Annotated in this window: 55 protein-coding genes (2 of these 55 running past the window's edge); 37 read left to right on the top strand and 18 right to left on the bottom strand. The window is 73.0% G+C overall.

All coding sequences use genetic code 11. From position 1 onward, the window contains the following. The 6 genes from VMN58_09240 to ftsW all read left to right on the top strand — a co-directional run. Window positions 1-256, top strand: partial view of a hypothetical protein gene (locus VMN58_09240; protein ID HUF33375.1) — the 3' portion only. 230 nt of this gene lie to the left of the window's left edge; only the last 256 of its 486 coding nucleotides appear in the window; the start codon falls outside the window, past its left edge; the stop codon is at window positions 254-256. Window positions 257-471: 215 nt separating this feature from the next. Continuing rightward, window positions 472-2,139, top strand: coding sequence for a penicillin-binding protein 2 (locus tag VMN58_09235; GenBank protein ID HUF33374.1), 1,668 nt, complete (start codon window positions 472-474; stop codon window positions 2,137-2,139). 6 nt (window positions 2,140-2,145) lie between these two features. After that, window positions 2,146-3,603, top strand: a complete 1,458-nt coding sequence (locus VMN58_09230) for a UDP-N-acetylmuramoyl-L-alanyl-D-glutamate--2,6-diaminopimelate ligase (protein HUF33373.1) — start codon at window positions 2,146-2,148, stop codon at window positions 3,601-3,603. Then, window positions 3,600-4,637 carry a phospho-N-acetylmuramoyl-pentapeptide-transferase gene (gene mraY / locus VMN58_09225; protein ID HUF33372.1) on the top strand — a complete coding sequence of 346 codons (1,038 nt, stop codon included), beginning with the start codon at window positions 3,600-3,602 and terminating at the stop codon, window positions 4,635-4,637. The genes VMN58_09230 and mraY overlap by 4 nt, the downstream gene beginning before the upstream one ends. After that, the gene (gene murD, locus VMN58_09220; protein ID HUF33371.1) at window positions 4,637-5,989 is read left to right on the top strand and encodes a UDP-N-acetylmuramoyl-L-alanine--D-glutamate ligase; all 1,353 of its coding nucleotides are present in this window, start codon (window positions 4,637-4,639) and stop codon (window positions 5,987-5,989) included. The genes mraY and murD overlap by 1 nt, the downstream gene beginning before the upstream one ends. Continuing rightward, window positions 5,986-7,176: a putative lipid II flippase FtsW gene (gene ftsW / locus VMN58_09215; protein ID HUF33370.1), complete on the top strand. Its 1,191-nt coding sequence runs from the start codon at window positions 5,986-5,988 to the stop codon at window positions 7,174-7,176. Before murD ends, ftsW begins: the two co-directional genes overlap by 4 nt. On the opposite strand, the gene VMN58_09210 is transcribed toward ftsW, so the two are convergent. From VMN58_09210 to VMN58_09195, 4 genes are read right to left on the bottom strand one after another with little or no spacing between them, the layout of a single operon-like run. After that, window positions 7,173-8,348 (bottom strand): AI-2E family transporter, encoded by a 1,176-nt coding sequence (locus VMN58_09210; GenBank protein ID HUF33369.1) that lies wholly within the window; start codon window positions 8,346-8,348, stop codon window positions 7,173-7,175. The genes ftsW and VMN58_09210 overlap by 4 nt on opposite strands. Window positions 8,349-8,368: 20 nt before the next feature. Further along, a complete protein-coding gene (locus VMN58_09205) occupies window positions 8,369-9,352 on the bottom strand; it encodes an SDR family NAD(P)-dependent oxidoreductase (protein HUF33368.1) in 984 nt (327 codons plus the stop codon). After that, entirely contained in the window at window positions 9,353-10,375 is a 1,023-nt protein-coding gene (locus VMN58_09200; GenBank protein ID HUF33367.1) for a sugar phosphate nucleotidyltransferase, read from the bottom strand. Further along, window positions 10,372-11,496, bottom strand: coding sequence for a UDP-N-acetylglucosamine--N-acetylmuramyl-(pentapeptide) pyrophosphoryl-undecaprenol N-acetylglucosamine transferase (locus VMN58_09195; GenBank protein ID HUF33366.1), 1,125 nt, complete (start codon window positions 11,494-11,496; stop codon window positions 10,372-10,374). The genes VMN58_09200 and VMN58_09195 overlap by 4 nt, the downstream gene beginning before the upstream one ends. Window positions 11,497-11,537: 41 nt before the next feature. Here VMN58_09195 and murC point away from each other — a divergent pair, with 41 nt between their 5' ends. From murC to VMN58_09145, 10 genes are all read left to right on the top strand, one after another. Continuing rightward, the gene (gene murC, locus VMN58_09190; protein ID HUF33365.1) at window positions 11,538-12,971 is read left to right on the top strand and encodes a UDP-N-acetylmuramate--L-alanine ligase; all 1,434 of its coding nucleotides are present in this window, start codon (window positions 11,538-11,540) and stop codon (window positions 12,969-12,971) included. Window positions 12,972-12,982: 11 nt separating this feature from the next. Next, complete coding sequence (gene murB, locus VMN58_09185) at window positions 12,983-13,948, top strand: UDP-N-acetylmuramate dehydrogenase (GenBank protein ID HUF33364.1); 966 nt, start codon at window positions 12,983-12,985, stop codon at window positions 13,946-13,948. A 47-nt stretch (window positions 13,949-13,995) separates the two neighbouring features. Then, the gene (locus tag VMN58_09180; protein HUF33363.1) at window positions 13,996-14,772 is read left to right on the top strand and encodes an FtsQ-type POTRA domain-containing protein; all 777 of its coding nucleotides are present in this window, start codon (window positions 13,996-13,998) and stop codon (window positions 14,770-14,772) included. 137 nt (window positions 14,773-14,909) lie between these two features. Further along, complete coding sequence (gene ftsZ, locus VMN58_09175; protein ID HUF33362.1) at window positions 14,910-15,989, top strand: cell division protein FtsZ; 1,080 nt, start codon at window positions 14,910-14,912, stop codon at window positions 15,987-15,989. After that, window positions 15,986-16,639, top strand: coding sequence for a polyphenol oxidase family protein (locus VMN58_09170; GenBank protein HUF33361.1), 654 nt, complete (start codon window positions 15,986-15,988; stop codon window positions 16,637-16,639). Before ftsZ ends, VMN58_09170 begins: the two co-directional genes overlap by 4 nt. Then, a complete protein-coding gene (locus VMN58_09165; protein ID HUF33360.1) occupies window positions 16,636-17,337 on the top strand; it encodes a YggS family pyridoxal phosphate-dependent enzyme in 702 nt (233 codons plus the stop codon). The genes VMN58_09170 and VMN58_09165 overlap by 4 nt, the downstream gene beginning before the upstream one ends. Before the next feature lie 28 nt (window positions 17,338-17,365). Beyond that, the gene (locus VMN58_09160) at window positions 17,366-17,887 is read left to right on the top strand and encodes a cell division protein SepF (GenBank protein ID HUF33359.1); all 522 of its coding nucleotides are present in this window, start codon (window positions 17,366-17,368) and stop codon (window positions 17,885-17,887) included. 3 nt (window positions 17,888-17,890) lie between these two features. Next, entirely contained in the window at window positions 17,891-18,154 is a 264-nt protein-coding gene (locus tag VMN58_09155; protein HUF33358.1) for a YggT family protein, read from the top strand. Between the two features lie 62 nt (window positions 18,155-18,216). After that, entirely contained in the window at window positions 18,217-19,161 is a 945-nt protein-coding gene (locus VMN58_09150) for a DivIVA domain-containing protein (protein HUF33357.1), read from the top strand. 136 nt (window positions 19,162-19,297) lie between these two features. Beyond that, window positions 19,298-20,062 carry a hypothetical protein gene (locus tag VMN58_09145; protein ID HUF33356.1) on the top strand — a complete coding sequence of 255 codons (765 nt, stop codon included), beginning with the start codon at window positions 19,298-19,300 and terminating at the stop codon, window positions 20,060-20,062. Between the two features lie 51 nt (window positions 20,063-20,113). Here the strand turns inward: VMN58_09145 and ileS are convergent, their stop codons facing one another. Continuing rightward, the gene (ileS, locus tag VMN58_09140; protein ID HUF33355.1) at window positions 20,114-23,227 is read right to left on the bottom strand and encodes an isoleucine--tRNA ligase; all 3,114 of its coding nucleotides are present in this window, start codon (window positions 23,225-23,227) and stop codon (window positions 20,114-20,116) included. 58 nt (window positions 23,228-23,285) lie between these two features. Between ileS and VMN58_09135 the strand changes: the two genes are divergently transcribed. From VMN58_09135 to VMN58_09120, 4 genes are all read left to right on the top strand, one after another. Then, complete coding sequence (locus VMN58_09135) at window positions 23,286-23,642, top strand: DUF167 domain-containing protein (protein HUF33354.1); 357 nt, start codon at window positions 23,286-23,288, stop codon at window positions 23,640-23,642. A gap of 81 nt (window positions 23,643-23,723) precedes the next feature. Beyond that, window positions 23,724-24,449 carry a TraR/DksA C4-type zinc finger protein gene (locus VMN58_09130; GenBank protein HUF33353.1) on the top strand — a complete coding sequence of 242 codons (726 nt, stop codon included), beginning with the start codon at window positions 23,724-23,726 and terminating at the stop codon, window positions 24,447-24,449. Further along, window positions 24,410-24,988, top strand: coding sequence for a signal peptidase II (gene lspA / locus VMN58_09125; GenBank protein HUF33352.1), 579 nt, complete (start codon window positions 24,410-24,412; stop codon window positions 24,986-24,988). The genes VMN58_09130 and lspA overlap by 40 nt, the downstream gene beginning before the upstream one ends. Next, a complete protein-coding gene (locus tag VMN58_09120) occupies window positions 24,985-25,902 on the top strand; it encodes an RluA family pseudouridine synthase (protein HUF33351.1) in 918 nt (305 codons plus the stop codon). Before lspA ends, VMN58_09120 begins: the two co-directional genes overlap by 4 nt. Here VMN58_09120 and VMN58_09115 read toward each other — a convergent pair. After that, window positions 25,892-26,344 carry an Rrf2 family transcriptional regulator gene (locus tag VMN58_09115; GenBank protein HUF33350.1) on the bottom strand — a complete coding sequence of 151 codons (453 nt, stop codon included), beginning with the start codon at window positions 26,342-26,344 and terminating at the stop codon, window positions 25,892-25,894. The two genes, VMN58_09120 and VMN58_09115, sit on opposite strands and share 11 nt — an antisense overlap. A 119-nt stretch (window positions 26,345-26,463) precedes the next feature. Between VMN58_09115 and VMN58_09110 the strand changes: the two genes are divergently transcribed. From VMN58_09110 to VMN58_09095, 4 genes are all read left to right on the top strand, one after another. Then, the gene (locus VMN58_09110) at window positions 26,464-27,567 is read left to right on the top strand and encodes an alkaline phosphatase family protein (protein ID HUF33349.1); all 1,104 of its coding nucleotides are present in this window, start codon (window positions 26,464-26,466) and stop codon (window positions 27,565-27,567) included. Between the two features lie 63 nt (window positions 27,568-27,630). Beyond that, the gene (locus tag VMN58_09105) at window positions 27,631-28,134 is read left to right on the top strand and encodes a bacterial proteasome activator family protein (protein HUF33348.1); all 504 of its coding nucleotides are present in this window, start codon (window positions 27,631-27,633) and stop codon (window positions 28,132-28,134) included. A gap of 11 nt (window positions 28,135-28,145) precedes the next feature. Next, the gene (locus VMN58_09100) at window positions 28,146-28,385 is read left to right on the top strand and encodes a hypothetical protein (protein HUF33347.1); all 240 of its coding nucleotides are present in this window, start codon (window positions 28,146-28,148) and stop codon (window positions 28,383-28,385) included. Window positions 28,386-28,401: 16 nt separating this feature from the next. After that, complete coding sequence (locus VMN58_09095) at window positions 28,402-29,076, top strand: maleylpyruvate isomerase family mycothiol-dependent enzyme (protein HUF33346.1); 675 nt, start codon at window positions 28,402-28,404, stop codon at window positions 29,074-29,076. An 18-nt stretch (window positions 29,077-29,094) separates the two neighbouring features. Here the strand turns inward: VMN58_09095 and VMN58_09090 are convergent, their stop codons facing one another. After that, complete coding sequence (locus VMN58_09090) at window positions 29,095-29,310, bottom strand: dodecin (GenBank protein HUF33345.1); 216 nt, start codon at window positions 29,308-29,310, stop codon at window positions 29,095-29,097. Between the two features lie 161 nt (window positions 29,311-29,471). On the opposite strand from VMN58_09090, the gene dnaE reads away from it, so the two are divergent. Beyond that, window positions 29,472-33,200 (top strand): DNA polymerase III subunit alpha, encoded by a 3,729-nt coding sequence (gene dnaE / locus VMN58_09085; GenBank protein HUF33344.1) that lies wholly within the window; start codon window positions 29,472-29,474, stop codon window positions 33,198-33,200. Window positions 33,201-33,475: 275 nt separating this feature from the next. After that, window positions 33,476-36,073, top strand: coding sequence for an alpha/beta hydrolase fold domain-containing protein (locus VMN58_09080; GenBank protein HUF33343.1), 2,598 nt, complete (start codon window positions 33,476-33,478; stop codon window positions 36,071-36,073). Window positions 36,074-36,089: 16 nt separating this feature from the next. Here the strand turns inward: VMN58_09080 and VMN58_09075 are convergent, their stop codons facing one another. Continuing rightward, entirely contained in the window at window positions 36,090-37,901 is a 1,812-nt protein-coding gene (locus VMN58_09075; protein HUF33342.1) for an ABC transporter ATP-binding protein, read from the bottom strand. Further along, entirely contained in the window at window positions 37,894-39,780 is a 1,887-nt protein-coding gene (locus VMN58_09070) for an ABC transporter ATP-binding protein (protein ID HUF33341.1), read from the bottom strand. The genes VMN58_09075 and VMN58_09070 overlap by 8 nt, the downstream gene beginning before the upstream one ends. A 200-nt stretch (window positions 39,781-39,980) precedes the next feature. Here VMN58_09070 and VMN58_09065 point away from each other — a divergent pair, with 200 nt between their 5' ends. The 5 genes from VMN58_09065 (at window position 39,981) to VMN58_09045 (ending at window position 43,139) form a co-directional block, all read left to right on the top strand. Next, complete coding sequence (locus VMN58_09065; GenBank protein ID HUF33340.1) at window positions 39,981-40,655, top strand: hypothetical protein; 675 nt, start codon at window positions 39,981-39,983, stop codon at window positions 40,653-40,655. 61 nt (window positions 40,656-40,716) lie between these two features. After that, the gene (locus VMN58_09060) at window positions 40,717-41,316 is read left to right on the top strand and encodes a nitroreductase family protein (GenBank protein HUF33339.1); all 600 of its coding nucleotides are present in this window, start codon (window positions 40,717-40,719) and stop codon (window positions 41,314-41,316) included. Between the two features lie 118 nt (window positions 41,317-41,434). Beyond that, a complete protein-coding gene (locus VMN58_09055) occupies window positions 41,435-41,845 on the top strand; it encodes a pyridoxamine 5'-phosphate oxidase family protein (GenBank protein ID HUF33338.1) in 411 nt (136 codons plus the stop codon). Between the two features lie 30 nt (window positions 41,846-41,875). After that, window positions 41,876-42,628 carry an SDR family oxidoreductase gene (locus VMN58_09050; GenBank protein ID HUF33337.1) on the top strand — a complete coding sequence of 251 codons (753 nt, stop codon included), beginning with the start codon at window positions 41,876-41,878 and terminating at the stop codon, window positions 42,626-42,628. A gap of 91 nt (window positions 42,629-42,719) precedes the next feature. Then, complete coding sequence (locus VMN58_09045) at window positions 42,720-43,139, top strand: hypothetical protein (protein ID HUF33336.1); 420 nt, start codon at window positions 42,720-42,722, stop codon at window positions 43,137-43,139. Here VMN58_09045 and VMN58_09040 read toward each other — a convergent pair. Next, window positions 43,127-44,257 carry an AMP-binding protein gene (locus tag VMN58_09040; GenBank protein HUF33335.1) on the bottom strand — a complete coding sequence of 377 codons (1,131 nt, stop codon included), beginning with the start codon at window positions 44,255-44,257 and terminating at the stop codon, window positions 43,127-43,129. The genes VMN58_09045 and VMN58_09040 overlap by 13 nt on opposite strands. 63 nt (window positions 44,258-44,320) lie before the next feature. Here VMN58_09040 and menB point away from each other — a divergent pair, with 63 nt between their 5' ends. Together menB and VMN58_09030 are read left to right on the top strand one after the other, a co-directional pair. After that, entirely contained in the window at window positions 44,321-45,166 is an 846-nt protein-coding gene (menB, locus tag VMN58_09035; protein HUF33334.1) for a 1,4-dihydroxy-2-naphthoyl-CoA synthase, read from the top strand. Between the two features lie 10 nt (window positions 45,167-45,176). Continuing rightward, window positions 45,177-46,043, top strand: a complete 867-nt coding sequence (locus tag VMN58_09030) for a 1,4-dihydroxy-2-naphthoate polyprenyltransferase (protein ID HUF33333.1) — start codon at window positions 45,177-45,179, stop codon at window positions 46,041-46,043. Window positions 46,044-46,048: 5 nt separating this feature from the next. Here VMN58_09030 and VMN58_09025 read toward each other — a convergent pair whose 3' ends face one another. Then, window positions 46,049-46,801, bottom strand: coding sequence for an alpha/beta fold hydrolase (locus VMN58_09025; GenBank protein ID HUF33332.1), 753 nt, complete (start codon window positions 46,799-46,801; stop codon window positions 46,049-46,051). Between the two features lie 14 nt (window positions 46,802-46,815). Here VMN58_09025 and menD point away from each other — a divergent pair, with 14 nt between their 5' ends. After that, window positions 46,816-48,588: a 2-succinyl-5-enolpyruvyl-6-hydroxy-3-cyclohexene-1-carboxylic-acid synthase gene (gene menD, locus VMN58_09020; protein HUF33331.1), complete on the top strand. Its 1,773-nt coding sequence runs from the start codon at window positions 46,816-46,818 to the stop codon at window positions 48,586-48,588. Here the strand turns inward: menD and VMN58_09015 are convergent. The 3 genes from VMN58_09015 to VMN58_09005 form a co-directional block, all read right to left on the bottom strand. Continuing rightward, window positions 48,540-48,692, bottom strand: a complete 153-nt coding sequence (locus VMN58_09015) for a hypothetical protein (GenBank protein ID HUF33330.1) — start codon at window positions 48,690-48,692, stop codon at window positions 48,540-48,542. The genes menD and VMN58_09015 overlap by 49 nt on opposite strands. A gap of 178 nt (window positions 48,693-48,870) precedes the next feature. After that, on the bottom strand, window positions 48,871-50,118 hold the full coding sequence (locus tag VMN58_09010) for an isochorismate synthase (protein ID HUF33329.1): 1,248 nt from the start codon (window positions 50,116-50,118) through the stop codon (window positions 48,871-48,873). A 25-nt stretch (window positions 50,119-50,143) separates the two neighbouring features. Next, window positions 50,144-50,845, bottom strand: coding sequence for a ubiquinone/menaquinone biosynthesis methyltransferase (locus tag VMN58_09005; GenBank protein HUF33328.1), 702 nt, complete (start codon window positions 50,843-50,845; stop codon window positions 50,144-50,146). Between the two features lie 376 nt (window positions 50,846-51,221). On the opposite strand from VMN58_09005, the gene VMN58_09000 reads away from it, so the two are divergent. Continuing rightward, window positions 51,222-51,800: a hypothetical protein gene (locus tag VMN58_09000; protein HUF33327.1), complete on the top strand. Its 579-nt coding sequence runs from the start codon at window positions 51,222-51,224 to the stop codon at window positions 51,798-51,800. Between the two features lie 9 nt (window positions 51,801-51,809). Here the strand turns inward: VMN58_09000 and VMN58_08995 are convergent, their stop codons facing one another. Together VMN58_08995 and VMN58_08990 are read right to left on the bottom strand one after the other, a co-directional pair. Beyond that, window positions 51,810-53,390, bottom strand: coding sequence for an acyl-CoA synthetase (locus tag VMN58_08995; GenBank protein HUF33326.1), 1,581 nt, complete (start codon window positions 53,388-53,390; stop codon window positions 51,810-51,812). A 92-nt stretch (window positions 53,391-53,482) separates the two neighbouring features. After that, window positions 53,483-53,836, bottom strand: a complete 354-nt coding sequence (locus tag VMN58_08990; GenBank protein ID HUF33325.1) for a hypothetical protein — start codon at window positions 53,834-53,836, stop codon at window positions 53,483-53,485. On the opposite strand from VMN58_08990, the gene VMN58_08985 reads away from it, so the two are divergent. After that, a complete protein-coding gene (locus tag VMN58_08985; protein HUF33324.1) occupies window positions 53,835-54,602 on the top strand; it encodes a sugar phosphate nucleotidyltransferase in 768 nt (255 codons plus the stop codon). The genes VMN58_08990 and VMN58_08985 overlap by 2 nt on opposite strands. A 17-nt stretch (window positions 54,603-54,619) precedes the next feature. On the opposite strand, the gene rlmN is transcribed toward VMN58_08985, so the two are convergent. After that, the gene (gene rlmN, locus VMN58_08980) at window positions 54,620-55,663 is read right to left on the bottom strand and encodes a 23S rRNA (adenine(2503)-C(2))-methyltransferase RlmN (protein ID HUF33323.1); all 1,044 of its coding nucleotides are present in this window, start codon (window positions 55,661-55,663) and stop codon (window positions 54,620-54,622) included. Between the two features lie 62 nt (window positions 55,664-55,725). Here rlmN and VMN58_08975 point away from each other — a divergent pair, with 62 nt between their 5' ends. Then, complete coding sequence (locus VMN58_08975) at window positions 55,726-56,466, top strand: VIT1/CCC1 transporter family protein (GenBank protein ID HUF33322.1); 741 nt, start codon at window positions 55,726-55,728, stop codon at window positions 56,464-56,466. A 121-nt stretch (window positions 56,467-56,587) separates the two neighbouring features. On the opposite strand, the gene mshD is transcribed toward VMN58_08975, so the two are convergent. Then, on the bottom strand, window positions 56,588-57,045 hold the 3' portion of the coding sequence (mshD, locus tag VMN58_08970; GenBank protein ID HUF33321.1) for a mycothiol synthase. Its footprint extends 454 nt past the window's final position; the window shows 458 of its 912 coding nt (coding positions 455-912); the start codon falls outside the window, past its right edge — the gene reads right to left on this strand; the stop codon is at window positions 56,588-56,590.

Here is a 57,045-nt window from a genome sequence, read left to right as displayed (position 1 = left end):
CGAGCTCGGCTCGCGCGTCGCCGACGAGCAGGGTCGCTACGAGTCCCTCCGGCTCGAGGTCGCCAGCCTCGAGTCACCTGAGCGGGTCGTGGCAGTTGCCCAGGAGCAGCTCGGCATGGTGCCGCCGGAGGAGATCATCTGGCTCCCGGCCCCGACGGGGAGCCCCGATCAGGCCCCGGTGACCGCCGGCGCCGCGCCGGAGGTCAGCCAGGTGTCGTGGGGGGCAGTGAAGCCCTACCTCGGCGGCACCCGGTGACGGCGACGCGCCCTCCGCGGCGTGGCGCACCACGCCGGCCCGGGGGCGCTCCACCTCGCGCAGCCACCCGCCCGCGCCCTGCCCGAACCGGGAGCCGGGCCGGCAGGCCGCCGCCCCCTGCCCGCCGCCCCCCGGCGCGTCCCCAGGCCGGCGTCGGGTCGCCGGCCCGACGGGCCCTCGGACTCCTGGTCGCCCTGGCGCTGGCCTTCGCCCTCGTGGCCGTCCGCCTGACCCAGCTGCAGGTGGTCTCTCCCGACGACTACGCGGCGAGGGGAGTCGCCCAGCGGCTGCGTGCGATCGTGCTCCCGGCCGAGCGGGGATCCATCTTCGACCGCAACGGCAGCGAGCTGGCCATGTCCGTCCGCCGGCACACCGTCTGGGCCGACCCCCGGCTGGTGACCGACCCAGAGGGGGCCGCCGACGCCCTGGCCCCGGTGCTCGGGGTCGACCACGAGGTGCTCGTCCGGCGCCTCGGCGGCAGCGGCGCGTTCGTGTACCTGTCGCGCCAGGTCGACGCCGACGTGGCCGAGACCGTGAGCAGCCTCGGCCTCGATGGCGTCAGCCTGCTCGACGAGTCGCACCGCTTCACCCCGGCGGGATCGCTGGCGGCGTCGGTGCTCGGCACCGTCGACATCGACAACCAGGGCACCGCCGGCCTCGAGCTGGTCTACGAGGACCGCCTCGTCGGTGTGCCGGGCGAGCTGATTCTCGAGCGGGGACCGGGAGGCCGGACCATCGCGGCAGGGGAGCACCGGCTGTCGCCGGCCGAGCGGGGCGACGACCTCGTGCTCACCATCGACCGCTCGCTGCAGTACGAGGTCGAGCGCGCGCTCGGCGACCAGATCCTCGCCACCGGCGCCGCCGGCGGCAGCGCCATCGTGATGGACCCGCGCACGGGTGAGATCCTGGCGCTGGCCAACCTTCGGGCCGACGCCGCCGGAGGCCCGCCTCGGCCCAGCCGGGACAACATGGCCGTGACCACGCTCTTCGAGCCCGGTTCGGTCAGCAAGGTGGTCGTTGCGGCAGCCGCGCTGGAGGAGGGCCTCTACACGCCCGAGCAGACCTGGGAGGTCCCGCCTGCGGTCCAGGTCTCGGTGAAGCGCTTCTCCGACGAGCACCCGAGGTCCGGCCCGAGCTCGTTCACCGACGTCATCACGAGGTCGTCCAACGTTGGCACGATCCAGATCGGGCAGGCCCTCGGCCCCGAGCGGGTCGACGCCTATCTGCGTCGGTTCGGCTTCGGGCAGTCCACCGGGCTCGGGTTCCCGGGGGAGTCCAACGGCATCCTCCTCGACCTGGACGAGTGGACGGGGCCGTCCATCGGGTCGATCTCCATCGGCCAGGGCATCGCCGTCAACGCGCTGCAGATGCTCGGGGCCTTCAATGCCATCGCCAACGACGGTGTCCTCGTCACACCGACCCTCGTGCGGTCCACCCTCGACGCCGACGGCACCGAGCACCTCGCCGACCGGTCACCCCGGCGGCGGGTGATCTCGGCCGCGTCGGCCGAGCAGATGCGGGCCATCCTCACCAACGTGGTGGCCTCGACGGAGGGGACGGGCCAGCGAGCCCAGATCGCGGGCTACAGCGTGGCGGGCAAGACCGGGACTGCCCGCAAGCCGTCGAGGACCCACCGGGGGTACGAGGAGGGGGCCTACGTTGCCACCTTCGCGGGCTTCGTGCCGGCCGAGGACCCCCAGCTCTCGGCCATCGTCGTCCTCGACGAGCCGAGCCCCTACTACGCCAGCCTGACCTCGGCTCCGGTGTTCGGTGGCATCTCCAGGTACGCCCTGCGCCTCCTGCGGATCCCGCCCTCGGCCACCCCGATCGTCGAGCCGCCCGTGGTGGTCGACCCCGACACCATCGTCGTGCCGCGAGACTGAAGCGGCGTGGCCGAACATGCCCCCGTCCCCCTGACCGACCTCCTCGACGCCATCACCGACGTCGAGCTCGTCGGCGACCCCGGCGAGGTGTCGGTGACGGCGGTGACCGAGGACTCCCGCGAGGTGGCGGAGCGCTCGCTCTACTGCTGCGTGCCGGGGGCGAACGTCGACGGCCACGACCTCGCCGCCGACGCGGTCGCCCGGGGCGCGGTGGCGCTGGTGTGCGAGCGCGAGCTCCCGCTGGCGGTGCCACAGGTGCTGGTCCCCTCCAGCCGGGCCGCCATCGGCCCGCTCGCGGCTCGCCTCCACGGCGACCCGTCCCACCACCTCGACATCGTCGGCGTCACCGGCACCAACGGCAAGACGACCACGGTGGCGATCCTCGCCGCGGTGCTCCGGGCGGCGGGGAGACCGGCGGCCACCATCGGGACGCTCAGCCCCGTCGACCGCGCCGGCGTGTCCCAGCCACCGACCACACCCGGTGCCGCTCACCTGCAGGCCCGCCTGGCCTCCCTCCTCGCCGCCGGCACCGAGGCGGTGGCGATGGAGGTCTCATCTCACGGCCTGATCCAGCGTCGTGTCGACGGGACCCGCTTCGCCGTCGCGGTCTTCACCAACCTCAGTCGCGACCACCTCGACATCCACGCCACCATGGAGGACTACTTCTCGGCCAAGGCGATGCTCTTCGAGCCGGAGCGCTCCGAGCGTGCGGTGGTCAACGCTGACGACCCCCACGGCCGGCTCCTCCTCGATGCCGCCCGCATCCCCACCAGGCCCTACTCCCTCGACGACGCGTCAGACCTCGAGCTGCACATGACCGGGGCGACGTTCACGTGGCAGGGCGAGCGGATTCACCTGCCGCTCTCGGGGGAGTTCAACGTCCGCAACGCCCTTGCAGCGGCGACCGCCGCGCTAGAGGTCGGGGTCCCCCTCGACGCGGTGGCCGAGGGCCTGGCGTCGGTCGGTCCGATCGACGGGCGCTTCGAGGTGGTGGCAGCGGGCCCGCCGGTGGCGGTGATCGTCGACTACGCCCACACGCCCGACGGGATCGAGCAGGTCCTGCGGGCGGCACGCGAGATCGGCTCCGGTGGCAGGGTGGTCATCGTGTTCGGGTGCGGCGGCGACCGGGACCGGGAGAAGCGCCCCGCCATGGGCGAGGTGGCGAGCCGGCTGGCCGACCTCAGCGTCATCACGTCCGACAACCCCCGCAGCGAGGAACCCATGGCCATCATCGATGCCATCCGCAGTGGTGCCGCCTCCGGGGCGGCGATCGAGGTCGAGCCCGACCGGCGGGCGGCGATCGCCCTCGCCCTGCGCCACGCCACCGACGGCGATGTCGTCATCGTGGCAGGCAAGGGCCACGAGACGACTCAGACCCTCGGTGACCGCACCATCGAGCTCGACGACCGGGTCGTCGTGCGTGAGGAGCTCGACCGCCTCCGTGCCGAGGGGGAGGGCCGGTGATCGCGCTCCTCATCTCGAGTGGGGTCGCCCTCGTGGTCTCGCTCGTGGGGACGCCCTTCCTCATCACCTGGCTGCGGGCCCACGGCATCGGCCAGCCGATCCGCGAGGACGGCCCGAGCGGGCACTTCACCAAGGCGGGAACGCCCACCATGGGGGGCATCACCGTGGTGGGCGCCGCGATGGCGGGCTACGTGCTGGCCCACCTCCGCGAGGGCGCCATCTTCACCCGCAGCGGCCTCCTGGTCATTGGCGCGATCGCCGGTGCAGGCGTCGTCGGCTTCCTCGACGACTGGATCAAGGTCCGCAACGCCCGCAACCTCGGCCTCAACAAGCGGACCAAGGTGGCCGGCCTCCTCACCGTGGCGGTCGGCTTCGCCGTGATCGCCGTGTTCCACACCCCGGTCAGCACGAACCTGTCCTTCACGCGGTTCGATGCCCTTGACATCGACCTCGGTCCTTGGGTGTGGGGTGTCTGGGCGGTCCTGTTGATCCTCGGGACCAGCAACGCCGTCAACCTCACCGACGGGCTCGACGGCCTGGCTGCCGGCTCCGCCCTCTTCTCCTTCTCGGCATACGTGATCATCGGCTTCTGGTCGTTCCGCCACTTCGAGATCTATCGCCAGCCCCACGCCTTCGACCTGGCGCTGGTCGCGGCGGCGATGGTCGGGGCGTGCGCGGGCTTCCTCTGGTGGAACGCAGCGCCGGCTCGCATCTTCATGGGCGACACCGGCTCCCTCGCCGTCGGCTCGGGCCTGGCCGGTCTGGCGCTGATGACCAACACCCACCTCCTGCTGCCGATCGTCGGCGGCATCTTCGTGATCGAGACGCTGTCGGTGATCGTCCAGGTGGCGTCGTTCCGCCTCTTCCACCGTCGAGTGTTCCGCATGGCCCCGATCCACCACCACTACGAGCTGGGCGGATGGCCGGAGATCACGGTGATCATCCGGTTCTGGATCCTGGCGGGGATGGCGACCGGCATGGGCGTGGGCATCTTCTACGCCGACTACATCTCGATCCCCGGGGTCATCGACTGATGGCCGGCCCGACGCCGGCCGCCAGCGTCCCCGGCCCGGCCCTGGTCATCGGCCTCGGCCAAGCGGGGGTGGTCACCGCTCGCGAGCTGCGGCGCCGGGGCGTGGAGGTGGTCGCCATCGAGGACCAGCCGGGGGAGCGTGCCAGGCAGGTCGCCACCGAGTTGGGGCTGACCCTCGTGGAGGCGCCCTCGGGAGAGGAGGCGGTGGCCCTGCTCGACACGGTGGCGGTGGTCGTGCCCAGTCCCGCGGTCTGCCCCACCCACCCGGTGCTCGTCGCCGCTGTGGACCGGGGCGTGCCGGTCTGGAGCGAGTTCGAGCTGGCCGCTCGCTGGGGTCTTCCACCGGTGGTCGCCATCACCGGCACCAACGGCAAGACCACGGTGACGACGCTCGTCGCCGACATGGTCACCGCGGCTGGCCGCCGCACCGCCGCCGCCGGCAACAACGATGTGCCACTCGTCGCGGTGCTCGACGACGGCCTCGACCTCGTCGTGGTCGAGGCCTCGTCCTTCCGGCTGGAGTTCACCGAGACCTTCCGACCCGATGTCGCCCTCTGGCTCAACCTGGCCGAGGACCATCTCGACTGGCACCCCGACATGGAGCACTACGCGCACTCGAAGGCGCGGATCTGGGCCAGCCAGCGCCCGGAAGACGTCGCCATCGTCAACGCCGACGATCCCGTGGTGATGGCAGCCGCCTCTGGGGCTCCGGGCCGGGTGGTGACCTTCGGCGTAGGACAAACCGACTACCGAGTGGTGGACGGAGCCCTGGTGCTGCCCGACGGGTCAGTCTTGGTTGTAGGTCACGAGCTCTTCCGGGCCCTTCCCCACGACCTGACCAACGCCCTGGCGGCGGCCGCCTGCGCCCTCGAGGCCGGGATCCCCCGGCAGGCGGTGCGGGACGCCCTTCTGGCCTTCCGGGGGCTCCCCCACCGGCTGGCCCTGGTCGCCGATGATGGCGGGGTGCGGTTCTACGACGACTCGAAGGCGACCGACCCCCACGCCACAGCCGCGGCGATCGCCGGCTTCGACTCGGTGGTGCTGTTGGCGGGCGGCCGCAACAAAGGCCTCGACCTGTCGGTCCTTGCCGACTCGGCCGACCGGCTCCGCCACGTGGTGGCCATCGGTGAGGCGGCGGCCGAGGTGACCACGGCCTTCGCCGGCACCGGCGTGGAGGTCACCACCGCGACGTCGATGGACGACGCCGTCGATGTCGCCCGCGCCGTCGCCCGACCCGGCGACGCCGTGGTGCTGTCGCCGGGGTGCGCCTCGTTCGACTGGTACGGCGGCTACGGGGAGCGCGGCGACGACTTCGCCCGGGCCGTCCATGAGCAGCGCGGGAGCCGGCGGTGAGCCGGACCGCCGCGCCCACCAGCCGCCGCCGCCCGGCGCCGACGCCCGCCGGCACCTCCACCTTTGCCCTCCTCGCCGCGCTGGTCGCGGTGCTCAGCACCATCGGCCTGGTCATGGTGCTCTCGGCCTCCTCGGTGCAGGCGTTCGAGGAGACAGACTCCACCTGGACGTACTTCGTGCGCCACGCGCTCTACGTCGCCGTCGGCACGGCTGCGCTGGTGGCGGCGATGCGGGTCGACTACCGGCGCTGGCGCCGCGTCGCAGTGCCGCTCCTCGGGCTCTCGTGGCTGCTGCTGGTCGCCGTCCTCGTCCCGGGGGTGGGCATCGAGGTCAACGGCGCCGGCCGGTGGGTGGGCTCCGGGGCGGTGCGCTTCCAGCCCGCCGAGCTGGTGAAGCTGGCGGCGCTGCTCTTCGCCGCCGACCTGCTGACGCGTCGCGCCGACCGCATGGCCGAGGAACGGGTCACCCTCCGGCCGGTGCTGACGGTGCTCATCGTCACCTCGGGGCTGATGTTGCTGCAGCCCGACCTCGGGTCCACTCTCGTGATCGGAGCCATCGTCGTCGCCGTGCTGTTCGTGGCCGGGGTGCCCCTCCTGCGCCTCAGCGCCGTCGTCGCCGCCGGTGGCGCCGCCGCCGTCGTGCTCGCCCTCCGGGCGCCGTACCGACGGCGTCGCATCCTCGCCTTCCTCGACCCGTCGGCCGACCCCGGCAACGTCGGCTACCACATCAACCAGTCGCTGATGGGGGTGGCCTCGGGCGGCCTGCTCGGCGTCGGCCTCGGCGCCAGCCGGGCGAAGTACGGGTTCCTCCCCAACGCCCACACCGACTTCATCTTCGCCATCATCGCCGAGGAGCTCGGCCTCGTCGGCGGCTTGGCGGTCGTGGCGTGCTTCGTGGGCTTCGCCGTCCTCGGCACCAAGGTCGCCATCGCCGCCCCCGACCGGTTCGGGACCCTGGTGGCGGCGGGGATCACCGCCTGGGTCGTGGTGCAGGCCTTCGTCAACATCGGCGGGGTGATCGGGATCCTCCCGATCACCGGCGTGACGCTGCCGTTCATCTCCTACGGCGGGTCGTCGATCTTGCTGGTGATGGCGTCCTGCGGGATCCTCCTGAACATCGCCCGCCAGGGCCGTGGCCTCGCCCGGCGCTCACCGGCCCACCCCGCGGAGCGGGCCGCGAGGCACTAACCCGCTGACGGCCCCCGGTGCCGGGAGGCAGCGTCGAGGGGTAGTGACACCGGCGGCCCCACGGGTCCAGGCGCCCCGCCGCGGCGGTCCCACGCCCGCAGCTCCGAGACCACGGCGACGGCCACGGCAGTGGTGGGGACGGCGAGGAACGCGCCGATCAGCCCGGCCATGAGCCCGCCAGTGGTGAGCACGACCAGGACGACCACGGCATGGAGGCGCACGGCCCGGCCCATGATCGACGGTGCGAAGAGGTAGCTCTCGATCTGTTGCACCACGAAGACCAGTGCGAGGACGGTGAGGGCGTCCCGGAACCCGCCGCTGACCAGTGCCACGAGCACCGCCAGCAGCCCCGCGGTCGGGGCCCCGACCACGGGGAAGAAGGCGGCGAAGAAGGTGATGATCGCTAGGGGGAGCACGAGGGGCACGCCGATGACGAGGAGGCCGAGCCCGATGAGGACGGCATCGAGCATCCCGGTGATTGCCGTTCCGCGCAGGTAGCCGGCGAGGCTCTCCCAGGCCCGCTGCCCGGCGGCCCGGTAGGCGGCCCGACGGTCGTCGGGGGCGTGGCCGTAGGCCCACTCGGCGATCTGGTGCCCGTCCTTGACGAAGAAGAAGACCAGCACGAGCGAGAGGGCGATCCCGGCGAGGATCTCGCCGGCGATGGCGGCACCGGTGAGCAGCCGGGAGGTGATCGCGGACCCGGTGTCCCCGCGGATCGAGTCGATGGCCTGGTTCACGTACCCCTCGACCTGCTGCTCCGAGAGGTCGAGGGGGCCGGTGACGAGCCACTCCTCGATCTCCCTGAGGGCCGACTCGAGGTCCTCGCCGAGCTGCGCGAACTGCCCGACCGTCTGGGGCACGATCAGCACCAGGGCTCCGATGACGACCGCCGCCCCCCCGAAGAAGACCAGCCAGGTGGCGGGGAGTCGGCGGAGGCCGAGTCGCTCCAAGCGGTCGGCGAGCGGCTGGAGGAGGGTGGTGATCAGGAGGGCGATGATCAGCGGAAGCATCACCAGCCGCAGCCGCAAGAAGAGGATGAACGCGAACGAGACGGCGAGGCCGATGCCCACGAGCCACCAGGCGACGGAGCCGGCCCGGGCCAGGGTGGGCAGGAGGCTCCTCGGCGTGCCCGGTCGGTCCGTGGGCCCGGCCGGCGTGCTCAGTTCGCTCACGTGTTCCCCCCCGGGGACGGTCAGACGGCGTAGCCGGCGGTGTCGATCAGGTGGCGGTGCTCGCGGATCCAGTCGGAGGTCCGGCGCAGACCCTCCTCGAGGCTCACCTCGGGCTCCCAGCCCGCCCACTCCCGGGCCCGGCTGTTGTCGCAGAGCAACCGCTCCACCTCCGAGCCTGCGGGACGCATCCGGTCCGGGTCGGTGACCACCTCGGCCTCGGCCCCGGTGACCTCGATGAGGGTCCGCACCAGGTCGCCGATGGAGATCTCCCGTCCGGAGCCGATGTTGACGACCTCGCCCACCGCCCGGTCGCAGGCGGCGACGGCGAGGAAGCCGGCGACGGTGTCGTCGACGTAGTTGAAGTCGCGCGTGGGGGTGGTGCTCCCGAGCTTGATCTCGGTCGCCCCGGCGTGGAGCTGGGTGAGGATGGTGGGGATCACGGCGCGGTTGGACTGGCGGGGGCCATAGGTGTTGAAGGGCCGCACCACCGCCACCGGGAGCTCGAAGGCGTGGTGGAACGACAGCGCCATCATGTCGCCGCCGATCTTGGAGGCCGAGTACGGGGACTGCGGCTGGAGCGGGTGGTCCTCGCTGATGGGGGCGGTGATGGCGGTGCCGTAGGTCTCGCTGGTGGAGGTGTGGACCATCCGCTCCACGCCCGCACGGCGGCAGGCCATGGCCACGTTGGTGGTCCCGTTCACGTTGACCTGCACGTAGCTCTCCGGGGCCACGTAGCTGTAGGGGATGCCGATGAGCGCCGCGAGGTGGAAGACCACGTCGCAGCCGTCGACGGCCTCGAAGGTGCGCTCGGCGTCGCGGACGTCGCCGGGGAGCACCTCCACCTCGGTGTGGACCACCGGGTCGAGCCAGCCGTACCGGCCGAAGGGGTTGTACAGCGTCAGGGCCCGCACGCGGGCACCCTCCTGCACGAGCCGCTCGACCAGCGTGGAGCCGATGAACCCCTCGCCGCCGGTGACGAGCACCGTCTTGTCCGACCACTTCACCTACATCACCTCTTCGCCGGTCACGGACCACAGGAGGGCCCGGTTGAGCTCTTCCCAGTTGCCGATGTCGAGCCACATCTCGACGATCGGGAACACCACCACCCGGTGGCCGGCGGCGCGGGCCGCCTCGATCAGGTCGACCATGGAGAACACCGTCGCTGGCGGCACCAGGTCGAGCATCGCCGGGTCGAGGACGGTGAAGCCGGCGAAGCAGGGGAAGCGCAGCGTCGGCTTCTCGTCGATCTCCGTGAGCGCCACCTCGTCGATGCGCAGCACCCCGTAGGGGACCGCGACCTCGTGGTAGAAGGCCCCGACCGTGATCGCTGCCCCCTCGGCCAGGTGGTAGTCGACCATCCGGGCGAACGGCAGGGTCGTGACCTGGTCGGCGTGGGTGACCAGGATGGGCCCCTCGGGGCGCTCGGGCAGCAGCGCCAGCGCCCCGGCAGTGTGCAGCGGCTGCTCCTCGTGGAGGTAGCGGGCTCGCACCCCCCAGTCGGAGCCGTCGCCGATGCGGTCCTCGATCATCTCCGACATGTAGTTGACGGCCAGCCACACGTCGCCGACGAGCGCCTCGTGGAAGTTCTCGAGCAGGCGCTCGAGGATCGACGCCCGCCCCACCGCCAGCAGCGGCTTGGGGACCTTGTCGGTGAGGGGTTGGAGCCGGCTGCCCTTGCCACCGGCCATGACGACCGCGGTGGTGGCCGGGATGGCCGCCTCGACGTCGGCGACCGTGCGGGTGCCGACGAGGCGGTCGTCGTCGACCACGGCGACGGCGCGGACATGGTTGCGCTCGAGCACCGCCCGGACCTCGACGTCGGGCGTCGACGGGGACACGGTGAGGGGCGGGTCGTCGAGGACGTCGGCGACCCGCAGCGCCGACCAGTCGGCGGTGGTGAGCAGGGTCCGGCGGATGGAGCGGTCGGACACCGTGCCCACGACGCGGCCGTCCTCGAGCACCGGGGCGAAGCCGGCCTCCAGGGCGCGCAGCGCCTCGACCGCGGGTTGGGTGGGGGAGAGGGTCACCGCCGCCCCCGCTCGGCCAGCTCGATCGCCCAGGCGGCGAGGTCGTCGGCGGCGTGCGGCCGGGCGCTGGCCCGCATGGCCGCCTGCATCTCGGTGAGCCTGGTGGGATCGCCCAGGCGAGCTTCGAGCACAGGACCGACGACCTCGGCGGTCGCCTCGTGGTCGCGCACCAGCACGGCGCCGCCCGACGCCACCAGCGGCTCGGCGTTGTGGACCTGCTCGTCGTGCTCGTCGTGGGGATAGGGGACCAGCACCGAGGGCAGACCCACGATGGCCAGCTCGGTGACCGTCCCGGCCCCGGCCCGGCACACCGCCACGTCGGCGGCGGCATAGGCGTGGTCCATGCGGTCGATGTAGCGCACCAGGTCGACGAGGTGACCGCCGGGGTTGGCGGTCAGCGCCGACTCCACCTCCTCGTGGCTGCGGGCGCCGGCCTTGAGGACGATGCGGATGTCGTCGCGGCCGGCCCAGCGCTCGGCGAGGCCGAGGGCGAGGCGGTTGAGCGACATCGCACCCTGGCTCCCGCCCGTGACGAGGACCATCGCGGTCCCGTTGGCGAGGCCGAACGCGCGGCGGGAGTCGGCCCGCAGGGCGTCCCGGTCGAAGGAGGTGATGGAGGTGCGCAGGGGGTAGCCCACGTGACGGACCTCGGTGCCGCCGAAGCGGGTCTGGGGGAACGAGGTCGCCACGTTGCGGGTGAAGCGGGCGGCGAGGGTGTTGGCCTTGCCGGGCACCGCCCCGGGCTCGTGGATCAGCGAGGGGACCCGGGCCAGCCGGGCGCCGACGACAAGGGGGATCCCCGTGTAGCCACCCATGCTGACGGCCACGTCGGCCGAGGCGCGGCGCAGGATCGAGCGGGCCTGGAGCGATGCGCGGCCGAGGGCGAGCGGGACCAGCGCCTTGCGCCAGCCCCTCCCCGCGAACTGCACCATCCCGTAGACGTGCAGGGGGTGGCCGGCCTCGGGCACCAGGCGCCCCTCGAGCCCCCGGCTCGTGCCGGCGAAGGCGATCGCCGCCTCAGGGCGTGCCCGGCGGATCGCCTCCGCCAACGCCAGCCCCGGGTAGATGTGACCGCCGGTGCCGCCGGCGGCGATCACGAAGGAGAGGTCGCCGGCAGCCATGGAGGGGCGATTCTGCCACGCCCGGCAGCGGGGTGGGCACGATGGCCGAGGTCGCCCGGGCGGTAGTCTCGGCGCCCATCGGCGCCTCCTCCCTCGACCTCTCCGTCCCCAGCCGCCTGCACGTCGTCGGCATCGGCGGTTCGGGCATGAGCGCCATCGCCACCGTGCTCGTCGCCATGGGCCACCAGGTGTCGGGTAGCGATCAGCGGCCGTCTGCGGTCCTCGACCGCCTCGCCGGCCTGGGCATCGCCGTCACCGTGGGGGCCGACCCGGAGGGTGCCGCCGCCGCCGACGCGGTGGCGATCTCGACGGCGATCCGCGCCGACGACCCCGACGTCGCCTCCGCCCGGGCCGCCGGTGTGCCCGTGCTGCGACGGGCCGAGGCGCTGGCAGCCATCTGCGCCACCCGGCGAACGGTGGCGGTCAGCGGCACCCACGGCAAGACCAGCACCACGGCGATGCTCGCCATCGCCCTCCGCGAGGCGGGGTTTGAGCCGTCGTTCATCGTGGGCGGCGACGTCAACGGGATCGGCACCGGCGCCGCATGGGGAGGGGGTATCGACGGCTGGTTCGTGGTCGAGGCCGACGAGAGCGACGGGACCTTCCTCGAGCTCGGTGCCGAGGCGGTCATCGTCACCAACGTCGAGCCCGACCACCTCGATCACCACGGCAGCTTCGAGGCGCTCCAGGACGCCTTCGCCCGCTTCCTGCTCGCCTCGCCCGGCCCGCGGGTGGTGTGCGCCGACGACCCCGTCGCTGCCGCCCTGGCCACCCGGGTCGGCGGGTGCACCACCTACGGAACGAGCGAGGCCGCCGACGTGCAGCTCTTCGACGTGACGACCGACCGCGACGGCGTCAGCTTCGCCCTGCGGGCCGGGGCCGACGACCTCGGTCGCTTCCGCCTGCCGTCGCCGGGGCTGCACAACGCCCGCAACGCGGCAGCCGTGGTCACCGTCGGCCGTGCCCTCGGCGCCGACGTCGAGGGCCTCCGACGTGGCCTGGCCGCCTTCGCCGGCGTGGGACGGCGCTTCGAGCGACGGGGCGAGGCCGGCGGCGTGACCTTCGTCGACAGCTACGACCACCTCCCGACCGAGGTGGCGTCGGTGCTCGAGGCGGCCCGGGCCGGTGGGTGGGACCGGATCGTGTGCGCCTTCCAGCCTCACCGCTACACCCGGACAGCCGACCTGTGGCGATCCTTCGCCGATGCCTTCACCGATGCCGACGTGGTCGCGGTCACCGACATCTACGCCGCCGGGCAGGCGCCGATCCCGGGCGTCTCGGGCAAGCTCATCGTCGATGCCGTTCTCGACGCCCACCCCCACCAGCGGGTGGCCTGGCTGCCTCGGCGCGACGACCTCCGGTCGTGGCTCGTCCACGAGCTGCGGCCGGGCGACCTCTGCCTGACCCTCGGCGCCGGCGACCTGACCACCCTCCCCGGCGAGCTCCTGCCGCTCGTTGGTGGGTCGCCGGGGTGAGCGGGACCGCCGTGACCGACCCGGCGGCCCTCGGCGCGGCGGCGGCCGTGCTCGGGTCCCGAGCTCGGCGGGACGAACCCCTCGGCCCGCGCACGACCTACCGGGTGGGCGGCACCGCGGCCCTCCTGCTGGAGGTGGAGGGCGACGACGACCTCGCCCTGGCCGCCGAGGCGCTCCGGGCGGCGGCCGACGCGGGTGGCATCCCCACCCTGGTGGTCGGCAACGGCTCCAACCTGCTGGTCGCCGATGCCGGCTTCTCCGGCCTCGCCCTGGTGCTCGGTGAAGCCTTTGCCAGGATCGAGCTGGATGCCGGCTCGGCCACCGTGCGGGCCGGTGGGGCCGTGGCGCTGCCGGTCCTGGCCCGCCGGACCGCCAAGGCTGGCCTCCGCGGGCTGGAGTGGGCGGTCGGGGTGCCCGGGACGGTGGGTGGAGCGGTGCGGATGAACGCCGGGGGCCACGGCTCCGACACGGCGGCGACCCTGCTGCGGGTCCGCGCATTCGACCTCGCCACCGGCAACGATGAGCAGGTGCTCGCCCGTGACCTCGACCTCGGCTACCGCCGCTCCGCGGTGCGACCCTCCCAAGTCGTCCTCGACGCCGAGTTCCAGCTGACGCCGGGTGATGCCGCAGCCGCCTCAGCGGAGGTCTCCGAGATCGTGCGCTGGCGGCGCGCCAACCAGCCTGGCGGCCAGAACGCAGGGTCGGTCTTCACCAACCCACCTGGCGACTCCGCCGGGCGCCTCGTCGACGTGGCGGGCTGCCGGGGGATGAGACTCGGCTCCGCCGAGGTCTCGGACAAGCACGCCAACTTCATCCAGGCCGATCCCGATGGCCGGGCTGACGACGTGGCGGCCCTGATCGTCGAGGTTCAGCGCCGGGTCGAGGCCGAGACCGGCGTGGCCCTCCACCCCGAGGTGCGCCTCGTCGGCTTCCCTGACCCTCGATCGCTTGACCCTCGATCGCAGGTCGAGGGTTGAGCAGCACGGCGCCGCCTCGGCGGCCCAGGGTACGGCCGGCCAGACCGGTGATCGACCCCCGCATCCGGGCCCGGCGCATCGAGGTGGCACGCCACGAGGGCCGCCGTCGCCTGCGCCGCGCCGGTCTCGCCGCCGCCGCCCTGGGCGTCGTGGCGATGCTGTGGGGCCTGGCGCTGTCGCCGCTGCTCGATGTCGATGCCCTGGAGGTGAAGGGCGCACGCCAGACCGGCGCCGATGAGGTGCGGGCAGCGTCGGACATCAGTCCTGGTGAGGCGATGGTGACCCTCGACACCGCCCGCGCTGCGGCACGGGTGCGGGCGCTGCCGTGGGTCGCCGACGCCCGGGTGATGCGTGACTGGCCCGGGACGGTGCGGGTCGAGGTGGTCGAGCGCCGGGCGGTGGCGGCGCTGGCGGGGGAGTCGGACTGGATGCTCATCGACGCCGAGGGCCACCAGCTGGCGCGCGTGGCCGACGTGCCCCGCGGGATCACGCGGATCGAGGGGGTCGGCGTCGCCGGTGAGGTCGGCGATCTGCTCGGCGCCCCTGCCGCCGGGGCCCTCCGGGTGGCGTCGATGCTCTCCGGGGCCCTTCGCCCGGACGTCCTGGCGGTGGTCGCCGACGACGAAGGTGCCCTCACCGCCAAGGTCGCCATCGCCGGAGGGGAGCGGTCTGCGCTGGCGCTCCTCGGCCCGCCCGAGGCCTTGGAGGCCAAGCTGCTGGCGCTGGAGGCCGTGCTCGCCGGTGCCAACCTCGAGGGCGTGGCGACCATCGATGTGCGGGTGCCCACGTCGCCCGCCTTGACCCGCACGACGGAGGGAGGGTAGAGTCTCGATCACAACGAGAGGTTGACAGAACGCTCAACCTCCACCTGAGGTAAAGGCCGGGCGGGACCCCTGTGGGTCAGCCCGGCCATTTGCACGTTCGGCGGTCCGCCGCCACTGACTCCCCGGGAGGGACACACATGGCCGGCAACCCCCAGAACTACCTCGCGGTGATCAAGGTCGTCGGCGTCGGCGGGGGCGGCGTCAACGCCGTCAACCGCATGATCGATGCCGGGCTCAAGGGCGTGGAGTTCATCGCCGTCAACACCGACGCCCAGGCGCTGTTGATGAGCGACGCCGAGCTCAAGCTCGACATCGGCCAGGACGTCACCCGCGGCCTCGGGGCGGGCAGCGACCCCGAGGTCGGCCGCCAGGCCGCCGAGGACCACCGTGCCGAGGTCGAGGCCGCTCTCCAGGGCGCCGACATGGTGTTCATCACCGCCGGCAAGGGCGGCGGAACCGGGACCGGTGGCGCCCCGGTGGTGGCCCAGATCGCCAAGAGCCTGGGGGCGCTCACCATCGGCGTGGTCACCCGGCCCTTCGCCTTCGAGGGGCGCAACCGCTCGGTCCAGGCCGAGCAGGGCATCCAGCGCCTGAAGGACGAGGTCGACACCCTCATCGTCATCCCGAACGACCGGCTCCTCACGGTCTCGAACGAGAAGACCTCGGTGCTCAACGCCTTCAAGATGGCCGACGAGGTGCTGCTCCAGGGCGTGCAGGGCATCACCGAGCTCATCACGACGCCGGGACTGATCAACACCGACTTCGCCGACGTCAAGATGATCATGACCAATGCCGGGTCCGCCCTCATGGGCATCGGCTACGGGTCGGGCGAGGGCCGCTCGCTCAACGCCGCCCGCGCCGCGATCTCGAGCCCGCTGCTCGAGGCGTCCATCGAAGGTGCTCGCGGCATCCTGCTCAGCATCTCCGGCGGCAGCGACCTCGGCCTCTTCGAGGTCAACGAGGCTGCCGAGGTCATCCACGGCGTGGCCCACCCCGACGCCAACATCATCTTCGGGACGGTCATCGACGACTCGATGGGCGACGAGGTGCGCGTCACCGTCATCGCCGCCGGCTTCGACCGGTGGGAGGAGGGCAAGGACCGCTCGGAGCGCGCCCGCCCGCTGGCAGGCGACGAGGGTGGGCGAGACGTCTTCGCCGACGACGAGGTCGACCTCGAGGGCGACGACGACTTCGACGTCCCCTCCTTCCTCCGCTGAGGGCGCTGGGCGGCAGGATCGAGATCCGCTTCACCGGACGGGCCGACGGCGACCTCGCCGTCGACTCGACCGGCGTCGACGCCCGGCGACGGGCAGTCGTCGACGCGCCGTGGACGTGGCTCCGCCAGGTCCACGGGGCGCGGGTCGTGCGGGTCGAGGCGCCCGGTGCGCACGCCGGGACCGAGGCCGACGCCGCCGTGACCGCCGTGCCAGGGGCCGTGGTCTCGGTCCAGACCGCCGACTGCGCCCCCATCGCCCTGATCGGGGAGGGTGCCGTTGCTGCCGTCCACGCCGGTTGGCGAGGGCTGGCCGCCGGCATCGTGGCGTCATCGGTCGAGGCGGTGCGCGACCTCGCCCCGGGTCCGGTCCGTGCCGTGGTGGGGCCTTGCATCCACCCGTCGTGCTACGAGTTCGGGGACGCCGATCTCGACGAGGTGGCCTCCGCTCTCGGTGACCACGTTCGTTCGACCACCGCCGCCGGCCGGCCCGCCCTCGACCTCCCGGCCGGGGTCCACGCCGCCCTCGCCGCCGCCGGTGTCACCGAGGTCGACGACCGCGGCACGTGCACAGCGTGCAGCGACGCCCACTGGTCGCACCGGGCCGGCGGCGATCCCGAGCGCCAGGCCCTCGCCGTCTGGATCGCGCCGTGAGCGACGTGGTGCCCGTCGACGTCGACGCGGTCGCGGCGCGCGTGGCCGAGGTGCGCGATCGGATCGCCGCCGCCGGCGGCGATCCGCAGCGGGTCCGCCTGGTGGCGGTCACCAAGGGGTTCGGCCCCGACGCCGTGATCGCCGCCCACGCCGCTGGGGTCCTCGACGTGGGCGAGGGCTACGCCCAGGAGATGGCGGCCAAGGTCGAAGCGCTCGCCGACGGGCCCCGACCCCTGCACTGGCACTTCGTGGGCCGCCTCCAGACCAACAAGGTCCGCCTCGTGGCCCCCTCGGTCGACCTCTGGCAGAGCATCGACCGCGACGCAGTCGGGGACGAGGTGGCGAAGCGCTCGCCCGGCGCCCGGGTGCTCGTGCAGGTCAACGTGTCCGGGGAGGCGCAGAAGGGCGGGTGCGAGCCCGGTGGCACCGCCGACCTCGTGGCGCGCCTCGGCGAGCTGGGCCTCAGCGTCGCGGGGCTCATGGCCATCGGCCCCTCCGGCGACCCTGAGGCGTCCCGGCCTGCGTTCCGCGCGCTGCGCACCCTCGCCGACGACCTTGGCCTCGCGGAGCGCTCGATGGGCATGAGCGACGACCTCGAGATCGCCGTGTCCGAGGGAGCGACCATCGTTCGAGTCGGCCGAGCCCTGTTCGGCTCCCGCCCCGATCCGCGGTCCGGCACCGGCCGGATGCGACACTAACGTCCACCTCGCAAGGAGGAGTCCCCTGATGGCGACCAGCATGTGGCGACGAGCCATGCACTACCTCGGTCTCGGTCCCGACGACGAGTACGACGACTACGACGCCCTCGACGACGGCCCCGCGCCGGTCGTCAGCAGGTACGCGCCTCCGCCCCAGGAGACGCCGAGCGCGGTCCGTCCGCTGCCGCGCGAGCCGGAGCCCCGACCCGAGGTCCCGCCGGCCTCCCCGACCATGCGTCCCCGCGGAGGTGGCGTCGTGCGCCCCATCACCCCACAGGCGGCGAGCGCCAAGCCGCACGCCGTCTCGCCGCTCTCGTTCAACGAGGCCCAGGAGGTCGCCGACAAGTTCATGGCGGGCATCCCGGTGATCGTGAACCTCCAGGGCGTCGAGAAGGAGCTGTCGCGCCGCCTCGTCGACTTCGCCAGCGGGCTCTGCTACGGCCTCCGGGGCCAGATGGAGCGCGTCACGAACCAGGTGTACCTGTTGACCCCCTCCAACGTGTCGGTGTCGGACGAGACGAAACGACGCCTGCAGGACGAGGCGACCTGAGCCGTGGGCCAGCTCCTCTGCACGATCGGCACGCTGTACTTCTACGCCATCTTCGCCCGCATCCTCCTCAGCTGGTTCCCGATCAGCCAGGGCGGCGCCATGGCGTCGGTGTTCTCCTTCCTGTACGGCATCACCGAGCCGGTGCTCGGACCGCTGCGGAGGGTCCTGCCCCCAGTGCGCTTCGGTGGCATGGGGCTCGATCTCTCGCCCATCGTGGTGATCTTCGGCATGCAGCTCCTGATCCTCCCGGTGGTGTGCCGCATCTGACGGCACCCTGACTCGGCACCGGTCCACCGGTCGCCCCCCGCCCGGTCGCTACCATCGCCGGCATGGACGTCTCCCCCCAGCTCCTTCGCGAGGTCGAGTTCCGGGAGCAGTGGCGGGGCTACAACCCCGACGAGGTCGACGACTTCCTCGAGCGCCTCGCCGTCGCCCTCGAGGAGCTGCAGGCTCGACTGCGCGAGACGGCCGACCGGGCCACCCACGCCGAACGGCGCCTCCTCGATACCAGCGGCGACGACGACGAGCTGCGGCGCACCCTGGTGCTCGCCCGGCGCACCGCCGATGTGGCCCTCGACGAGGCGCGTGCCGAGGCCGCGGGGATCGAGGCGGAGGCCGAGGCCCGGGCCGAGGAGGTCCGCGCCGACGCCGAACGGCTCAGCGCAGAGCTCCGTGAGGAGGCCGAGCGCCACGCGGCGAGGGTGCGGGCCGACGCCGAGGCCCGGGCCGAGGTAGAGCTCGGTGCGCTCGCCGACCGTCGTCGCCAGCTCGAGGGCGAGGCCGACGCCATGCAAGCCTACGTGGACGACCAGCGGCACCGCCTCCACCAGGAGATGCGCGAGCAGCTCGCCTGGATCGAGCAGCCCGGGCGGCTCGAGATGCCGCCGCGCCCCGGCCTGAGCCCGCTCGACGCCAAGCCCGTCCAGGCCCGGACGGCCGAAGGCGGCGACCGGACGGCTGTCGTCGTCGATCGCCCGGCCGAGCAGGTGGCCGAGACACGCGACGTCGAGGACGACACCGGTCCGCACCCGGTGGTCAACGGCGCCTGTGATGACGCCGCGGCCGGCGAGCCCACCGGGTTCTACGACGTGCTTGCTGAAGACGACCACCCCGCTGCCGGCGGCTCCGAGGCCGATCCCTTTCTCGCCGAGCTGCGCCGGGCCGTGGACGATCCGGAGCCGCTCGGACCCCGCGAGAGCCGCACCGACTGGGCCGATGACGACGACGGTGGGGACAAGGGTGGCCCCGGTCGCAACCGGTGGCGACGCATCTGATCGGCCGAGTGGGGGAAGGGGGCCCCCGGTTCGACGGAGGCTCCGCCTCCGCCCCGAAAGCCATGAATGACCGAGCGGCGGTCCACCTCTGTCTAGGATCACGCCGCACCCGAACGACAAGGATCGGTGACGTCTCGTGTTAGTGCTCATCAGCTTTGCCCTGGTGTTGGTAGCGACCGTGCTGCTCGTGCTCGGTCTCCTCGCCGACTCCGGGATCGCGTTGATCTACGTGTCGATCGCCTGCAGCGTCCTGGCCGGCATCGTGTTGTTCGTCGCCACCCGGATGAACCGCCAGCAGGCCGCAGGAGCCGCCGCGGGCGGCGGCTCCGCGCCCGTCGGCACCAGCAGCGCATCGGAGGAGCCGACGACGGTCGCCGCTGCGCCGGCCCCTACGCCCATGCCCGCCCCGGCGCCCGCCCCGGCGCCGGCGGTGGTGGAGCAGGCCGCCTTCGCCCCCACCACGGCATTGCCCGACGACGACGTCGAGGACGACGCCGACTTCTTCCCCATCGCTGACTACGACGAGCTGCGCGTATCGGAGATCACACCGCTCCTCGCACAGCTCTACGCCGACGAGCTCGACGTGGTCGACGAGAAGGAGCGCGAGGGCAAGGCGCGGGTCACGATCCTCAACCAGATCGGCGAGCTGCGGGAGCGCCTCGCCGGTGCGCCTGCCGACGCGACCGCTGCCGACCTCGACGACTCGACGCCCGCCGGCGCCTGGGAGCCCGAGGAGGAAGAGGAGGCACCCGCCCGGGCGAGGAAGGCCGCCGCCAAGAAGCGCCCGGCGGCCAAGAAGGCTGTGGCCAAGAGGCGCCCGGCGGCCAAGAAGGCTGTGGCCAAGAAGCGCCCGGCGGCCAAGAAGGCTGCGGCCAAGAAGCGGTCCTCCACCCGGCGCTGACGTGCTCCGGCCGACGGTCGGGCGGACGGGTGCGACCCGGCCGCCCGTCGCTCAACCGGTGACGGTGAGGCCCACGGAGACGGCTTCGCCGTCGAGCTCGAGGTCGCCCGGGGGTGCGCCCTCCTCGTGGCGGAGCTCGGTGGCGAGGGTCTCCCCGGCGATCCACTCGCCGTGGGTCGCCACCGCAGCGGCCACCCTGCCTCCCGCGGGCGACGAGACGACCGCCGACACGCGGTCGGCGATGGCGAGCCCGTCGTCCTTGCGCCGGTCGTTGATGGCGCGCACCAGCTCCCGTGCGGTGCCCTCCACCAGCAGCTCGTCGTCGAGATCAAGGTCGAGGGCCACGGCGTGGGTCCCCTCCTGAGCCAAGGCGATGTCGCCGGCGGTGTCGGCGCGGACCTCCACGTCGGCGGCATCGAGCCGCTCGCCGGCGACCTCCACGTGACCGTGCTCTTCGAGGGCCCGTTGCAGCTCCGACCCGTCGGCGGCGGCGAGAGCGGCCTTCACGTCGTTGACGCGCGGGCCGAGGCGGGGGCCGAGGGCCCGGAAGTTCGGCACGACGGTCCATCGCACGAGGCCGCCGAGCGACTCGACCTGCTCGAGGCGGCGGACGTTGAGCTCGTCGGCGACCTCGGCGCGGACCTCGTCGCGAAGGGTCGTGCCGGGGTGGAGGAGCATCGCTCGTCGGAGCGGCTGGCGGACCTTGACCTTGGCGTCGGTGCGCGCCGCCCGGCCGAGGGCGACGAGGCGACGGGCGACGTCGACCTCGGCGGCGAGCTCGGCATCGGCGTGGCCGCCCGGGACGGGCCAGTCGGCCGCGTGGACGGAGAGCCCGCCGGTGAGGGCCGTCCAGAGCTCGTCGGCCAGGAAGGGGCAGAAGGGGGCCAGCAGCTCGGAGGTGACGACGAGACAGCGGTGGAGGGTGGCGTGGGCGTCGGGGTCGGAGGCCTTCCAGAAGCGTGACCGTGAGCGGCGGACGTACCAGTTCGACAAGTCGTCGACGAAGCCGGCCAGGCGGGTGGCGCCTCGAAGGGCGTCGAAGCCGTCGAGGGCGTCGGTGACCTCGACGATCGTCTCGTCGAGCTGGCCGAGCACCCACCGGTCGAGCACGTGGGTCGGCGCCGAGGTGCCGGCCCCGTCGCCGTCGGCGGGCGGCGACCAACCGTCGAGGTCGGCATAGGTGGCGAAGAACGACCACACGTTCCAGAGGGTGAGCAGCGTCTGGCGGGTCGACTCCCGGATGCCGTCCTCGAACACGCGCCGCGGCGTCCAGGGCTGGCCGGCCGAGAAGAAGTACCAGCGGAGGGCGTCGGCGCCGTAGGTGGCGAAGATGTGCCACGGGTCGATGACGTTGCCCTTGGACTTCGACATCTTCTGGCCCTCGCCGTCGATGATGTGCCCGAGGCAGACGACGTTGCGGTACGGGGTCTCGTCGAACACCAGGGTGTTGACGGCAAGCAGGGTGTAGAACCAGCCGCGCGTCTGGTCGATCGCCTCGCAGATGAAGTCGGCCGGGAAGGCCTCGGCGAAGCGGTCCTCGAACGGGTGGTGGTGCTGGGCGGAGGGCATCGACCCCGAGTCGAACCAGGCGTCGAGCACCGGCGCGACGCGCCGGGCGGTCGCGGCGCAACCCTCCTGCGCACAGGTGAGGGTGATCTCGTCGACGTAGGGCCGGTGGAGGTCGAGGCCGCTGAGGTCGCGGCCGGCGAGCTCGGTCAGCTCCGCCACCGAGCCCACGCAGGTGTCGTGGCCCTCGGTGCAGCGCCACACGGGCAGGGGCGTGCCCCAGTAGCGGTCGCGCGACAGCGCCCAGTCGACGTTGCTCTCCAGCCACTTGCCGAAGCGGCCGGTCCTGATGTGCTCGGGGTGCCAGGCGATGCGGTCGTTCTCGCGCAGCAGCTCAGCTCGCCGCTCGGAGGTCCTGGCGAACCAGGAGGTCTTGGCCCAGTAGATGAGGGGCGTGGAGCACCGCCAGCAGTGGGGGTAGCTGTGCAGGTACGGCTGCTCGCGGACGAGGAGTCCGCGGGTGGCGAGGTCGTCGATGATGCCGCGGTCGGCCTCCTTCACCCCGGTGCCGGCCCACGGCGTCACCCGGGCGTCGAAGGCGCCGTCGGGTCCCACGGGGTTGAACACCGGGAGGTCCTCGGTCCGCCCGATCTCGGCGTCGTCCTCGCCGAAGGCGGGTGCGAGGTGCACGACGCCGGAGCCGTCGTCGGTGCTGACGTAGTCGGCGAGCACGACCCGCTCGGCGCGGTCGGCCTCACCCGGGCCGTACGCGAGGAGCTCGTACGGTCGCTCGTAGCGGCGTCCGGCCAGCTCGGCGCCGCGGAGGCTGGCGACGACCTCGTAGGGCGCGCCTTCTCCGAAGAGCCGCTCGGCAGCGGCCCGGGCCATGACCAGGTCGCGCCCCTCGGGTTCGTGGACGCGGACGTACTCGATCTCGGCGCCCACCGCTGCGGCCACGTTGGAGATGAGCGTCCAGGGCGTCGTGGTCCACACGAGGAGGTCGGCGTCGTCGTCGCGCAGGGGGAAGCGAACGTAGATCGAGGGGTCGGTGACCTCCCGGTAGACATCGGGCTGGCCCATCTCGTGGGAGGACAGGGCGGTGCCGCACCGGGGGCAGTAGGGGCTGACCCGGTGGCCCTCGTAGAGCAGCCCCTTCTCCCAGAGCTGCTTCACCAGCCACCACACGGACTCGATGTAGTCGTTGCTGAGGGTCCAGTAGGCGTCCTTGGTGTCGATCCAGGTGCCGGACCGGCTGGTGAGCGACGACCAGTCCTCGACGTAGCGCGACACCGAGTCGCGGCAGCGCTGGTTGAACTCGGCGACGCCGTACGCCTCGATCTGGTCCTTGCCGGTGAGCCCGAGCTCCTTCTCGACCTCGAGCTCCACGGGCAGGCCGTGGCAGTCCCAGCCGCCCTTGCGCGGGACCTTTCGGCCGCGCATGGTCTGGAAGCGTGGGAAGAGGTCCTTGAACACGCGGGCCCAGACGTGGTGGAGCCCCGGCTTGCCGTTTGCGGTGGGCGGTCCCTCGTAGAAGATCCAGGGCTCGCCGTCCTCCCGCAGGGTCCGGACGGTGCCGACGACGTCGTCGCGGCGCCAGCGCTCGAGGGCGCGCTCCTCGAGCGCGATGGGGTCGAAGGGCTCCACGGGGCCGAAGGGCATGGCGCAAGCGTAGAACCCGGCCACCCCCGTCCCGTCCGGCCCCCGGTAGGGTGCGGCGGTGAGCGATGAGGTGTTCGACGTCCGAGCTGACGGCAGCGTGGTCGTCCGGCTCTCGGTGCAGCCCGCGGCCGGCCGCTCCGCCATCCTGAGCCGCCACGGGGACGCCCTCAAGGTCAAGGTGGCGGCGCCCCCGGAGGGAGGGCGGGCAAACGAGGCCTGTGCCAGCCTCCTCGCCGAGGTGCTCGGCGTTCCGGGCTCCGCCATCTCGCTGGTGGCCGGCGAGTCGAGCAGGCAGAAGCGCTTCGCGGTGGACGGCGCCGACCCCGACGACGTTCGGCGGGCCCTCGAGCGCATCCTCGGTCCGGGTGGGGGCAAGGCGGCGACCGCCAACCCACGGGCACCTCGGCGGTCCTGACCGGGCGGCCCGCGTTGTCGGGCCCGTCCTGCGGTGCTACCTTCCGGAACCCTTTTCACCGACGCGGAGACCGATCCGGCGATGCCCAGAGCCACGAAGACCACCGGCAAGGCCACGGCGAAGAAGGCGGCGACCGCCAAGGCGACCAAGGCGACCAAGTCAGCGGCTGCCAAGGCCACCGGCGCCAAGAAGGCTGTCGGCGCCAAGAAGGCTGTCGGCGCCAAGAAGGCTGTCGGCGCTAAGAAGGCTGTCGGCGCCAAGAAGGCTGTCGGCGCTAAGAAGGCTGTCGGCGCTAAGAAGGCTGTCGGCGCCAAGAAGGCTGTCGGCGCCAAGAAGGCTGTCGGCGCCAAGAAGGCCGCGGCCTCCAAGGCGGCCGCCCCCAAGGTGGCCAAGCGGACTGCGGGCAAGAAGGCGGCCCCCAAGGCCTCCACCGCTCAGGCCGACAAGTTCCTCGAGGCCCAGCGCAAGGAGCTCCTCAAGGAGCGCGAGGACTACGCCCGTTCGGCTGCCCACCTGCGCGCCGAGGCCGAGGCGCTGGCCCAGGACCGCGACCCGGGGGACTCCAACTTCGACGAGGAGGGCGGCGAGGGTGACTCCATGGCCGTCGAGCGCGAGCGCGAGCTCGCCCTGTCTGCCCAGGCCCTGGCGGCAGTGCAGGACATCGACGACGCCCTCGTCAAGATCGACGCCGGCACCTACGGGACCTGCGAGAAGTGCCGCGGGCCCATCCCCAAGGAGCGCCTGCGCGCGCTCCCCTTCGCCGCTCTGTGCGTCAAGTGCAAGAGCGGGGGCCTGAGCAGGCGCTGAAGGCGTCGGCCGCCGCCCGGCGCTGGGGGCTGGTGGTGGCGCTGGCGGCCGTGGTCATCGCCGTCGACCACGCCACCAAGTGGTGGGCGCTCCAGGAGCTGCCCGGCAACCCGATCGATCTCCTCTGGACCCTGCGGCTCCGCCTGGTCTTCAACACCGGCGCGGCGTTCGGCTTGGGCTCCCGCTATGCCCCCGTCATCGCCCTGGCGGCCCTCGTCGTGGTCCTCGTGCTCGTGCGCACCGCCCGGCTGCTCAGCACGTGGCCGAGCGTCGTGGGGGTCGGCCTGGTCCTCGGCGGGGCGCTGGGCAACCTCGCCGACCGGCTGCTCCGCGAGGCCGACGGCATCCTCGGTGGCGCGGTGGTCGACTTCATCGACCTCCAGTGGTGGCCGGTGTTCAACGTCGCCGACATCGCCATCAACCTGGGTGCCGTGGTGATCATCGTGGCGTCGATGCGCGAGCCCGCCTTCGGCGACGGGCCAGGAGCGGGGGCGGGGCAGGACCCTGTCGAGGACGCTCCCGGCCGGAGCGGGTCGTGAGGGAGGTGCTGCCGCCGGCGCTCGAGGGTGAGCGAGTCGACCGGGTGGTCGCCATGTTGACCGGCCTCACGCGGGCCGAGGTCGCCGACCTCGTGGCGGCCGGGGCCGTGCGCCTGGGAGGGCGGACCGTGACCTCGCGCTCGGTCCGGGTGCACGAGGGCGAGGAGCTCGAGGTCGAGGTGCCGCCGCCGGACCTCGACCGCCACGTCGCCCAGCCGGAGCCGGGGGTCGCCGTGCCGGTGGTGCATGCCGACGACCAGGTCATCGTCGTCGACAAGCCCCCGGACATGGTCGTGCACCCGGGTGCCGGGAACCGCCAGGGCACCATGGCCCAGGGCCTGCTGGCCCGGTTCCCCGAGCTGGCCGGGGTGGGCGAGCCGGAGCGGCCCGGCATCGTGCACCGCCTCGACAAGGGGACCTCGGGCCTCCTGGTCGTGGCGCGCACCCCCGAGGCCTACGCCTCGCTGGTGGACCAGCTCTCGACGCGCACCGTCGAGCGGCGCTACCTCGCCCTGGTCTGGGGTCACCCGGAGCCACCCCGGGGGATGATCGACGCGCCCATCGGGCGCTCGCAGCGCGACCCCACTCGCATGGCGGTGTCGGCGGCGGGCCGGGAGGCGCGCACCAGCTACGAGGTCGTGACCACCTACACGGAGCCGGTGCTCTCCGCCCTGACCTCCTGCCGGCTCGAGACGGGCCGGACGCACCAGATCCGCGTCCACCTCGCCGCCATCGGCCATCCGGTGGTGGGCGACCCGCGCTACCGCGGCAAGCGAGTGGCGCTGCCGTGCCCTCGCCCGTTCCTGCACGCGACCGAGCTGGCCTTCGACCATCCCGGTACCGGCGAGCGCGCGCGCTTCGAGTCGCCGCTGCCGGACGACCTCGTCGGTGTGCTCGACGGGCTCAGTCCTTGACCGTCGCCCCGTCCCAGGGGACCTCGCCCCGGGCGCGCGCCACGCAGTCGGCGAGGGTGTAGGAGTCGAGGTGGCGGCGCATGTGGCCGCCGACGACGTCCCACACCGCAAGCAGCACGCACTGGCCCTCGTGGTCGCAGGCGCCGTCCTCGTGCGGCCGGCCGAAGTCACCGAGGGTGATGGGCCCGTCGACCGCGCTGACGACCTCTCCGAGGGTGATGTCGTTGGGGGACCGCGCCAGGGTGTAGCCGCCGCCCACGCCCCGCTTCGACCGGACGAGCCCGGCGCCCTTGAGGGCCAGGAGGATCTGCTCGAGGTAGGGCTGGGGGAGCCCGGTCCGCTCGGCGATGTCGCGCACCGACGTGGGACCCTCGTGGTCGGCGTGCAGGGCAAGCGACAGGAGTGCCCGGCTGGCGTAGTCACCCCGTGTCGAGACCTTCACCGGGCCCATGGTACGGGGGCGGTCCGCTGGGGTGGGGACCAGGGGTGGGTTCCCGATGTGCGGACCGTGCGTCGGCGTGATGGACTCGCGGTCGCTCCGAAGCGATGGAGCGGAGGACGATGGACCCGCTGATCCCCGACTACGAGGGCGCCTGCCTGAGCAACGTGGTCCCCGCCATCCTCGAGCCCGGGGAGACCAGGCCCTCGTGGCTCCCCGCCGTGGTTGCCGAGGCCGACCAGGTGGTCCTGCTGGCCATCGACGGCCTCGGCTACGACCAGCTCCAGGAGCGACTGCCGCTGGCGCCCACGCTGGCGGCCATGGACGGTGGTGCGATCGTCACCGTCGCGCCCTCGACCACCGCCACGGCGCTGAGCTCGCTCGCCCTCGGCTCGCCTCCCGGCGTGCACGGCGTGGTCGGCTACCGGATCAACGTCCGGGGCGACGTGCTCAACGTGCTTCGCTGGCAGACCCCGGCCGGTGACGCCCGCACGGTGATCCCGCCCGACGTGTTCCAGGCTCGCACCGCCTTCTGCGGTACCCGGCCCCCGGTCGTGACCCGCGCCGAGTTCGCCGGCACCGGCTTCACCGCCGCCCACCTGGCCGACGTCCGCTTCCACGGGTGGCGCACCACCTCGACCCTCGTCACGGAGGTCCGGCATCTCCTCGCCGCCGGTGAGCCCTTCGCCTACGCGTACTACGACGGGGTCGACAAGGTCGCCCACGAGTACGGCCTCGACGAGCACTACGCCGCCGAGCTCGCCAGCGCCGACCGGCTGGTGGCCGACCTGGTCTCGGTGCTGCCCAGGGGAGCTGCCCTGGTGGTGACCTCCGACCACGGCCAGGTCCAGGTGGGGGAGGCCATCGTCGCCATCCACGAGGACGTGATGGATCACGTGGAGCTGCTCTCCGGCGAGGGGCGCTTCCGCTGGCTGCACGCCAAGCCGGGTCGCGCCGGCGACCTGCTGGCCGCCACCGTGGCGCAACACGGTGACCGGGCGTGGGTGCGCTCGGTCGACGAGGTGATCGCCGACGGGTGGTTCGGCCCCAAGGTGAGCGAGGCGGCAGCCAACCGCTTCGGCGATGTCGTCATGGCCGCCATCGACCCCGTGGCGTTCGAGGATCCCGCCGACACCGGCCCCTACCGGCTCGAGTCCCGTCACGGGTCGCTCACCCCCGCCGAGATGCGCGTCCCCCTCCTCGCCGCCGCCAACCTCGGTTCGTAGCCGACAGCCCTCCGCGGGCGCCAGGGTGTGGAACGGCGACCGGTTTGGGGCAGGATGCGGGGCATGGACCCCGAGGACCAGACCGAGGATGCCCCTGAGCAGATCGAGGTGCTCCCGCCGGGCGGCGAGGACGACGCCCCCGAGGGCGAGCGCAGCGAGTCGGTGGAGCAGCCGGCCAAGGTGATGCGGATCGGCTCGATGATCAAGCAGCTGCTCGACGAGGTTCGCCATGCCCCGCTCGACGACGCCAGCCGGACCAGGCTCAAGGAGATCTACGAGACCTCGGTGCGCGAGCTTGCCGAGGGCCTTTCACCGGACCTCCGGGGCGAGCTCGAGCGCATGACCATGCCGTTCGACCAGGCCGCGCCCAGCGATGCCGAGCTGCGGATCGCCCAGGCGCAGCTGGTCGGGTGGCTCGAGGGCCTCTTCCACGGGATCCAGGCGACCCTGTTCGCTCAACAGATGGCTGCCCGCCAGCAGCTCGAGAACATGCAGCGGGGCCTTCCCGCCGGGCAGAGTCCCGACGGCGTCGCCGAGGCCCGCGAGCGGCCCGGCACGTACCTCTAGGCCCAAGGCGCGTGGACGCCGCCGCCGCGGTTCGCAACGCCCACGAGTGGTTCGAGCACCACAGCGGATGGGCCCCGCCCGACGAGGAGACCCTGGCGGAGTGGGTGGCCGACGGCATGTGCCGCTGCCCCGATGAGTGCCTGGTGGCGCCGGAGGGGTGGTGCGAGCACGGCCTGGCCTCGTGGTGGCTGGTGCTGGCCGACCTCGCCCACGACGACGACCGGCGACGGCCACCCGACCGCTCGTCCTGAAGCGTACGCTCCGTCCATGGGTGAGATCGGAGCGGCGTACGAGGGGTGCCGTCGGCGGATGACCGAGCTGGTCGAGGGGCTCGATGACGACGGGGCGGCGCAGCGCGTGCCCGCCTGTCCGGACTGGACCGTCCACGACCTCCTGGCGCACGTGACCGGGGTCGTCGACGACGCCCTGGCCGGACGGCTCGAGGGCGCCGGCTCGGACAAGTGGACCGCGGTCCAGGTGGAGGCGCGCCGGGGCCGGCCCCTCGCCGAGGTGGTCGCCGAGTGGGCGGCGGCGGCGCCGGCATTCGAGGCCGTGCTCGACGATCTCGGCATGAGCGGTCGCCAGGCGGTGTTCGACTGCGTTCTCCATGAGCACGACCTGCGAGGCGCCCTCGGGCGGCCCGGCGGGCGCGACAGCGACGCGGTGGCGATCGGCCTCACCTTTGCGGGGCCGGCCATCACCGGGGCGGCGAAGGCCCAGGGCATAGACCTCCGGGTGGAGGCCGATGGCGCCGGGGCCTGGGGAGCAGAGGAGGCCGACGCCGTGTTGCGGGGGGCGCCCTTCGAGGTCCTGCGGGCCACCACCGGGCGCCGCAGCGCCGAGCAGGTCCGGGCCATGGACTGGCAGGGCGATGTCGAGTCGGCCCTGCCCGCCTTCACCTACGGCCCCTTCCGGCCCTGCCACGACCCGGTGGTGGAGTAGCCCACCAGGCCGATCCGGTCAGTCCTCGTCCTCGAGGCGGAACCCCACCTTCATCGTGACTTGCACGTGGGCGATCTGGCCGCCCTCGAGATGCCCTCGGATCTCACCGACCTCGAACCAGTCGAGGTTGCGCAGCGTCTTGTTGGCGCGGACGATGCCGTTGCGGATGGCGGCGTCGACGCCCTCGGTGGAGGTGCCGACGATCTCGGTCTTGCGATAGGTGTTGTCTGCCATGCGGGGCCTCTCGGTCGGGGCCGGGGCGGATGGCCTCGGCCGGCGGTCACCATCCTCCTACCCGACCCGGTGGGGGGCGCGACACCCCGGCCGGCGGCCGCGGCGGCGGCGGGCGCGCTACGGTGTGAATCACAGCCGTGTAACCCTCATCCACAGCGCCTGTGGATGAGGTTGGGGACGACGTCGGCGCGCCAGCGGAGGCCAGCATCGTGGGCAGCAGCTTCACCCACCTGCACACCCACACCGAGTTCTCGATGCTCGACGGGGCAGCGCGGGTGGGCGAGGTCATCGCCAAGGCGGTGGCCGACGGCCAGCCGGCGATCGGGATCACCGACCACGGCAACATGTACGGGGTCCTCGACTTCTACGCCGAGTCTCGCCGGCAGGGGATCACGCCCGTGGTCGGCTCCGAGCTCTACATGGCGGGTGAGAGCCGCCACGAGCGCCCCCGGCGCCGGGGCCGGATCGACGACACCGGCGGCGACGCCGACGGCGGTCAGAAGCTCTACTACCACCTCATCGCGCTGGCCGAGAACGACATCGGCTACCGCAACCTCATCAAGCTCTCCTCGCGCGCCTACCTGGAGGGGTACTTCTACAAGCCCCGAGTCGACTGGGAGCTCCTCGAGGAGCACCACGACGGGATCATCGCCACCACCGGGTGCCTCGGCGGCGTCGTCCTCCAGGCGCTGCTCCAGGGCGACACCAAGGCGGCGACCGAGCGGGCGGCCCGCCTGCAGGACATCTTCGGGCGCGACTCGCTGTTCGTGGAGCTCCAGGACCACGGCCTGCCCGACCAGCAGCGCACCAACCCGCAGCTGATCGAGATCGCCCGGCGCATCGGGGCGCCGCTGCTGGCCACCAACGACAGCCACTACACCCACCAGCAGGACTCGGTCGCCCACGACGCCCTGCTGTGCGTCCAGACCGGCAGCACCATCGACGACCCCAACCGGTTGAAGTTCCACGGCGACCAGCACTACCTCAAGACCGCCGAGGAGATGCGACGGTTGTTCCGCGAGGTCCCCGAGGCGTGCGACAACACCCTCTGGGTGGCCGAGCGGGCCGACGTGACCATCGAGTTCGGCAAGCCCAAGCTGCCCCAGTTCCCGATCCCGCCCGAGTTCCTCGCCACCCTGCCGGCCGGGCCGACCGCGGCGACCGGAGCGCTCACCCACGACTGCAACGGCCTGCTCGTGGTGGAGGGGCCCGATGACCACCCAGAGGCCCGCGAGGAGCCCGACACCGCCTACCTCCGCCACCTCACCTACGAGGGGGCGCGCGAGCGCTGGGGGAGGGACCTGCCCGCCACGGTCACCGAGCGGCTCGACTACGAGCTCGGTGTCATCGCCCAGATGGGGTTCAGCTCGTACTTCATCATCACCTGGGACCTGATCAAGCACGCTCGCGAGAACGGCATCCGGGTGGGGCCGGGCCGGGGGAGCGCTGCGGGTTGCGCGGTGGCGTACTGCCTCTGGATCACCGACCTCGACCCGATCCGGTACGACCTGCTCTTCGAGCGCTTCCTCAACCCGTCGCGCGTCTCGATGCCCGACATCGACATGGACTTCGACTCCCGGTACCGGGACGAGATGATCCGCTACGCGGCCGAGCGCTACGGCCGCGACCACGTGGCCCAGATCGTCACCTTCTCCACCATCAAGGCCCGTGCCGCGGTGCGCGACGCCGCCCGGGTGCTCGGTTACCCCTACGTCGTGGGCGACAAGGTGGCCAAGGCCATGCCCCCGCTGGTGATGGGGCGCGACACGCCGCTGCACGCCTGCCTCGAGGAGCACCCCAAGTACGCCGACGGGTTCAAGGCCGCCCGCGAGCTGCGCGAGATGTACGAGGTCGACCCCGACGCCCGCAAGGTGATCGACGTGGCCAAGGGCCTCGAGGGCCTGCGCCGCCAGGACGGCATCCACGCGGCCGCCGTGGTGATCACCGACGAGACCCTCACCACCTACCTCCCGATCCAGCGCAAGCCCGAGGCCGGCAAGGACCCCGAGGACGCACCGGTGGTCACCCAGTACGAGATGCACGGGGTCGAGGACCTCGGGCTGCTGAAGATGGACTTCCTCGGCCTGCGCAACCTCGACGTGATCTCCGACACCGTCGAGCTGGTGCGCGACGTCACCGGGGTCGAGCTCGACATCGACGACGTCCCCCTCGACGACGACAAGACGCTGGCCATGCTGCGGGAGGGCCGCTCGATCGGCGTCTTCCAGCTCGAGGGCGGGCCGATGCGCGCCCTCATGCGCAGCCTGGCGCCTACCAGCTTCGACGACGTGGCGGCCCTCGTGGCCCTGTATCGGCCGGGGCCCATGGCCGCCAACATGCACAACGACTACGCCGACCGGAAGAACGGCCGCAAGCCCATCGAGTACCTCCACCCCGATGCCGAGGAGATCCTCGCCGACACCCAGGGCTTGATGATCTTCCAGGAATCCGTGATGCGGGTGGCCCAGAAGTTCGCCGGCTACACCCTCGCCGAGGCCGACAACCTCCGGAAGGCCTGCGGGAAGAAGATCCGAGAGCTCATCGTGAAGGAGCGGGAGACGTTCGTCGCCGGCTGCGAGGCCACCGGCTACGGCCGCGAGATCGGCACCGCCTGGTTCGACATCATCGAGCCGTTCGCCGACTACGCCTTCCCCAAGGCGCACGCCTACGGCTACGGGCTCGTCGCCTACCAGACCGCGTACCTCAAGGCCCACCACCCGGTCGAGTTCCTCGCCGCCCTGCTCACCTCTGTCAAGGCCGACCAGGACAAGTCGGCGGTGTACCTCAACGAGTGCCGCCAGATGGGCATCGCCGTGCTGGTGCCCGACGTCAACCTGTCGGTGTCGGACTTCACCGCCCGCTACGGCGACGACGGGATCGGCGTCATCCCCTTCGGGCTGTCGGCGGTGCGCAACGTGGGTGTGGGCCTCGTCGAGCTCGTCGTCACCGAGCGCGACACCAACGGCTCCTTCATCGACTTCTACGACTTCTGCGAGCGGGTCGACCCGGCGGTGCTGAACAAGCGCGCCATCGAGTCGCTGATCAAGGCCGGCGCCTTCGACGCCCTCGGACACCCCCGCAAGGGCCTCCTCCTGGTGTTCGACCAGATCGTCGAGCGCACCCTCGCTCGCCGCCGCGAGCGCGACCAGGGGGTGATGAGCCTCTTCGGCGACGTCGGTGCTGACGAGTCGTCTTCCTCGTTCGACGAGCGGGTGGCGATCCCCGACGACGAGTTCGAGAAGATGGAGCGCCTGGCCTTCGAGAAGGAGATGCTGGGCCTCTACGTCAGCGACCACCCGCTCATGGGCGCCGAGCACCTCCTCGCCCGGCGCGCCGACTGCTCGATCACCGAGCTCCGAGAGGGCGGGACGGGTCCGGTGCAGGTCCCGCAGGGAGAGGACCGAGGCCGCGGCGGGGCGTTCCGGACCGTGGGCGGGGTCGTGACCAACCTCCAGCGCAAGTACACGAAGAAGGGCGACCTCATGGCCATCTTCGTGCTCGAAGACCTCCAGGCCGCCATCGAGGTCATGGTCTTCCCGAAGACCATGACCACGAGCGGCCACGCCCTCACCGAAGACGCCGTGGTCTGCGTCAAGGGCCGCCTCGACACCCGCGACGACGTGGCCAAGCTCATCGCCCACGAGATCTCCCCCGTCGAGCTGATCCACGACGGGGGCACGCCGCTGCGACTCTCGGTCCCGCCGGCCGCCCTCGACGAGCGCAAGGTCGACGACCTCAAGCGCCTCCTCGTCGAGCACCCGGGCGACTCCCCGGTGTTCCTCCACGTGGGCACCAAGGTCCTGCGCCTCCCGCCCGCGTTCAACGTCGACACCGGCAACGGCCTGGCCGGCGAGCTCCGGGTCCTCCTCGGCGCCGACGCCCTGCTCTGACCGCCGGAGCCGCCGCCGACCCGAGCTGTGTGCGTTACCGGTCGGGATCTGACGCCGAGCGCACACAACCCGGGGTTCCGTCCACCAGGATGGCCGAGTTGTGTGCGCTGCCGGTCGGGAGCGGACGCCGAGCGCACACAACCCAGGCTCAGGGTGGGCCGACGCCCCGTCACCGCGCTGAACCTGGGCGTGGATGACGCCCGCGTCAGAAAGGTGCCACGATGGCCGGGCAGCGGAGCCGACAGGGAGCTCTGCGCGGACGTGAGGGACTTGAGATGGCGGCAGGCACGGGTGCAGCGGGCAACGGTCCCGACGTCGACGTGGTGGTGGTGGGCGCCGGGTTCTCCGGTCTCTACCTGCTCCACCGCCTGCGGGCCCTGGGGTTCTCGGCGCGGGTGCTCGAGGCCGCCGACGACGTCGGCGGGACCTGGTACTGGAACCGCTACCCGGGCGCCCGGTGCGACATCCCCACCACCGACTACACCTACAGCTTCGACCCGGAGCTCGAGGACGACTGGACCTGGTCCGAGAAGTACGCCACCCAACCTGAGATCCTCCGCTACCTGCAGCACGTCGCCGACCGGTACGACCTCCGCCGCGACATCGAGCTCGGCACGCGCGTCGAGTCCGCGGCGTGGGACGAGTCGTCCTCCGTGTGGTGTCTGCGGACCGACCGCGGCACCGAGGTGACCTGCCGCTTTTACGTGATGGCCACCGGCTGCCTCTCGATGCCCAAGACCATCGACATCGAGGGTGTCGACCGCTTCCGCGGCGAGGTCCTCCACACAAGCCGCTGGCCCCACGAGGGCATCGACCTCACCGGGAAGCGGGTGGCGGTGATCGGCACCGGCTCGTCGGGCATCCAGTCCATCCCGCTCATCGCCGAACAGGCGGCGCAGCTCACCGTGTTCCAGCGCACCCCCAACTTCTCCATCCCCGCCCACAACGGGCCACCGCCTGCCGAGGCTGTCGCCGCCCTCGAGGTCGACCGGGAGGCGTACCGCGAGGCGGCGAAGCGGTCGCGGGGCGGCGTGCCCATCGAGCCGCCGCAGGTCACCGCGGCGATGTGCTCCGAGGAGGAGCAGCGCGCCCGGTTCGAGGCGGCGTGGAGCGCCGGGGAGCTGTTCGAGATCCTGAGCGTCTTCGCCGACCAGATGGTCAACCCGGAGGCCAACGAGGTCGTGGCCGAGATGATCCGGGAGAAGATCCGCTCCGTGGTGCGCGAGCCTGCCACCGCCGAGGCGCTCTGCCCCACCGACCACCCCTTCGGCACCAAGCGGCCCTGCCTCGACACCGGCTACTTCGAGACCTACAACCTCCCGCACGTCCGGTTGGTCGACCTGCGCCGCCAGCCCATCACCACCATCACCGAGACCGGCATCGAGACGGTCGAGGGCACCGTCGAGCTCGACACGATCGTCTTCGCCACCGGCTTCGACGCCATGACCGGCGCGGTCGTGGCCGTCGACATCACCGGTCGTGACGGACTCACGCTGAAGGAGAAGTGGGCTCACGGTCCCACCACCTACCTGGGGCTGATGACGGTGGGGTTCCCGAACCTGTTCACCATCACCGGGCCGGGCAGCCCCTCGGTGCTGTCGAACATGGCGGTGTCCATCGAGCAGCACGTCGACTGGGTCGCCGAGTGCCTCGTCGACCTGCGCGAGCGGGGCTTCGAGACCATCGAGCCCACCCCCACGGCGGAGGCGGGCTGGGTCCGCCACGTCAACGACTGCGCCGACATCACGCTCTACCCCACGGCCAACTCGTGGTACATGGGCGCCAACGTGCCGGGCAAGCCTCGGGTGTTCCTTCCCTACATCGGTGGCGTCGACGTCTACCGGGCCACCTGTGAGCAGGTCCTCGAGCAGGACCACCTCGGGCTTCGGCTCGAGGGGCCGGAGGGCACCCACTGCAACGACGGCGTGGTCCGCCGCCTGCAACCCGACGTCGCCATGGTTCTCGACCTGATGGCGAGCCTCGAGCTGCCGCCGATCGAGTCGATGTCGCCCCCGGACGCCCGGGCGTTCATGGAGGTCGTCTCGGCCGCCCGGCCACCCGGCCCGGACGTCGCCGAGATCGTCGACGGCGTGCTGCCCGGCCCCGCCGGCGACCTCCGGTACCGGCTGTACCGGCCCGAGGGCGACGGGCCCCACCCGCTCATCGCCTACTTCCACGGGGGCGGCTGGGTCCTCGGCAGCCACGAGTCCGACGACCCCCTGTGCCGCGACCTGTGCGTGCGAACAGGGGCGGTGATCGTCTCGGTGGACTACCGCCACGCCCCCGAGCACCCTTTCCCGGCCGCGGCCGAGGACGCCTTTGCCGCAGTCCGGTGGATCGCCGCCAACGCCATCGAGCTGGGGGGCATCCCTGGCCAGCTGGCGGTCGCCGGCTGGAGCGCCGGGGGCAACCTGGCCGCCGTGGCGTGCCGGATGGCGCGTGACGAGGACGGCCCCGACATCGTCGCCCAGCTCCTCCTCAACCCGGTCACCGACGGCGACCTGACGCGCCCTTCCTACGAGGAGAACGCCGAGGGCTACGTGCTCACCACGGCCATCATGGAGTGGTTCTGGGACCACTACGTGGGCGACGGCGACCGCCAAGACCCCCGGGTGGCACCGCTGCGCGCGGGCGATCTCAGCGGCCTCCCTCCGGCGGTGATCGTGACGTGCGAGTTCGACCCCCTTCGTGACGAGGGGCGTGCGTACGCGGATGCACTCGAGGCCGCGGGAGTCCAGACCCGCCACATCTCCGGGCGCGGGCACACCCACACCTCGCACACCATGGTCGACGTCGTCCTCTCCGGAGCGTCGCTCCGGGCAAGAGCTGCCGGGGCCCTTCGCGAGTGCTTCAAGGTGGCCGCCCCCGCCTGAGGCTCCGACCGCGGCCTCAGCGGTAGGCCGCGGCCTGGAGCTCGTACAGCTCGGCGTAGGTGCCGCCGGCGGCGAGCAGGTCGGCGTGGCGGCCGACCTCCTGCACCCGTCCCGACCCCAGCACCACGATGAGGTCGGCCATGCGCACGGTCGAGAATCGGTGCGAGATCAGCACGGTGATGGCCCCCGTGTTGCGGGCAGCCCCCGAGGCGGCCTCGGCGTAGCGCTCGAAGAGCATGTGCTCGGTCTCGGCGTCGAGGGCGCTCGTCGGTTCGTCGAGCACCAGCAGGAGCGGCCGCTGGCGCATCATGGCCCGACCGAGGGCGAGCTTCTGCCACTGGCCCCCGGAGAGGTCGGTGCCGTCGAGCGTGGCGCCCAGCGGTGTCTCGAAGCCGTCGGCGAGCGACTGGAGCACGTCGCTGCCGGCGGCGCGGTCGAGGGCCGCCCCGGCGGCCTCGAGGTCGCCGAGCCGGTCGAGGTCGCCGACGCCGACCACCTCGTGGGCGACGAGCTCGAGGCGGGCGTGGTCCTGGAAGCCGGCGGAGACCCGCTCGAGCCACTGCTGGGGGGGCACCCGGGCCAGGTCGGCGCCGTCGACGAGGATCCGCCCCCCGGTGGGCCGGTACAGCCCGCACAGGAGCTTCACGAGCGTCGTCTTCCCGGCGCCGTTGTCGCCCACGACGGCGACGACCGCGCCGGCGGGGAGGTGGAGGTCGACCCCGTCGAGTGCCGGCGCGTCGTCGCCGTAGGCGAAGGAGATCCCATCGAGGCGTATCCCGTCGGACAGCTGGTCGGGCACCGGGCGGTCACCGGGTGCCGCGGCCTCCGCGGCGTCGGCGAGGTCGACCAGCCAGAGGAGGCGCCCGGCGCCCCGGAGCACGCTGGCGAGCCAGATCGCCATCCCCGCCGCCTGTTGCAGCTGGCCGGTCAGGCGGGTGGTGAGGAGGATCGCCAGGTAGAGGTCGCCAGGGGTGGCCTCGCCGGCGACCGCGTTGCGTGCGACGAGCCCGACAGCCACGAGGAAGCCGACGATGAAGAGGGCGAAGCCGCCGGCCCGCTGGACGGCGGCGATCGCGGCGGCCCGCGTCCGGCGTCGCTCGACCGACCGCCAGAGGTGGCGGTACCGCTGCTCGAGCTCGCCGGCGAGGCCGAAGACGCGCAGCTCCTTGGCCCCGGCGTCGCCGGTGGCGAGGTCGTAGAGGTGCAGGGCGCGCCGTTCGTCCTCGGCGGTGGCCTCGTGGACCGCCTCGACCGCGTGCTGGCTCCGAGCGGCGAGCCACACCGCCGGCACCCCGAGGGCCACCGCCGCCACGGTGCCCGGGTGGACCCACATGAGGAGGCCGACGGTGATCGCCAGCTCGGCGACGGCGGTGATCGCGTAGGCGAGGGCGGGCACCCCGTTCATGAGTCCCTGTCGCTCGGTGCGGAGCAGCTCGATGCGATCGGCGTGGTCGGGCCGCTCGAAGTGGTCGATGGTCGGGATGCGGGCGCAGGCGTCGATGATGCGCTGGTCGACCTCGAGCGAGAGGCGCTCCCGCAGCCGCATGTCGAGGGCGAAGCGGCCCAGGAGCAGGCTGATGTGGACGAAGGCGGCGAGGGCTCCGGCCGCGATCCAGGTGAGGGCGCTGGTGCGGTCGGCGGCGGTGACGGCGTCGACGAGCGCCCGGCCGACGACAGCGGAGATCCCCGTGGTGGCTGCGGACACCGGGACGATGACGAGAGCGGCGCGCAGCGGGTCGGCGCGGAACGCCATGCTGGCGAGCAGCCACATGCTCCGTGCGGCCGTTCGGGCGCCGCCACGCTGGTCGGCGGTGGCGGTGTCAGGCACCGGCGGGCTCCGGCAGCTCGTCGTCCGAAACGTCCGGAGCGTCCTCGTCGGCGAAGCGGGCGGCCTGGAGGGCGAAGAGCTGGGCGTACCGGCCGCCGAGGGCGACGAGCTCGTCGTGGGGCCCGTCCTCGACGACCCGACCGCCGTCGAGCACGACGATGCGGTCGGCCCGCCGCACGGTCGAGAAGCGGTGCGAGATCACCACCGACGTCAGCGGTGCGCCGTCGCGACCCTGGGCCGTGAGCTCCAGGAAGCGCTCGTACAGGTCGGCTTCGGCCCGTACGTCGAGGTTGGCGGTCGGCTCGTCGAGCACCAGGACCCGCGCGCCGGCGTCGACGGCCAGCATGGCCCGGGCAAGGGCGATGCGCTGCCATTGCCCACCGGAGAGGTCGGTGCCGCCGGTGAGGGTGCTCGACAGCGGTGTGTCCCACCCGTCGTCGAGGCGGGCCAGGACCTCGGTGGCCCCCACCCGGGCGGCGAGGGCGTCGAGCTCGGCCTCGCCCACCCGGAGGTCGACCGCGCCGAACGCGACGTTGTCGCGCGCCGGCAGCTGGTAGCGGAGGAAGTCCTGGAAGAGCACGCCCACCTGGGCGCGCCAGGCCCCAGGGTCGAGCTCGGCGAGGTCGACCCCGTCGACCGTGATGCGACCTTCGTCGGGCTCGTGCAGCCGGCACAGCAGCTTGATCAGGGTCGTCTTGCCGGCGCCGTTGAGCCCGACAACGGCCAGGCGCTGGCCGGCGGGGATGGTGAGGTCGAGACCGTCGAGGACCGCCTCGCCGCCGGGGTAGGCGAAGCGGACGCCTTCGAAGCGGATCTCGCTCGCCGGCATCCCGTCGGCCGGCGCCGTGCCGGGTGTGGCGAAGCGCTCCTCGGCGGTGACCTGCTCGAGCCGCAGCACCGCCGGCACCGCGGCCGCCCCGTAGGCGATCGAGATCTCGGCGTCGCTGGCCTGGATGCTGAGGACGCCGTGCACGGCGCCCACGGCCACCACGAAGGCACCGAGATCGAGGCCACCGCTGAGGGCGGCGATGGCGACGGCGGTGAGCCCCCCGAGCTGTGCGATCCCCACGGTGCCCGAGACGCCGAGGATCCGGCTCCCGTTGCGCCGCCGGGCTGCCCAGGTCGGCGCCATGGTGGCGTCGAAGGCCCGGCGGTTGCGGTCGGCGATCCAGCGCCCCCAGCCGAACACCCGGACCTCCTTGGCGGCAGGCGCCGTGGAGGCGAGGTCGCGGAACCAGGTGATGCGGCGGAAGTCGAGCCCGGCGGTGGTCACCCCGCGCAGGTTCTCGAAGAACAGCCGCATGAGGCCGACCTCGAGGACGAGCCGGGCGCCGACCAAGGGAAGGGCCACCCACCACAGCCCCAGCGCGACCAGGACCCCTGCCTCGAGGAGGGAGGTGAGCCGGACGCTCACTGCCGGGGTGAGGCCGGAGGCCGCGGCACCGGGTGACATGCCCGCGGGGGAGAGATCGCGGGCCAGGGCGAGGGCGCTCTGGACCTCGGTGTCGTGGAGGTGGTCGAGGCCGGCCGGGCGGAGGCATGCCCGGAGCACCCGTGTCCGGAGGGTCCCGTCGACGCGGCGGGCGACCATGCCACCGAGCACGCCCAGCAGCTGGCCGGCGACGTAGGCGAAGAGGAGGACGAGACCCAGGGCGCCGAGCAGGATGGTGAAGTGCCGCCCGGCCGGCGAGGCTGCGCCGCCCTCGACCGCCGCCGGCAGCGCTCCGACGACCTGACCGCCCACGACGGTGGCGAGGGCGGCGAGGGCAGCCGACGCGATGCCGGTCACGACGAGCGACGCCGTGATCGGCCGGCTGATGGCGGGCAGGAGCCGCGCCAGGGTGACGATGCCCGCGCCCAGCTGCGGGGAGGTGGCCATCGCCCGAGGGTACCTGGAGCCTTCGCCCGTCTTCGGCGGGTTTGCGGCATGCACCGGCCTTCGGTCCGCTCGGTGAGGTCGCGGGGGTCCCTTACCACACTGACGGCGCTGTCACCAGCGGCACCGAACTTGCGCCGGGCGCACGGAGACGATGGACTTGTGCGCAGAACCTGGCTCGAAACGGGGGCGATGACACACCCATGGCGATCGACGTCGACACCAAGGACTGCACGGCGCTCAGTGACGCTGAGCTGAGCGAGCTCGGCGACATCTGCGCCGACGGGCCCGCCAAGTACGACATCGGGCTGCTCTCCAAGCAGCGCGACGAATGGGTGCTCGTCACCCAGGCGCACAACAAGGCGGCCCTCCAGGGCTTCTCGTTCTGCACCCTCGAACGAATCGGGGGCACGCCGTCGGTCCTGATCGGGCTGGCCACCGTGAAGCGGACGCAGAAGCGCTCCGAGGTGCTCAAGGCGATGATGGCCGACCAGCTGCGTCGGGCCGTCCTGGCCTTCCCCGACGAGGACGTGCTCGTCGGCACCCGGTTCGTCGACCCGTCCGGGTTCGAGGCGTTCACCTCGTTCCTCGAGCTCGAGGACATCGTGCCCCGGCCGGGCCACAAGGCCACGGGCGAGGAGCGAGCCTGGGGCCGTCGCCTGGCCAAGCGCTTCGGCGTCGACAACGACTACGACGACCGCGCCTTCGTGGCGGTGGGCGATGGGAACCCCCCGTGCGTGCTCGACCACGAGTCGCTCACCTCCGATGCCATCGCCCCCGAGGTCCGGGCCCTCTTCTCCGAGCTCGACCCGGAGCAGGGCGACGCCCTCATCGCCTTCGGCTGGGCCATGGCCGAGGATCTGGCCAAGCTCGCCTGAGTGGAGCGCCGCTCGGCGCTGGCGGCGGTGCTCGGCCTGGAGCCGGCTGGTGGGGGGACGAGTGGAGCACGCTGAGGTGGTCCGGCGACGCCGGATGGTGCGTGCGTTCGACGGCCGGCCGGTGCCGGCGCCGGCGCTGGAGCGAGTGCTCGCTGCTGCCCGCCGCGCACCCTCGGCGGGAAACACCCAGGGGCTCGACCTGGTGGTGCTCGAAGGTCACGGGCCGGTCGCCCGCTACTGGGAGACGACCATGCCCGATCCCGGCAGGCGGGCGGCGTTCACGTGGCAGGGCCTCGTGCACGCGCCCGTGCTGGTCGTCCCGTACGTCCGGCCGTCGGCGTGGGCCGAGCGCTACGCCGAGGACGACAAGGCGCCCTCGGGCCTCGGCCACGAGTCGGCATGGAGCGTGCCCTATTGGTGGGTCGACGGCGGGATGGCGGTGCAGCTGCTGCTCCTCGCCGCCGTCGATGAGGGCCTCGGGGCTTGCCTGTTCGGCCAGTTCGACCACGAACCGGCCGTGCGTGCCCTGCTCGGTGTGCCTGACGACCGTCGCGCCCTCGGGACCATCGCCCTCGGCCACCCCGCACCCGACGAGGTGGGGCGCTCGGCGGGGCGGCCCCGCCGCCCGCTCGACGAGGTGGTCCACCGCGGCGGCTGGTGAGCAAGCGCGGGCGGGACCGCCCGTCCGGCGGTCGCGTGGTCCTCGCGGGGCTTCGGTCACCGCCATCGGGGACCTTCGGCCCTGTGGCCCCGGTCGCCCCGCACCCCAGGATGGGCCCATGGCTCTTCGCGACACGCACTCCGGCCTCGAGGTCATCGAGCGGGACGAGTGCCTGCGGCTGCTGGCGTCTCGCCAGGTCGGCAGGCTCGGCGTGGTTGACGGTCGCCGGCCGTTGATCTTCCCCGTCAACTACGTCGTGGCCGGTGAGGAGATCGTCTTCCGGACCGATCCGGGCACGAAGCTGACGGCGGCGCTGCGCGCCAACGTGGCGCTCCAGATCGACGAGGTGAACGAGGAGGAGCGGACCGGTTGGAGCGTCCTCGTGTCGGGCCGCGCGGAGGAGATCGACTCCTTCCGGAACGAGGCGGTGCGGGCGCTGCTCGACCTGCCCGTGCGTCCCTGGTCTGCCGGGTCGAAGGCGCACTGGGTCCGCATCGTGACGGAGTCGGTCACGGGTCGGCGGCTCTGAGCGGCGGCGCGATCTGCCAGGATCGGCGGCATGGAGCTTCGACTGGACGGCAAGGTTGCGTTGGTGACGGGCGGGTCGCGGGGGATCGGCAGGGCCATCGCCACGGCCTACGCCGCCGCCGGCGCCCGGGTGATGATCTCGTCGCGCAAGCAAGAGGTCCTCGAGGAGGCGGCGGCCGCCATGGACGGCGAGGTCGAGGTCTTCGCGGCGAACGCCGGCGAGCCCGACCAGGCCGAGGCCTGCGTGGCGGCCTGCGTCGAGCGACTGGGTGGCCTCGACATCCTCGTCAACAACGCCGCCACCAACCCCTACCAGGGTCCGCTGATGGGCATCGACGTGGCCAGGGCGGACAAGACGGTGAAGGTCAACCAGCTCGGGCTCCTGGTCTGGACCCAGCTGGCGCACCGGGCGTGGCTGGCCGACAACGGAGGGGTGGTCATCAACATCGCCTCCACCGGCGGGCTGAGCGTGACCCCCGGGATCGCCTACTACAGCGTCACCAAGGCCGCGGTCATCCACCTGACCCGACAGATGGCGTCGGAGCTGTCCCCCCGCACCCGGGTCAACGCCATCGCCCCGGGCCTGGTCAAGACCGACATGGCCCGGGCCCTGTGGGAGCCTCACGAGGAGGCGATCGCCTCCCGGACACCCCTGGGCCGGCTGGGTGAGCCGGAGGACATCGCCAACGCCGCCATGTTCCTCGCCAGCGACGCCTCGTCGTGGATGACGGGCCAGACGCTGGTGGTCGACGGGGGATCGCTCATCCGCGCCGACGGCGCCTGACGCCGGGGGTGCGCCTGACGCCGGGGGTGCGCCCGAGGGTGTGGGTGTGCCCGAGGGGTGTGAAAGGTGCGCTGCTGGGTAACAGACCCCGGTGGCGGAGCAGCAGGTGGACGGCGGCGCGCCCTGGGCTGAGCACTACGTCGTCGTCGTCGGCGACGGTGATGCCGACGTCGTCGACGTGACCGACGAGGAGGTCATCGAGGCCTGGCGGGGACGGGCCATCGCCGTCGGCCGGCCCTTCGTCGCCGCCCGGGTCCGGGGGCCGGTGGCCGACGTCGAGTACGACCTCGCTCACCTCGACCGACGGCTTGCGCCCTGGGCCCTCGAGCTTCTCGACCACCACGACGGCTTCCACGGCAGCGCGTACGGGGTGCTGCGGCGCGTGGCGCGGCGCGACGCCGTGGGCGTGGCCCTCCACCTGGTGTCGCTGGTCGCCGGTGCTGACTCGACGGTGAGCACCGCCACGGCCGACCGGATGCGGCGATTGGCGCGGACCCCTCAGGCCGGTTGAGCCCGGCCGCCGACCTGGCGGCGGCGGACCTTGCCGAGGGCGGTCCGGGGGAGGTCGGCCTCGAGGACGAGCTCGCGGGGCGCCGACCAGGCCGGCAGTCGCGCCTTGACGGCCTGGCGGAGGGCATCGAGGGTCGGAGGGTCGGCCGGATCGGTGGGGACGACGTGGGCGACCACCCGCTGGCCCCACTCGGGGTCATCCCGGCCCACCACGGCCACGTCGGCCACCCCGCGGTGGGCGCGGAGCACGGCCTCGACCGGGTCGGGCCACACCTTCTCGCCACCGGTCACGATCACGTCGCCGAGGCGGCCGTCCACGTGAAGCCGGCCGTCGGATCCGAGCGCGCCGCTGTCGCCGGTGGCCAGCCAGCCGTCGGCGTCCCTCGGGTCGGTGCCGTCGCGGTAGGCGCGCAGGAGCATGGGTCCCCGAACGTGCACCTCGCCCCCGACCACCCGCACCTCGACGCCGTCGAGGGGTACGCCGTCGTAGACCACGCCGCTGCCGGTCTCGGTCATGCCGTAGGTGGTGACCACGTTGGACGTCGTTGCGGCGGGTGGGGCGCCACCGCCGAGGAGCACGGCGCGGTAGGCGCTCGTGTCGACCCTCGCCAGCGCGGTGGCGACGAGGGAGACGAGGGTGGCGCCACGCGCCGCGGCCCCGGCCAGCACCACCGGGTCGGGTCTCGGCGCCACCTCGAGCGGGGTACCGGTCACCAGGGCGCGGGTCACCACCGACAGCCCCCCGACGTGGGCGAGGGGCAGGCAGGCCAGCCAACGGTCCCGGTCGGGATCGACGCCGAGGCGGGCGCTGGTGGCGACCGCCGACGTGACCACGGCGTCGTGGGTCAGGACCGCGCCCCGAGGGGCGCCCGTGGTGCCGCTGGTGGCTACCACGAGGGCGTCACCGTCGGCCACCGCTTCGGCGCCGTCGAGGCGCACCTCGTCACCGTCGGGCCCGATGACCGCCGCCGGTCGCATGGCACGCAGCATGATCTCGGCTGCCGGCGGAGGCAGGCGGGGGTCGAGCGGCAGGACGGCGTCCCCGGCGTCCCAGACCCGTCGCAGCCGCTCGACGAAGGACGGCGTGCCCTCGGCGACGACGGCGACGAGACGGCCCACGCCCCGATGGTACGGCGCGGCGACGAGTCGCCCTCGTCGAGGGGTGGGCGGTACGTTCGGCCCATGACCGCCGACGCCGTTGTCTGGGAGCCCGCGGGGGACTGGACCGACATCCGCTACGAGACGGCCGAGGTCCTCGACGGCCACCGCGTCGCCAAGGTCACCATCGCCCGGCCCGAGGTGCGCAACGCCTTCCGGCCGGAGACGGTGATCGAGCTCTCTCAGGCGTTCGAGCTGGCCCGGGAGGACACCGCGGTCGGCGCCGTGGTGCTCACCGGGGAGGGCCCCGAGGCCTTCTGCTCGGGCGGGGACCAACGGGTGCGCGGCGACTCCGGCTACGTGGCTTCCGGTGCCGGTGTCGGGCGGTTCCACGTCACCGACCTGCACGTCCAGATCCGCCGCCTCCCCAAGCCCGTGGTTGCGATGGTGGCCGGCTACGCCATCGGCGGGGGGCACATCCTCCACCTGATCTGCGACCTCACCATCGCTGCCGACAACGCCCGATTCGGCCAGACCGGCCCGCGGGTGGGCTCGTTCGACGGCGGGTTCGGCGCCGGCCTCCTGGCCCGGCTCGTCGGCCCCAAGAAGGCCAAGGAGATCTGGTTCCTGTGCCGTCAGTACGACGCCGCCCAGGCGCTGGAGATGGGGCTGGTCAACACCGTCGTGCCCCTGGGGCGCCTCGAGGCGGAGACGGTCGGGTGGTGTCGAGAGATGCTGGCGCTCTCGCCGTTCGCCCTGCGCCTGCTGAAGGCCAGCTTCAACGCCGACGAGGACGGCCTCAGCGGCATCCAGCAGCTGGCCCACGACACGAACCTGCTCTTCTACATGAGCGAAGAGGCCCAGGAGGGCCGCGACGCCTACCGCGAGAAGCGGCGTCCCGACTTCGGCCGATTCCCCCACCGGCCCTAGCGCGGCACCGGTGAACCGCTGGGTGCTGGGCGCCCGACCCCGCACCCTCCCGGCCGCCGTGGTGCCCGTGGCCGTCGGCACCGCCGCGGCCGTCGGCAACGGCGCGGGGATCATCGCCTGGCGGGCGCTGGCCGCGGTCGTCGCCGCACTCGCCATCCAGGTCGGGACGAACTACGTCAACGATTACGCCGACGGGCAGCGAGGGGCCGACGCCGACAGGGTCGGCCCGGTGCGCCTCGTGGCCTCGGGCCTGGCCACGGTGGGCGAGGTGAAGCGGGCGGCGCTCGCTGCCGCCCTGGTGGCGGCGGTGGCCGGCTTGGCCCTGACCGCGGCGGTCGGTCCGGAGCTGCTGCTCGTGGGGGCGGCGAGCTTCGCCGCCGGCTTCCTCTACACCGGTGGGAGCCGTCCCTACGGCTACGCCGGCTTCGGCGAGGTCTTCGTGTTCCTGTTCTTCGGCGTGGTCGCCACCGTCGGGTCCGCCTACGTCCAGCTCGAGCGGCTCAGCTGGCTGCCCTTGGCTGCGTCAGTGCCGGTGGGCCTCGTGGCCACCGCCCTGCTCGTGGTCAACAACCTGCGCGACATCCCCGGCGACGCGGTGGTGGGGAAGCGGACCCTCGCGGTGCGCATCGGCGACGGCCCGACCCGGGTCCTCTACGTGGGACTGGTGGCGGCCACGCTGGGCGCGGTCCCGATCCTGGCGCTGTCACGACCCTGGGCGCTGCTGGCCCTGCTGGCGGTGCCCCTCGCCGTGCCGCCGATCCGACGCCTCCTCGGCGGCGCCACCGGACCGATGCTGGTGCCGGTGCTCGCCGACACCGGGCGGCTCCAGCTCGTCTTCGGGCTCCTCCTTGCCGCCGGCCTCGCCCTCTCCGGATGAGGGGGTCAGCGGTGGTGGCGGCCCAGCCAGGGCCGGACGATGCCGAGGAAGTCGTCGGGGCGCTCGAGGTGGGCGGCGTGGCCGGCGCCGGGAACGATCGCCAGCGAGGCGTTCGCACCGATGCAGTCGACCAGGCGCTCTCCGAGGGCACGGAACTTGGGGTCCCGCTCGCCGGCGATCACCAGCACCGGCATGGTGAGCCCGTCGAGGCGGTCCCAGAGGGGCTCCTGGCTGCCGGTGCCGGCCAGCCGCAGGCTCGAGGCCAGGCCGTCGACGGTGTTCCCGAGGCGGGCGTCCAGCCCCCCGGCCTCGGGGTCGAGCCCGGCGAAGAGGGGGAGCGAGAGCCAATGGTCGAGGAAGGCCTCGAGCCCCTCGTCCTCGAGACGGCGCGCCAGCTGCTCGTCCTGGGCCACGCGGGCCGCCCGCTCGCCAGGGTCGTCGAGGCCACCCGTGGCCCCCACGAGCACCAGGGCCACCACCTGCTCAGGGGCGGCGAGCGCGGCGTGGAGGGCGAGGCGCCCGCCCATCGAGTAGCCGAGGTAGGCGGCGCGGCCGACGGTGGCGACCACCAGCTCGGCACCGGCGGCCAGGTCGGCCCGCACCGCCGACGAGCCGCCGTGGCCGGGGGCGTCGACCCGCACGACCTCGTGGTCGGTCGCCAGGTCGGCGGCGACCGGGCCCCAGCAGCGACGGTCCTGGGTGAATCCGTGGAGGAGCGCCAGGCGGGGTCCCGTCCCCTCGACCGACGACGCCAGCATGGGAGGATCCTCCCATGACCGCCTCGCCCCAGGCGACCTTCGTGGCCACCCTGGTCGACGAGTGGGCGCGGGCCGGGGTCGCCCACGCCGTGGTGGCGCCGGGCTCGCGCTCCACGCCGCTGGTCCTGGCCCTCGCCGCCGACGGCCGCATCCGCCTCCACGTCCACCACGACGAGCGCTCGGCAGCCTTCCTCGCGCTCGGGATCGGCCTCGCCACCGGCGTCCCCGCCGTCGTCCTCACCACCAGCGGCACGGCCGCGGTGGAGCTCCACCCCGCCGTGGTCGAGGCCGACCTGGCACGGGTGCCGCTGCTGGTGTGCACCGCCGACCGACCACCCGAGCTCCACCACGTGGGGGCGCCCCAGACCGTCGACCAGACCCACCTCTACGGGCGGTCGGTCCGGTGGTTCGCCGAGCCGGGGGTGGCGGAGCCCACGGCCTCGGCGACGTGGCGTTCGCTGGCCGCCCGAGCCGTGGCCGAGGCCCTGGGCCCGCCCGCTGGACCGGTGCACCTCAACCTGGCCTTCCGCGATCCCCTCGCGGCGTTGCCGGGCCCCCTCCCCCCGACCCGGGCGGACGGCGGGCCCTGGCACCGGACGGTGCCCCGGCCGGCCACGCCCGCGCCCGACGCCGTCGACGAGGTGCGGAGCCTGCTGGCCGGAGCCCGCCGGGGGGTGATCGTCGCCGGCGGGGGGTCGGGTGACGCCGAGGCGGTGCACGGCCTCGCCTCCGCCCTCGGCTGGCCCGTCCTTGCTGACCCGCGGGCCCCCGCCCGCTGCCCGGCCCCTGCCACCGTCGCGTCATTCGACGCTCTCCTGCGTCACGAGGCGACCGCCGAGCGGCTGCGGCCCGACGCCGTGCTCCGCCTCGGTCAGGCGCCGGCGTCGAAGGTGCTCGGACAGTGGCTGGCGGCGAGCGGGGCGGTGCAGGTGGCGGTGGAGGCCGACGGGACCTGGCTCGACCCCGACCGGACGGCGGCGGCCATGGTGGCCGGTGACCCGTCGGGGTGGTGCCGGGCACTCAGCGACGCCCTCGGCGGGGCGCCCACCGACGAGGGGTGGGCGCCGGCCTGGGCCGCGGCCGAGGGCACGGCGTCGTCGGCCATGGCGTCGGCGATCGCCGCGGTGTCCACGCCCACCGAGCCTGCCGTGGCCCGGACGCTGGCCGCCGCTCTGCCCGACGGGGCCACCCTCGTGGTCTCGTCGTCGATGCCGGTGCGCGACCTCGAGTGGTACGCCGCGCCCCGGGCCGGGCTGCGGGTGCTGGCAAACCGTGGCGCCAACGGGATCGACGGGGTGCTCTCCACCGCGGTCGGCGCCGCGGTGGCGACGGGGGAGCGGACCGCCGTGCTCATCGGCGACATCGCCCTGCTGCACGACACCAACGGGCTGCTCGGTCTGGCCGGGCGTGGCGCCGACCTCACCGTGGTGGTGGTCGACAACCGGGGTGGCGGGATCTTCTCGTTCCTGCCGCAGTCCACGACCGTGCCCCCCGAGGTCTTCGAACGGCTCTTCGGGACGCCCCACGACGTCGACCTGGTGGCCCTGGCGGAGGTGCACGGCCTCCCCGGCACCGAGGTGAGCGACCTCGACGAGCTCGCCTCGGCGGTGGCATCACCGGTGGAGGGTGCCCGGATCGTGGTGGTTCGCACCGATCGGTCGTCCAACGTGGCGGTCCACGACCGGGTGCACGCTGCCGTGGCAGCGGCGCTCGACGAACGTGGTGGCGGCGACCCGGCTCAGCCCGATGGGATCAGCGGGGCGCAGGACGGGCCGGGCCCCGCCTGATCGAGGAGGGGGTCGGGGTCGTCCTCGATGTCCCAGGGTTCGCCCCAGCGGACGAGGTCGACGAAGGGCGTGACGACCCGGCTGAGGAGCTGGTTGGGGGGCATGGGGTCCTCCGGGGGTGGCGCTCGACGGGGGGGCGGTGTCGCCCTGCCAGCGTCCATGGTGGTCGATGTCGGGTGGGAGGGCGCGCATCCCGCCTTCCGAGAGGCGAGTTGCTTGCACCTACAACGACGGGTGCTCACCACCCTTACCCTCCCCTTCGGGTTGGTGAACACCCCTTGGCTACGGCTGCACGAGGGAGCCCAGCACCGCCTGGAGCTTCGCTCTCGTCTCGGCCAGCTCGGTTGCCGGGTCGGAGCCGGCCACGATCCCGTTCCCGGCGTAGACGGTGGCCCGCGCACCGTCGACCTCGGCGCAGCGGATGGCGACGGCGAGGCGGCCGTCGCCCCGGGCGTCGGTCCAGCCGACAGCGCCCGTGTAGCGCCCTCTGGGCTCGCCCTCGAGTCGTGCGATCTCGCGGCGCGCGTCGTCGCGCGGCCAGCCGCAGACCGCTGGCGTGGGGTGCAGGGCGGCGGCGAGGGTCAAGGCGGTGGCCGGAGGTGACGAGAGGCGGCCCTCGACGAGGCTGGCGAGGTGGGCGACGTTGGCAAGGGAGACAACCCGCGGTTCGGGCTCCGAGTCGACGTAGGAGCAGAACGGCAGCACCGTGTCGAGCACCACGTCGATCGTGACCTGGTGCTCGGCCCGGTCCTTCGACGACGCAAGCAACTCGGCGGCCAGGCGGCCGTCGGCTTCGGGGTCGCCGGTCCGGGGGACGGTGCCGGCCATCGGGTGCGAGCGGACGATGTCGCCGGTGCGCGAGACCAGCAGCTCGGGGCTGGCGCCCACGAAGCCGTCGATGGCGAAGACCATGGCCGACGGGTACGAGGTGCGCATCCGTCGCAGCAGGCCGAGGACGTCGAGGGGGGCATCGGCCTCCACCACGACCTGGCGGGCAAGGACGACCTTGCCGAGCTCCCCCCGCCGGAGGGTGGCCACAGCCTCGGCCACCGCCTCGCACCAGGCCGCCGGGGTCCTCGAGGCACGCACCTCGAACGACCCTGGCCCCATCCCGGCGGGAACGGTGGGGTCGGTGGCAGTGAGGTCGGCGACGAGCGTCGGGTGGTTGGTGGCCCCGCCATCGGCGTCCTCCACGGTGGTGACCCAGCGGGTGCCGTCGGCGTCACGACCCACCAGGAGCGACGGCACCACGGCCACGCCGCCGGCGTCGTCGTCGCCGAAGGGCAGGGCCACGAAGGCCACAGGGCCGGTTCCGGGCCGCCCGATCTCGTCATCGACCTCGACGGCGGCCAGGGCGGTGTCGACGACGCCGGCGCTGCGGCGGAGCCGATCGTGGCCGACGGGCAGCTCGATCCGCAGCGCCGTACCCCGCCCGGCGATCCCGGTGCCCGCCTGCTCGAAGAGGAGCCCGGCCGGCCCCGCCACATCGAGCAGGTCGACGTCGGCGTCGAGGCGGCGGGTGCGCGCCACCAGCCGAGCGCCCGGGGCCGCGGGATCAGACCTGGTCACGGGTGGCGACGAGGAGCTGGCTGATGCCGCCCGTGAGCAGGCGGCGGTCGGCGTCGGCAAAGCCGGCGTCGCGCACCATGGCGAGCAGCTCAGCCGGTTCGGGGAGGTAGGCAACGGACCGGGGGAGGTACCGGTATGCGTCGCGATCGGAGAGCAGGCTGCCGATGCGGGGCACCACAGCGCCGAAGTACACGGCGTGACCGGCACGAAGCAGGGGGTTGGCGGGTTCGGCCACCTCGAGGAGGGCGATCCGCCCACCGGGGCGAACCACCCGGCCGACCTCGGTGAGGAACGCCCGCAGGTCGACGAAGTTGCGCAGGGCGAAGCCACAGGTGACCCCATCGGCGATGCCGTCGGCGACGGGGAGGCGCAGGGCGTCGCCGTGCACGAGCGGGGCCGTGGTACGGGCGGCGGCGAGCATGCCGTAGGAGAGGTCCACGCCCACGGGGCGGTGACCGGCCCGCTGGAGGTCCCGGCACAGGTCGCCCGTTCCGGCAGCCAGGTCGAGCACCGTGGCGCCGGGGGGCAGCGCCAGGGCGGCGACGGCCCGCCGGCGCCACCGAGTGTCCAGCCGGAAGGTCATGATCCGGTTCACCAGGTCGTAGCGGGGCGCGATGGCGTCGAACATGGCCCGCACGGCGACGACCTTGTCCTCACCCTGGGGCAGCGCTGCCTGGCGTCGGTCCACGCCGGGAGGTTACGGCGGTGCCCCCGGTGACGACGAAGCGGTCGCCGGCCGCCGACGGGTTGGACATGGCGCACTGGGGTACGGGTGAGGCATGGCAGACCGACCGCAAGGTGATGAACCGGACGCTGCGGCTGCGGGGGAGCCCACGCGACCCCTCGGGGCCGAGGAGTCGCTCCCGCCTGAGGCGGAACCGACCGCGGCGGTGGGTGGCGAGCCCACGTCCCGCCTCGACCGCACGACGGTGGGATCCGGAGCTGCGGGAGCAGGGGCGACCGCCACCCGAGCCGGCCCCGCTGGCGTCCCGCCCGAGGAGGACCGCGACCGTCAGTTCGCTTGGGTGTTGTGGGGCTTGCTCGCACTCCTGATCGTCGGTTTGGTGGCCTGGCTCCTCCTCCGGGACGAGGGCAACGGTGACGAGGCCGATGTGGTCACCGACGACACCGTTCCCGCTGAGGTCGAGGAGCAGGAACCGGCGGATGAGCCACCGCTCGACGATGCTGAACCCGGCGACGGCCAGGCAGACAACGGCACCGCACCCGTCGACGACGCACCCGTCGACGACGCACCCGCCGACGACGCACCCGCCGACGACGCACCCGTCGACGACGGCCCCGGCGAGCTCCGGGCCGGCGACGAGGCCCTGTTCCCGGTCCCCGACGACCTCTCGGCCTTCGAGGGAGACGACGTCAGGGGTGAGGGGGTCCTCGTGCACTCGGTGGTCGAGGCCCTGGGCTTCTGGATCGGCGACGACGACGAGAACCGGATCTTCGTGCGCGTCGAACCGGGTCTCGACACCGGCGGCTTCGTGGTCGAGGAGGGGGACCGGGTGGACCTCGAGGGGACCGTCCGGGCCAACGACCCCGACGACGTCGACCCACCCGACGACGCGGGAGGCGATCGCTACCGCGAGCAGGGCCACCACATCGAGCTCCGCTCGCTGGAGCCCGCCTCCTGAGCCGGCGCCTCAGCCCTCGATGACGCTGCGTGCCCAGCGGTAGTCGGGCTTGCCTGACGGGGACCGCCGCACCTCGTCGACGAGGAGGAGCCGGCGGGGGACCTTGAAGGCAGCCATCGTGCGACGGCAGTGGTCGGCGAGGTCGGGCAGGCAGGGGGCGCGGCCGGGGCGGGGTTGCACGATGGCGGTGATCACCTCGCCCCACCGTGGGTCGGGAGCGCCGACCACGACGGCGTCGAACACCTCCGGGTGCGAGCGCAGCGCCGACTCGACCTCCTCGGGGTGGACCTTCTCGCCTCCGGAGTTGATCGAGGTCGAGCCCCGTCCGAACACCACGACGTTGCCGTTGGCGGCGATGGTGGCGCGGTCGCCCGGGACCGCCCAGCGCACGCCGTCGACCTCCGGGAAGGTGAGCGTGCTGGACTCGGGATCTCCCAGGTAGCCGACCGGGATGTGGCCACGCCGGGCCAGCCACCCCGTCCGCCCGTCACCGGGGCTGAGCGGGCGGAGGTCGTCGTCGAGCACCGTGGTCCCCTCGCCGGGCACGAAGCTGCCGGCTCCGTCGACGTCGGCACCGGGGGCCGACACCATCCGGCCCTGCCCGCCGGTCTCGGAAGCGCCGAAGCCGTCGACCAGGACGACGGTGGGCAGGAGGCGCAGGAGGTCGGACTTGACGGAGGGCGACAGCGTGCTGCCTCCCGACATGATCACCGTCACGGTCCCGGCCCGTGCCGTGCACGCGGTGTCGCCCTCGAGCGCATCGACGAGGGGTCGGGCGAACGCGTCCCCGACGATCACGAGCCACGAGGCCGCCTCGCTGGCCGCCACCTCCCAGAGCCGGCCGGCGTCGAGCCCCCGGGCGCGCATCACGATCACCGTGCCGCCGCGGAACAGCGTCGACAGGGCCATCCAGTGGCCGGTGCCGTGGATGAGGGGGCTGGCGACGAGGCAGCGGGCCCGGCCGGCGGGGGCGTGGGCCCGAACCTCCTCGATCGTGCTCAACCCGGGGCGAAGGGGGCTGGCGCCGCTCAGCGCGGCGTGGAAGATGTCCTCGTGCCGCCAGACGACGCCCTTGGGCCGGCCGGTGGTCCCCCCGGTGTAGAGGACGTAGCGGTCGTCGCCCGAGCGTTCGGCGACCGGCCGTGACGTGGGGGCGACGGCAAGTGCGGCCTCGTAGTCGTCACCCCGGACGAGGGTGGAGCGCAACAGAGGCAGCTCGTCTCGAACCTCGTCGATCGCCGGGGTGAGGTCGGGCTCGTGGATGACCAGCGCCGTCCCGCTGACCTCGAAGAGGTGTCGGAGCTCCTCGGCCACATAGCGGTAGTTCACGTTGACGGGGAGGGCCCGGAGCTTGAAGCACGCCAGCATCGCCTCCAGGTACTCGTTGCCGTTGGCCAGCTGGAGCCCGACCCGGTCTCCGGGTCCGATGCCCCGACCGGCGAGCACGTGGGCCAGCCGGTTGGCCCGCCGGTCCAGCTGGGCGTAGGTCGAGCGGGTCGTGGTGCCGTCGGCCTCTGCGCACACCACCGCCTCACGGGTCGGGACGTTGTCCGCGACCGCCTCGAAGAGGTCGGCGAGGTTCCAGGACATGCGCAAGGAACCTAGACGCGCCCCATGTGTCCGCTGTCACGCTCGGGGGTCCGCCGTCTCCCCGAGGGTACGGTCCCGGTGTGGCGGTCGACTCAGGTGAACCAGATGCGCTGGTAGTCGCGGCTCATGGGGTGGAGCAGCAGCGCCACCAGGGCCACCTCGAACATGAGGCCGATCGGGTCTCGGGCGAGCAGCCCGGCCGGGCCGGCGATGGCCAGCCGAAGGGCCGCGGGCGCCAGCGCCATGGCGATCCCGAGCGTGTAGCCCCACCGCTTCTCGTTGGCGATGCCGAAGCCGGCGGCGGCCATGCCACCGATCAGCAGGAGCCCGATGGGGTTGAGGAACGTCCCGAAGAGCACACCGAACGCCGCCCTGATGTAGAGCAGGAAGACGGCGATCTGCATCGTCTGGGGCTGGGAGGGGTTCGTCCAGCGTCGGGTCTCCATGCCTGACAGTGTGGCAGCCCTCATCCTGGCTGCCGGAGGCGGGACCCGCCTGCGCCCGCTCACGCTCCTCCGACCGAAGGTGCTGTGCCCGGTGGCCGGCGTACCGCTCGTCGACCACGCCCTCGAGCGGGTCGCCTGCCTGGTGGGAGCCGGGCCCTCGATCATCGCCGTCAACGTGCACCACCATGCGGAGGTGCTCGCCGCCCACGTCGAGGGTCGGGCCCATGTCTCGAGGGAGACGGGGGACGAGGCACTGGGCACCGCCGGCGCGGTGGGCGCGCTGCGTCCCTGGCTCGACGGTCGATCCCTCCTCGTGGTCAACGGCGACACCTGGTCAACAGCGTCGCTCGGACCGCTCCTCGACGACTGGGACGGGGAGCGGGTCCGCGTCGCGGTGCTGGGGCCGCCCGGGACGCCGCTGGTCCCTGGTGCCCCGATCGTGGGGTCGATCGTCCCGGCGGCCGACGCCGCTCGGATCCCCGCCGAGCCACTCGGTCTGAGCAACGGCTTGTGGTGGCCCGCCCTCGACGCCGGGCGGCTCGACGTCGTCAACGTCGGCGGGGAAGCCATCCCCTGCGACCGGCCGGCTGGCTACCTCTCGGCCAACCTGGCGGCATCGGGGGGCGCGTCGGTGGTGGGTGAGGGGGCGACCGTGGAGGGGACCCTCGTCCGATCGGTGGTGTGGCCGGGTGCCAGGGTGCGCCGGCGAGAGGTCCTGGTCGACGCCATCCGCGCCTCGGATCGCATGACCGTGCTGGTCCGCTGAGCCAGGACGCCTCCGCCTCAGGTGCGAGGCCGGGGGGCGGCCACGGCAACCTCGTGGTTGGCACGTAGCTGGCCGCAGGCGGCGTCGATGCTGGTGCCGCGGTTCTGGCGCACGGTGGCGTTGACGCCGAGCGAGCGCAGCCGGTCGCAGAAGTCCCGCACCCCCTCGGCCGGCGTCCCCGGCGTGGCGTACCCGGGAGTGGGGTTCAGGGGGATGAGGTTGACGTGGGCGCGCAGCGGGCGGGCCAGCTCGGCCAGCTCGACGACGTCGGATCGCCGGTCGTTGACGCCGTCGATGAGCGCCCACTCGAACGACAGGCGTCGTCCGGTGGCGGCCACGTGGTCGGCGCAGGCCTCGGTGAGCACGGCGAGCGGGTACCGGCGGTTCAGGGGCACCAGCTCGTCGCGCAGCTCGTCGTTGGCGGCGTGGAGCGAGACCGCCAGGTTGACGGGCAGGTCCTCGGCGGCGAGGCGACGGATGCCCGGCACGACCCCGACGGTGGAGATCGTGAGGTGGCGGGCAGAGAGGCCGAGGTCCACGTGGATGCGGCGGGTGGCGGTGAGCACGCGGTCGTAGTTCGCCATGGGCTCACCCATGCCCATGAACACGACGTTGGACAGGCGCCGCCCCGTGGCTCGGGCCCGCTGGGCGGCCCGGACCACCTGCTCGACGATCTCGCCCACGCTGAGGTGCCGCTCGAAGCCGGCCTGGCCGGTGGCGCAGAAGCTGCACGCCATGGCGCACCCGGCCTGGGAGGAGATGCACACCGTGGAGCGGTCGCGGTAGTGCATCAGCACCGTCTCGACGAGAGCCTCGTCAGCCAGGCGCCAGAGCCACTTCACGGTGGTCCCGGCGTCGCTCTCAGACTCCTCGGCGAGGTCGAGCGCCGGCGGCAGCGCCGCGTCCAGGCGGGCGCGCAGCGCCGAGGGGAGGTCGGTCATGTCGGCCGGGGCGACGAGGCGCCGGTGCAGCCCGTCCCACACCTGGCGGACGCGGTACGCGGGCTCGCCGGCGAGCACGCTGGCGAGGTCGTCGCGGTCGGCGTCGTAGCGTGTGGGCACCCGTCGAGGGTAGTGGCGCGGGGCCCTCACACCCCTCGTGCTTGGCGATTACCGTGGCCGGCATGGAGAGCAGCACCGGCGAGGAGGGGTCACACGGCCACGTCCACGTTCATGGCCACGAGCACCACCGCGACGTCGGTGGCGGTCCGGCTCGGGCGGCGGTGTTCGGTGTCAGCGACGGCCTCGTGTCCAACGTGGGCCTCATCCTCGGCGTGGCGGGAGCGTCCCCGGGCCCGGGCGTCGTGCGTGTCGCCGGGCTCGCCGGCCTGATCGCGGGGGCCATCTCGATGGCGGCGGGCGAGTACAACTCGATGCGCGTCCAGGCCGAGCTGCTCGAGCGCGAGCTCGAGATCGAGCGGCGGGAGCTGAAGCGCAACCCCGCCGGGGAGATGAACGAGCTCGCGCACCTCTACCAGTCGCGTGGCGTGCCGGCAGATCAGGCGCGCGAGCTGGCCCAGGTGATGATGCGCGACCCCGAGCTGGCCCTCGAGGTGCACGCCCGGGAGGAGCTCGGCATCGACCCGAACGAGCTGGGCTCGCCCCTCGGCGCCGCCGCCTCGTCGTTCTCCGCGTTCACCGTCGGCGCCGTGGTGCCGCTCGTCCCGTGGTTCATCAGCGCGGGCAACGGCGCGATCATCGCATCGCTCGTCCTCGCCGTCATCGCTGCCGTGGTGGTCGGGACGCTCACCGCCCGGTTCACCGGTCGTTCACTGGTGCGCACCGTGTCGCGCCAGGTGGCCTTCACGCTCGTCCCGGCCGCGATCACCTTCGCCATCGGCTCCGCCATCGGCGCGTCCGTCTAAAGGGCGAGCGGGGCCCGTCACCGACGGAACCCTCCCACCCTCCGCAGGCTCCGGGCGGGTCCCTTCCGTCGGCGCCACCCGCTCGTGGGCCGTTTGATCGCCTCGGCTTCGCCGAGCCCCTTCAATGGGGGTCGATGTCGCCGACGTAGGCGCGATCGACGTGGTCGGTGGCGAAGCCGAGCTCGTCGTACAGCGAGACGGCCGCGGTGTTGCCGGCGTCGACGTAGAGCATCCCGGTGCGCAGCCCCTGCCGGGCGAGGTGGTCGAGGCCGGCGAGCACCAGCGCCCGACCGAGGCCGAGTCCGTGGAAGTCGGGGTCGACGGCGATGACGTAGATCTCACCCAGTGGCGGCTCCTCGTCGGCGTGGACCTTGGTCCAGCAGAAGCCGGCCAGCCGGCCCTCCCGCTCGTGGAGCAGGAAGCCCTCGGGGTCGAACCAGGGCTCGGCCTGGCGGGCAGCGAGGGTGTCACGGTCCCAACCGCCCTGCTCCGGGTGCCACTCGAAGGCCCGGTTGTTGACCGCCAGCCACGCGTCGGCGTCGTCAGTCCGGAAGGGTCGCAGGGCGAGCACGGGGACCT

Source organism: Acidimicrobiales bacterium (genome assembly GCA_035512495.1).
GTDB lineage: Bacteria > Actinomycetota > Acidimicrobiia > Acidimicrobiales > CADCSY01 > DATKDW01.
The sequence above is the reverse complement of the archived record's forward strand: the minus strand, read 5'-3'. Positions and strand labels throughout refer to the sequence as shown.

What these genes read in the sequence shown, in the direction of transcription:
- VMN58_08975 (HUF33322.1), top strand. Translation starts at nt 55,726, where the DNA reads ATGGAGAGCAGCACCGGCGAGGAGGGGTCACACGGCCACGTCCACGTT.
- VMN58_09080 (HUF33343.1), top strand. Translation starts at nt 33,476, where the DNA reads ATGGCGGCAGGCACGGGTGCAGCGGGCAACGGTCCCGACGTCGACGTG.
- VMN58_09110 (HUF33349.1), top strand. Translation starts at nt 26,464, where the DNA reads ATGGACCCGCTGATCCCCGACTACGAGGGCGCCTGCCTGAGCAACGTG.
- VMN58_09090 (HUF33345.1), bottom strand. Translation starts at nt 29,310, where the DNA reads ATGGCAGACAACACCTATCGCAAGACCGAGATCGTCGGCACCTCCACC.
- murD (HUF33371.1), top strand. Translation starts at nt 4,637, where the DNA reads ATGGCCGGCCCGACGCCGGCCGCCAGCGTCCCCGGCCCGGCCCTGGTC.
- VMN58_09015 (HUF33330.1), bottom strand. Translation starts at nt 48,692, where the DNA reads ATGCCCCCCAACCAGCTCCTCAGCCGGGTCGTCACGCCCTTCGTCGAC.
- VMN58_09105 (HUF33348.1), top strand. Translation starts at nt 27,631, where the DNA reads ATGGACCCCGAGGACCAGACCGAGGATGCCCCTGAGCAGATCGAGGTG.
- menD (HUF33331.1), top strand. Translation starts at nt 46,816, where the DNA reads ATGACCGCCTCGCCCCAGGCGACCTTCGTGGCCACCCTGGTCGACGAG.
- VMN58_08990 (HUF33325.1), bottom strand. Translation starts at nt 53,836, where the DNA reads ATGGAGACCCGACGCTGGACGAACCCCTCCCAGCCCCAGACGATGCAG.
- VMN58_09195 (HUF33366.1), bottom strand. Translation starts at nt 11,496, where the DNA reads ATGGCTGCCGGCGACCTCTCCTTCGTGATCGCCGCCGGCGGCACCGGC.
- VMN58_09070 (HUF33341.1), bottom strand. Translation starts at nt 39,780, where the DNA reads ATGGCCACCTCCCCGCAGCTGGGCGCGGGCATCGTCACCCTGGCGCGG.
- VMN58_09025 (HUF33332.1), bottom strand. Translation starts at nt 46,801, where the DNA reads ATGCTGGCGTCGTCGGTCGAGGGGACGGGACCCCGCCTGGCGCTCCTC.
- VMN58_09065 (HUF33340.1), top strand. Translation starts at nt 39,981, where the DNA reads ATGGCGATCGACGTCGACACCAAGGACTGCACGGCGCTCAGTGACGCT.
- menB (HUF33334.1), top strand. Translation starts at nt 44,321, where the DNA reads ATGACCGCCGACGCCGTTGTCTGGGAGCCCGCGGGGGACTGGACCGAC.
- ileS (HUF33355.1), bottom strand. Translation starts at nt 23,227, where the DNA reads ATGCCCTTCGGCCCCGTGGAGCCCTTCGACCCCATCGCGCTCGAGGAG.
- ftsZ (HUF33362.1), top strand. Translation starts at nt 14,910, where the DNA reads ATGGCCGGCAACCCCCAGAACTACCTCGCGGTGATCAAGGTCGTCGGC.
- VMN58_08985 (HUF33324.1), top strand. Translation starts at nt 53,835, where the DNA reads ATGCCTGACAGTGTGGCAGCCCTCATCCTGGCTGCCGGAGGCGGGACC.
- murC (HUF33365.1), top strand. Translation starts at nt 11,538, where the DNA reads ATGGCCGAGGTCGCCCGGGCGGTAGTCTCGGCGCCCATCGGCGCCTCC.
- VMN58_09150 (HUF33357.1), top strand. Translation starts at nt 18,217, where the DNA reads ATGGACGTCTCCCCCCAGCTCCTTCGCGAGGTCGAGTTCCGGGAGCAG.
- VMN58_08995 (HUF33326.1), bottom strand. Translation starts at nt 53,390, where the DNA reads ATGTCCTGGAACCTCGCCGACCTCTTCGAGGCGGTCGCGGACAACGTC.
- VMN58_09095 (HUF33346.1), top strand. Translation starts at nt 28,402, where the DNA reads ATGGGTGAGATCGGAGCGGCGTACGAGGGGTGCCGTCGGCGGATGACC.
- VMN58_09050 (HUF33337.1), top strand. Translation starts at nt 41,876, where the DNA reads ATGGAGCTTCGACTGGACGGCAAGGTTGCGTTGGTGACGGGCGGGTCG.
- VMN58_09130 (HUF33353.1), top strand. Translation starts at nt 23,724, where the DNA reads ATGCCCAGAGCCACGAAGACCACCGGCAAGGCCACGGCGAAGAAGGCG.
- VMN58_09160 (HUF33359.1), top strand. Translation starts at nt 17,366, where the DNA reads ATGGCGACCAGCATGTGGCGACGAGCCATGCACTACCTCGGTCTCGGT.
- VMN58_09055 (HUF33338.1), top strand. Translation starts at nt 41,435, where the DNA reads ATGGCTCTTCGCGACACGCACTCCGGCCTCGAGGTCATCGAGCGGGAC.